The organism is Pseudoalteromonas sp. c7(2019) (assembly GCF_011378625.1).
Lineage (GTDB): Bacteria > Pseudomonadota > Gammaproteobacteria > Enterobacterales > Alteromonadaceae > Pseudoalteromonas > Pseudoalteromonas arctica.
Map to the genome: position 1 here is coordinate 115,344 of NZ_WTKS01000006.1, position 57,671 is coordinate 173,014.

A 57,671-nucleotide genomic window follows, 5' to 3' on the forward strand; every position below is an offset into this window, starting at 1 on the left:
GGCGAAATAGCCAAAGTACATAGCCCGTTGTTTCAAATGACAATTGCAGGCAGTGCAGCAAAACCAAGTGTTGATATAAACCAAGCGGTCGTAAAGGCTCAAACTAATGCCGTCGCTGAAAAAGTTGCCCCTGTTAAAACGCAGCAAGCTGCTAAAATTATCAATCAAAAAGCGGTGGCATCGCCTGCGGTTCGTCGTAAAGCACGTGAACTAGATGTTGATTTAACCTGTGTACCAGGTAGTGGTAAAAATGGACGTATTTACAAGCAAGATATTGAAGAGTTTGTAAAAGGCGAAGTGCCAAATACTATTGATACTTCACCGCTTAATAGCGATGCTTCTCAAAGTGCAGTACAAAACCAAACGCAGAATCAAAGCAGTGGCGTAAGAGTAGAGCAAATTAAAGGCATTAAAGCGGCCATGGCCAAGCAAATGGTAGCGTCGGTTTCAACTATTCCGCACTTTACGTTTAGCGATGAAATAGACTTAACACAGCTTATAGCTTTGCGTAGTTCTTTAAAAGAGCAGTACAAAGCACAAGGCGTTAAGCTCACTATGATGCCATTTTTTGTAAAAGCATTGTCGCTAGCAATGAAAGAGTACCCTGTACTTAATTCAAAAGTGAACGATGAATGCTCAGAGCTTACCTATTATAACGATCATAATATCGGTATAGCGGTTGATTCTAAAATTGGCTTGTTAGTACCTAATATTAAATCGTGCCAGAGTAAGAGCATTGTTGATGTGGCAAATGATTTAACCCGGTTAACTCATTCAGCGCGAGAAGGCCGTGTTGCACCCGATGATTTAAAAGGTGGGACAATTAGCATCTCTAACATTGGTGCTATTGGCGGCACTATCGCGTCCCCTATAATTAATAAACCAGAAGTGGCTATTGTTGCGCTAGGTAAACTGCAGCATCTACCGCGTTTTGATGAAAGTGGGCAGGTTGTGAGTAAAGCTATTATGCAAGTGAGCTGGTCTGGCGATCATCGTGTTATTGATGGGGGCACTATTGCTCGTTTTAATAACCTATGGAAGTCTTACTTAGAAAACCCATCGGCAATGATGATGGCTATGAGTTAATAGCTAAATTGTTAATATGTAATAAAAACCAGCTTTTAGCTGGTTTTTTGTTTTAATATCAGCTGTTTTTAATTAAGATACAAATGTTACTAAAAAGTAATTGGATTAACCCCGTTAGGGAATATAAAAAATAACACTAAGGAAATTTTATGGAACACTATATGAACGCGTTGCGTAGCTACGCAGATTTTTCAGGCCGTAATCGTCGTAAAGCATTTTGGATGTTTATGCTAATTAATTTTATTTTTTCGCTTTTGACAGGTGTTATAGATGGTATTACAGACACAATGTTCGTAAGCTCTATTTATAGCTTAGCGCTATTTATTCCTGGCTTAAGTATTGGTGCTCGTCGTCTACATGACACAGGCCGTTCAGGCTGGTGGCAGCTACTTTGGTTAGTGCCAGTCATTGGTTGGATTGTTTTAATTGTTTTTCTTGCGCAAGATTCGCACGAAGGTGAAAACGATTTTGGTCCAAATCCAAAAGAATTAGCAGTAGAACCAACTACTGTATAAGTAAGAATAACTTAACATGTTAAAAGCTCAGCAATTGCTGAGCTTTTTTGTTTTTTTATTTCTCATTCTTTTAAATTTCAGCAAAAAAATACAACCCATAACCAACTATTAATGCGGGAATAGACGTATAAAGTGTAGCTATAACTGCAGCTTTGGGCGCCATTGCTATTGCTGGAAATAACGCATCACCATCGTTAGAAATTGCGTTTCCTGCTAAAGCACTAAAGGGAATAATGCCTTGAATATAAAGTGTTGTAACAATTATTTGCGGGCCACAGCCGGGTAAAAATCCAATAAGCACTGCAATTAATGGGGCTAAATAGGCGTAATGTACAAACCACGTTTTTAAATCAAGTCCTGCAATGTTAACCAAAATCTCAAATAGCATAAAAGAGGCTACAACCCATGCCGTTACAAAATGGGTATCTTGTAATACTTTTATTATTTTAGAAGGGGGGTTACATGCATCGTCTTCTGACGTTACTTCTTGATAGCTTTCACCTCTTGACGAAAGCGCCCAAATACTAACAATAAATAAAGCCATTACCGCACCAAATAGCGTAATTACAGTGCTTGTGCTTGAACCAAACTGTGAAAAATCAACATTAAACGCAATCAAAAAGGCAATTATAAGGCTTGGGATAATTGCTACCATCCAAACCGGTCTACTGATTTTAATAATGTTAGTTGAAAGTATTTTAATTTGGTGCTTTTGTTCTTGCGCTGTTGGGCGTAAAAAGTCTTTTTTGTGTATTGTATTAACCAGTAAACCACTGAATGTACCCACAACTAACCCTATCCCCATAATTAACAAGCCTTCAGTAGGGCGGGTAGCAAGTAATAAAAATGCTGCATCTCCCATTGTAGCTGTTAGCACCGCAACAATAGCACCAAAGCTTGCTTGGCCTTTTGTAAATTGAGTAACCACAATAATAGCCCCACCACAGCCAGGTAATGCACCTAAAACCGCTGCAAAGCTAATTTCTAAAATAGGGGACTTGGCACTTAAATAACTAAGCTCTAATTGAGGTAAGTGTTCTATAGCGTAGTAATAAATTAAAAGGGTAGCAGCAACAAACACACTCACTTGAAAAAATGCATCACTTAGTGCGGTCATTGTTATTTCGCGTAATTGCGGTATTGCAAGGCAAGTTAAAATAAATAAAGGCAGCAGTAAGCGTTTATTTTGGCTCAAAAATCGTTTTGAGGCAGGAGTAATAAAACCAATGTGAGGGAGTGAAATCATACAATGCGACCTAATAAATTAACTAGGTCACACTGTATATTTTAATTAAATGATAATCAATATCATTTGCATCTATTTAAATCGATTACTCTGTTTGAGTTTTTCGATAGCCAAATCTAAGTTAGTTTAAATTTGAATTAAAGGCTGTGATTAAATTGGGCTACTTACGCTGAAATTCAGAGTTTGTATTCCACGTTGGCCACTGTTCTGTTTCAGAAATATCAAAACCTACCTTATAAAATAATTGTAAGTCTTGAACAGCACCCGATAAATCCCATTCATCACGGTAACGGTCACATGGTTGATGGTAACAACCGCGAAGCACTAAGCTCATACGTTTACGGTAATTAGCTGTTTCTTCATCAGCAGCCACTGTGCCGCCACCTGCGTACATGGCCGGAATGCCCATGTTTGCAAATGCAAAGTGATCAGAGCGGTAATAGCCACCAGATGACGGTTTAGGATCGCCTGATATTGTTCTGCCTTGCTCTTTAGCCGCAGTTTCTAAAAACTCATCCATTTGTGATTTACCAATACCAACCACATTCATGTCTTTTACTTTGCCTAATAAATTTAAGCTATCCATGTTTATGTTAGCGACTGTTTTATTCGCTGCAATCACTGGATTTGCCGCATAGTATTTAGACCCTAATAAGCCTTGCTCTTCAGCAGTTACCGCTAAAAATGTCATTGAACGGCTAGGGTGCTTAGGTAATTTTGTAAAGGCTTCGGCCACTTCAATTAACCCAGCGGTACCCGTTGCATTGTCGTGAGCACCGTTATAAATTTGATCGCCTTTACGTGTTTTATCTGTACCTAAGTGATCCCAATGAGCCGAGTAAATAACATGCTCATCTGGTTTTTCACTACCAGGTAAAGTGGCGATAAAGTTATACGACACCGATTTTTTAATCGTGTTTTTAATACTAACAGAAGCAGTTAAATCGCCCATATCAACATGGTAAGCACCTTTAGCAGCATTCGTTTTAACGGTATCAAAATCTAAACCTGCTTTAGTAAAGAGCTCTTTTGCTACGTCAGTTGTAACCCAGCCTTCAACAGCTACGCGGTCCATGTTGTTGTTTTCTTTTTGAAAACCAAATTGCTCGCCGCTCCACGAGTTTTCAACTACTGACCACGGGTAAGATGCAGGTGCTGTTTCATGAATGATAATTGCACCTGCGGCACCACGGCGACTCGCTTCTTCGTATTTGTATGTCCAACGCCCATAATAGGTCATTGCGTCGCCAGTAAATAAAGCAGGGTCTTTTGTTGCAAAACCCGGATCGTTAACCAGCATTACAACCGTTTTGCCCTTAACGTCTAAGCCTTCGTAATCATTCCAATTGTATTCAGGCGCGTTAACGCCATAGCCTACAAATACAAGTTCAGAATTTTCTATGCCTTCTTGTGCGCTTATGCGGCTGCTACCCATAACCATGTCTTTTTTGTATTGGTAGTCTTTACCGCCAATACTAAGCACCATGTTCGAATCTGCTTCTAAAGAAACTAATGGCACTTCTTGTAAGTAACTGTCGCCATTACCTGGTTTTAAACCTAAAGCTTTAAACTGCGCAGTTAAATAATCAAGCGTTAGCTTTTCGCCAGGTGATGAAGGAGCGCGACCACCAAATTCGTCTGATGCGAGTACTTTTACATGTTTAGCCAGTTCATCAGCTTGGATACTGTTATAACCATTTGTTACATCAGTAGGGGTAATACTTGTTGCTGCACAACCTGCTAAAACAGCAGTAGCGAGGAGTGTGAGAGAGAAATAATGTTTCATGTCAGCTCTTTTTTTGTTTTAAGTTGTGATTAGTATATTAACTTCTATTAAGTAGAACCAGTTTTTGCGGTAAACTTCTCGTAAATTATAGGCATAAATTGTTAAAGGTTTAAATGAAGCGTTTTACTCCCCCCGAGCAGTGGCAAATCAGTAGTCTAGAAACAGGTGCATTTGCGCATTTACGTGAGCTGTTTAAAGTTAACGAACTAACAGATTGGCCGGCGCCGCAGTGGTTTTCTCCATTTTTAACCGCTATTAATGCGAATAATATTCCTATTACTTTTGAAGATGATGCAAAGGTAGATTTTGGCGATCGGTATTACGAACAAGTTATTTTTGAAACGGGTGTTGTACCTACACGCAGTGAGAACTGGCATGACTTATTTGGTGGCTTTATTTGGTGTTTATTTCCTAAAACCAAAGCACTTATTAACCAGCGTCATGTGCAAGATATAGCTGACCATGGATTACAAAAGCGTACTAAGCATCGTAATGCACTAACGCTCTTTGATGAATGTGGTGTTGTATTAGCTATAAGTGAGAGTAAATGGCAGCAGTGGCTTTGCGATCATCAATGGAAAACAGCATTTGTTGAACACAAGCATGAGTGGGGTAAAACAATAAAACCTTTTATGTTTGGTCATGCAAATTACGAAATGCTTACTAAACCTTATATAGGCTTAACAGGTAAAGCGTTATTTGTTTGTGTACCGGATGAAATATTTTGTAAAGATTTAGTAACTCAATATCAGTACCTAGACCAAGCCCTTTATGAGATGATTAATACAGATAACTGCTTAGCCGATAACAAACAGCTTTCACCACTGCCTTTATTAGGTGTGCCTGGCTGGCATGACGAAAACAAAGACGACTCTTTTTACAACAATACAGATTATTTTAGAGCGAAACGAAGGATACGAACATGATAGAAGTTGCTGGGCTTAAAAAGAAATTTAAGCTAACTAAAGATCACAAAAAAAATAAAATAGACGACATCGACCCTCGTGAAGATAAAGATTACTTTCACTCAGTACGAGATGTGAGTTTTAGCTGCGCAAAGGGTGAAGTACTTGGGTTGCTAGGCCCAAATGGTGCGGGTAAAACAACTACACTTAGAATGATTTCAACCGCGTTAAAGCCCGATGAAGGTTCAATAACAATTGCCGGAAACGACATTGTAAAAAAACCGCTACTGGGGCGTAAGTCTATCGGTTTTTTATCGGGCTCTACCGGTTTGTATGGCCGCTTAACTGTAAAAGAAAACATAGAGTATTTTGCAAAGCTCCACGGTATGAGCAAAAGCGATATTGCATCGCGTTGTGATGAGCTATTTACATTGCTTGATATGCATAAGTTTGTAGATAAACGCGCAGAAAACCTATCAACAGGTATGAAGCAAAAAGCAAATATTGCGCGTGCTGTTGTTCATCGCCCAGCAGTTGTTGTGCTTGATGAGCCAACAACGGGTCTGGATATAATGACCACGCAAACCGTTATTCAATTTATTAAGGGTTTAAAGGCGCAAGGTACTCCTGTTATTTTTTCGACCCATCATTTAGATGAAGTTGCACTTTTATGTGACCGAGTCGCTGTAATTAACGAAGGTATTAGCTGCTTTGATGGAACAGTAGATGAATTTAAACAAGCAGGTAATAGTGATGAGCTTAATCAAGCGTTTATGAACATATTAACGGAGAAACATGATGTTTGAAGTATATAAAAAGGAATTAAAAGAGCTCCTTCGCGACAAAAAAACCCTTATGTTTGTTGTGTTGCTGCCAGTACTTATTTTCCCAATAATATTTGCTATTGTTGCTTTTATTGGCACCCAAGCTGCACTTGACGCCGATCAAAAAGTAAATACATACGTAATTATTAACGGCGAATATGCACAAGAATTTACTGACAAAGTGTTTTACCATAAAAGCTTTGAACTTTATAATGGCAGTAAAACCTTTAATACAATAGAAGATCTCAGAGCAGGTGTTACCGCAGGCGACATAGATATGGGGATTTACTTGCCAAGTAATGCCGTAAAAACTCTCGACAGTGGTGAGCAAAGCAAATGGCAAGTTGTATTTAACGATGCTAAATCAATAAACTATTTATTCGATCGGGTTAAAGAACTTGCTCAGGAATACAGTGACGTACTGCAAGCTGATAAGTTAAAAAGCTTTGGGATAGAAGAGTCTGCGCATAAAGCTATTCTTGACCCTATTGAAGTTGTTAAAGTAGATACAGCCGATAAACGTGAAAATTTAGGTGAAAAAATAGGCGCCTATTTACCTTATTTACTTATCCCATTGGTTTTAATGGGGGCTACTTACCCAGCGATAGATTTAGGTGCCGGCGAAAAAGAGCGCGGCACGTTAGAAACACTCCTACTTACACCCATTACACGTACAGAACTGGTGCTCGGTAAATTTATAACATTACTTACTACCTCTATTGCATCAACCACTATTACGATTGTGAGTATGGGGTGTTGGGTTGCAGTTGCATTAGCATTTGCTGACTTAGATTTCATTAAAACGGCCTTCGGTACGCTAGCGGTTAGTGATTTACTGATGATTTTTTTACTTTTACTTCCGCTGGCTGCCATATTCTCTTCTTTAGCGTTAGCTATCTCAATTTATGCGCGTACATTTAAAGAGGCACAAAATTATATGCAGCCTTTAAGTATGGTCGTATTTTTCCCTATCATTATTTCAATAATGCCAAATATGGAATTGACTGCTAAAACCGCGTTTATCCCGGTAACAAACGTTGCATTAGCCATTAAAGACATAATTAAAGGCACAGTTGATTATACCTTTGTAGGGCTAATATTTTTAGCAACCGTACTTATTGCAGGTGCGTTACTAGCATTTTGTGTTAAATGGTTTAACCGAGAAGATGTATTATTTAGATAATTATATAGATTTAGCATTCTGAAAAAATATAAAAGGTAGCATTGGCTACCTTTTATATTTTAAAGGAATGATTGGTTGAAACAACTATTTTATAATCTGTGTAAGTCGATATGGGTACTCTCATTCATTTATAATTCATATAGAGAGAGTGCTCTAAATAAAACTAATGATTTAGTCTTTTTATTATAAAAATTATAACGATAACCGATTAGTTAGATGGTCCAATTCTTTCGTTAATGCTCTATACTAATAACAATAAAAATTTATGGTGAAGGTAAATGTTGAAAAAGAATAATTTTTTGAATGTGACAAAAAATAATAGACTAATGCTCGTTGCAACAATAATATTTGTTCTTATAGCTTTACCATCTCTGTATTTGTTTGACCAAAAAGTAAGAAGTGATGTTTATAATTCAGCCCAAATCGAATTAAAACGTGAGCTTGAAACAAAAAGCCTTTCACTAAAAAACCATCTTAAAGATAGTGTTACCGCTATTCGCTTTTTAGACGCAACGCCACCGATTAAAGGCATTACTCGCGCCACTGAAAACAAGAAAATAGATCCCTTGTTAGGCACGCACATTGACGTTTGGGAAGAGCGCTTAGCGAGTATTTTTAGTGGTTTTATGCGCACAGACGACAGCATACTTCAGGCTCGCTATATTATTCTCGCAGATGGTGGGCAAGAAGTTGTCAGGGTTGATAGAAACCAACTCGGAGAAATTAATCGACTGCAAGGCCTGCAATTACAAAAGAAAGGCCAACGCGATTACATGATAAAAGCGAGTATGCTCGATAATAAAAGTGTTTATATTTCTCCTATTAACTACAACCGTGAAAATGGGCAGATACAAGAACCTTATATAAGTACTTTTCGTGTAGCTAAGCCTGTTTTTGATGAAAAAAATAAAATTTTTGCAATATTAGTCACTAACTACTTTGCTGATAAATTAATAAAAAGTTTAACGGTTGAATCTCCACAAGGAACACAAATTTACCTAATGAATAATGAAGGTGAATTTTTATATCATCCAAACTCTCAATTACGCTTCGGTTTTGAATTTAATAAAGCAAAAACATGGACTGAAGAATTTTCCACTGCAAGCACAATGGCAGAGCAAGGCACTTTACCGCTAAGTAATTACCCAATTGCTTACACGTTAAAAAAGCGTATTTCGCTTGATGGTGATATTGCGATGTTACCTTTAGAGCTTGGTGTAAGTGTTGATACTAAAACGTTGTTTGCAAAGGTGAACGAAAGGCGTCAAAACTTTATTGCAATGCTAGTGGTATTCTTTAGCGTATTTTTAGTTATTGCCTTTTTATACCAACGCTTTATAAACCGTAAGTTGTTAATTAATTCTCTAAAAGAGCAAAACAATAAAGTAATAGAAAATTCTTTGGATGCTATTTTTACAATTGAGCAAAACGGCGAAATTGTTCACTTTAATAATACAGCTAAAGAGGTTTTCGGTAATTCAATCTCAGGCACTAGCCCTGATTTTGTTTCTTTATTTAACTTAAATGAAGCCGATAATAACTGTATAGAAGAGACTATTTCAAACGGATCAAAAATGCCGTTTGAAGCTATCTACACAGATGGTTATGGCAACAAACAATACTTTTCAATTACACTCAGTAGTATTTTTGATGTCTACAATAACCGTTATCAGGTAGCGGCTATTTTAAGAAATATTAGCTCATTAAAAAATACTCAATCAGAGCTTGAAGGCTTAAACAGTACTTTAGAGCTAAAAGTCTCACAAAGGACTGTTGAGCTAGAGCGAGCAATTGATCAAGCATTAGCAGCGAGCCAAGCAAAAAGTGACTTTGTAGCAAATATATCTCACGAAATACGCACACCGATGAATGGCGTTTTGGGTATGCTTGAAATGCTCAAAGAAGATGGCTTAAGTGAACAACAATACCATTACTTAAAATTAGCTAATAGTAGTGCTAACTCTCTGATGAATTTGATTAACGATATTCTCGATTTTTCTAAAATAGAAGCGGGTAAGCTTGATATTGATAATCATACATTTGATGTTGTTACAGTATGTAGCGATATGATTAGCTCTTTAGCGTTACAGGGCCAGCGCAAAGGTCTTGAAGTATTCTTAGATACAAAAGATGTAGTAGACAGAATGGTTATTGGCGACAGCCATCGACTAAAACAAATTTTAATTAACTTAGTTAATAATGCATTTAAATTTACCCACCGAGGTGAAGTAAGTTTAACTGTCGGCTCCAAGTACATTACCGACTCAAAGTTATTAATGAGCTTTACAATAAAAGATACCGGAATTGGTATAGTGCCAGAGAACATAGACAAACTATTTGAAGTGTTTACACAAGAAGATTCAAGTACAACCCGTCATTTTGGTGGTACAGGCTTAGGCTTATCTATATGTAAAAAACTTGCTCAGTTAATGGGTGGTAATATTACGGTTATAAGTGAAAAGGGTGCTGGTAGTACCTTTACCGCAACAGTTGAGCTACATGTAGCACAAGAGAAAAAACTAAACACAGGTATTGAGCTTGCTACAAGTATTAACGTAGCGGCATTAATAGCGCGCGATAACGTTTATAAAAACGTGTGCGATTTATTGCTACTAACCTGTAAAGTAAATGCAGAAAACATTGTAAGACTCGACTACTTTAGTGAGCATAAAGAGTTTGAGGCTGACTTATTATTGATTGATGATGAGCATCCTCAAATTGATGCGTTAATTGATTACTGTAAACAGTTTAATAAAAAGTACGTCTTAATTTTACGCGACATGGTGACCGATAAACCGACTAAAATGATATTACCTGAGGGTAGCCACATTCTAAATAAACCGCTTACCCAAGATCAATTTAGCTATAAGTTAGCCAGCTTATTTGGTGCCAGTAATGATTGCATTATAGCGCCACCAAAAGGCTTAACAGAAGAACAAGTAGAGCCAGACCTATCTGCTTATCATATATTATTAGTAGACGATAATATGATTAATATTGAAGTAGCTAAGGCGATTTTAAAACGTACAAAAGTAAAAATCACCTGTGCATCAGACGGTGTAGAAGCATTAGAAGCATTGAGAGAAAACACAGAGCAAGCTTTTGATGTTATTTTAATGGATTGCCAAATGCCTAATTTAAACGGCTACGATACAACAAGTGAAATCAGAAATAGTAAGGCCGGGGTAGACTACACTTACATACCTATTATTGCTATGACAGCAAGCGCGATGGAAGGTGATAGAGAACGTTGTTTAACTGCAGGCATGAACGACTATATTACTAAACCAATCAAGCCACGAACGCTAAAAGATAAGTTAATCACCTGGCTAAGTTAATAGTTATTAATTGAGAATCAGCTGCTTATGCAGCTGATTTTTTTGGTTTAGCATCCGTTGATATATTTAACTTTGTTATGTCGGCGCTATCGAGTACGGTTTGTGTGTCTGACCAATGTAGTAATTCAATTTTTCCATCTTGCTGCTCTACCAGCGCCGTACAACTCTCAATCCAGTCTCCATCGTTACAATACATAATTCCGTCATCTACTTTTATTTTGGGATGATGAATGTGTCCACAAATAATACCGTCTACGTTTTGTTTTTTAGCTTCATGAATTGCGGCATCTTCGAAGGCTTTAATCGCTTCACGTGCTTTGTGTACGCGAGCTTTTATCCATGATGCAAGCGAGTAGTAATTACCACCAAATAGCTTTCGAATACGATTGGTCCAGCGGTTTAAAAATAATAAAAAGTCGTACCCTGCATCACCCGCGATACTAATAAGTTTGTTATAGCGTGTCGCGGAATCAAAGTCATCACCGTGTACGAGTAAAAAACGTTTATTAGCTTTAGTGGTGTGAATAAACTGCTGGTGGATTTCAATACCAAATAACGTTTGATTTATATAGTTTCTAAACGTTTCGTCATGATTACCGGGAATATAAATGACGCGTGTACCGCTAGCTGCTTTTTTTTGTATAGAGCTTAATACTTGATAATGCGAAGGGTGCCAATAAAACTGACGTTTCATTGACCATAAATCAATAATATCACCCACTAAATAAAGTGTGTCGGATTCTACCGAGTTTAAAAAATCGAGTAAGTAATCTGCTTTACAGTCTTTGTAACCTAAATGAACATCAGATATCCAAATAGTAGGGTAGTGTTGCTTCTTAGTGTTTGCGCCATTACTCATTTTCATTCCCTAAAGTATCGAGTGTAATAGTTAAATAACCTGAACTCTGGTTAAGAGATTTACTAAGGTATTGAATCATGGTGATATTTAAATTTACTTTCTCTAGCCAGAGATTTTCAGTGAAAACAAGGCGAATTTACGCGTCAATAGCGAGCCTATTGCAAGTAAATTCAACGCAGTTAGCGCTGAAAATAGCTGCTCGAGATAGATTTATTATCCAGAGTTCAGGTTAAATACTTTAGGGAATAAAAATGACAATTATACGACAGTAATACTAAAGCTAAATAACACACTTAAAATTTAGGTATAAAAAAACCGCTTTTAAAAAGCGGTTTTAAAATTACTTATAAGTATTTTTAGCTTAACCTTTAACGGCTGCTTTAATTGCATCAATTGCTGTATCGATATCAATCATTAGCTTTTCACCTGTACGGCGGTTTTTAAGCTCAACTTTGTTTTCGTCAAGGTTACGCTCACCAATTACTAGCGTAAATGGCACACCAATGAGTTCCATATCGTTAAACATAACACCAGGGCGCTCTTTACGGTCATCAAATAACACATCAAGACCAGCATCTTTTAAACCTTGGTAAAGGTTATTTGCAATATCAGGAATACGATGCGATTTGTGCATGTTCATTGGAACAATTGCTAAATCGAATGGCGCGATTGATTTTGGCCAAATGATCCCGTATTGATCGTTGTTCTGCTCAATAGCAGCAGCAACAATACGTGAAACACCAATACCGTAACAACCCATAGTCATGGTTTGGTTTTTACCACCTTCGTTTAATACACCCGCTTTCATCGCTTCTGAGTATTTAGTGCCAAGTTGGAAAATATGACCTACTTCAATACCACGTTTAATTTGTAAAACGCCTTGGCCACATGGGCTCATATCGCCTTCAACAATATTACGAATATCAGCAACTTCGTAATCAGTTACGTCACGATCCCAGTTAATACCGCTGTAATGCTCGTCGTCTTTATTTGCACCGGCAACAAAATCAGCAAGTATGTTAGCTGCTCTATCAACAATAATAGGCATTGATAAGCCGACAGGACCTAATGAGCCAGGTTTTGCGCCAATAGCAGCAACAATATCTGCCTCTGTTGCCATTTCAAGCGGAGAGTCTACTAATGGGTGCTTTTCAGCTTTTAGTTCATTTAATTCGTGATCGCCACGCAGTACTAAGGCTACTAAACCGCGTACTTCGTTTTCATCAGGCGTACCATAAACAATTAACGTTTTAACACCGCGATGTGGCTTAACACCGTAGTGTTTTTTAAGCTCGTTAATCGTTTTAGCGTCAGGCGTTGGAAACGCTTTAAGCTCTTTTGATGCTTCAGGGCGAGGCTCGCTTGGTGCCAGTGCTTCTGCTTTTTCAATATTAGCGGCGTAATCACTGCCATCACTAAACGCGATTGCATCTTCGCCCGACTCAGCAAGTACATGAAACTCGTGCGATACGCTACCACCAATAGAGCCTGTATCGGCTATAACAGGGCGGTAATCAAGGCCTAAACGCTCAAAAATATTACAATATGCTTTGTGCATCGCTTGATAAGTCGCATCTAAACACTCTTCACTTAAGTGAAAAGAGTAGGCATCTTTCATTGTAAATTCACGAGCACGCATTACACCAAAACGAGGACGACGTTCGTCGCGTACTTTAGTTTGTACTTGGTATAAAGTAACTGGTAATTGCTTGTAGCTGCTTATTTCTTTACGTACGAAATCAGTTATTACTTCTTCGTGTGTTGGGCCAAGTGCAAATGTACGGTTATGACGGTCTGTAAAGCGCATAAGCTCAGGACCAAATTCATTCCAACGGCCAGACTCTTCCCACAAATCAGCAGGTTGAATAACAGGCATTAGCATTTCAATTGCACCCGCTTTGTCCATCTCTTCACGTACAATGTTTTCTACTTTACGTAGCACGCGTAAACCAGAGGGTAACCAAGTGTATAAACCCGAAGCGACGCGACGGATCATACCGGCTCTAAGCATTAACTGATGCGATACGATTTCAGCATCTGATGGCGTTTCTTTAAGTGTTGCGAGTATATATTGGCTTGTACGCATGTTTTTTCCGAAATAGAGTAATTATATTCTTTTAATAGAGCTTAAGTTTACCAGCGGATGCTTTTACACTAAAGCGCTAACTGAGTTATTTAGTTTTTTTCTATACTTGTTACTACGTTATGTTCACCATTGACTTGCCAGCGAATATTATAATTATACAAAGTCATACCATAGCTCTGCTCGCCGTTTTTTTGTTTTTTATATGCAGGGCGGGGATCTTGTTTTAAAACATTGGCAATAAAATCATGTAAATCTGGGTATTGTGTTTGCGCATTAACAAACTCAATTGCTTGAGGGCTAAATTCAACCGTCATTTGTGTTTCAGGGCGCGTGTCAGCAAAGCCAGCACTTGCATCCGGCATAGAGTCTGAATACGGCAAATACGGTTTTATGTCAATAATCGGTGTGCCATCAAGTAAATCAATACCAGCGAGTAATAAGCTAAGTTGTCCGTTTTTATATTCAATACATTCAAGTTTTACGGCGCTCATTCCAATTGCGTTTGGTCTGAATGTAGCACGGGTCGCAAATACACCTTTTCGCTCATTGCCACCCAAACGAGGCGGGCGCACCATAGCAGAATAACCTTTATCAGCCGTTTCATGAAAACGAAATAACAACCATATATGAGTAAATTCATCTAAACCACGTACAAACTCTTCGCGATTAAAATCGGGGGCAAATATAAGCTTTGCTTTAGCTTGTGGCACTAAACGAGGTTGCCTAGGTATAGCAAACTTTTGTTTATAAGGAGATTGAATGTGGCCAATAGCCGAAATGGTATAATCGCTCATAGTACTCGGGTACAAATAAAATAGAGCGCTATTCTACCCGCATTTAGCGTTTATGACATTAATGTAAGCAAGTTTATTGCGTATACCAATTTTATTAAAAATATGATTATTCTACTGCATTAAATAGCGCACTTACTTTGTTAGGAATTATTCATAGTTGACAGCATTGATGCAGGAGGTAGAGCAATGCAGGGAGCAATTTGTGATAACAACTATATATTATAATTTTGCCTTGTTATTGCGCTATTTTCTTAGTGCTACAATAGAACAATTATTTAATGCACTTGGCATTATAGACCAAGCGGTTTAAAGTTTTTATTAGACTGATTGGTTTATATTAATATATTTAAAAAGAGCCTAAAACAAAAAAGGTAAGCCCTTGGGCTTACCTTTTATACATGTTAAATATTAATTAAAACATGTACTGAACTGATACAGATGCTACATCCATATCTGGATCAATATCGTCATCAAGTTTATAGCGTTCGTACTCTAAACGAAACTGTACATTTGTTGTAAGCGCGTATTCAATACCAGCGCCGTAAAATGCATCACCACCATCTGTAGACGCTGATACGCCACCTACTGGTAAATCTTGTGTGTAATCTGCATCCCATTCAAGCCAACCGCCTTTTGCATACACAGAAAAGCTTTCTGTTATAGGGTAGCCCAAACGTGCGGCAAGCGATACGCCATCAATTTCAGCTTTGCTGTCTATATCACTTACTTCATCAAAGTTTTGATAAGCAAGCTCTAAGCTTAAGTACTCGTTAAATTGTGCACCAACGTAACCCTTAAGCATTTGTGCATCGTCGTCAAAGTCAGTGTCGTTGTCACTGTCTTCAAATTCAAAAGAATATTGACCGTAACCGATACCAGTATAAATACGTGGAGAATCGAAATCAGAAATGTCAGCGTGTGCTGCAGAGTTAAAACCCAGTGTTGCTAGTGCAATAGCTGAAAGAGAAAGTGTTTTAATCATTGAATAGCTCCTTTACAAAAAATAATCAAATGCTTGATTTCATTAATCAAACTTCAATTATCTACTTGCAGCGAGCGTGCCAATATTAAAATGAATTAAAAACACGCCTTAATCAATCCTTTTGTATTGGTTTTTACGGTGTTTAGCGTGTTTTATAATCAAAGTGAACTTTTGTGTAATTGAGTACTCTAAAATAAGTTGTATCTTTTACAAAGTATAATGAGTTTTTTACATAGCCTGACTTTATTTAAACTAGTAATTACACTGTATGAAGCAAGTTTTCTGTTTCAATTGCTATTTCTTTCATTTTTATAGCGTAATTTTCTAATTTAATATCTTCTTCTGTTACAGCTTTAAACGAAGGCACTTCTATTGGGTAACCCGTTTCATCCATAGCAATAAAGCTGATAACACAATGATTTGTTTCAACCATATTTTGTGTTTTTGGATCGCCACAACGCACTTGAATAAATATTTGCATGCTACTTCTACCCGTATGGGCAATTTTAGCTTCTACTTCGACTATTTGACCCACTAAAATAGGGCGTCTAAATTTAACACCCGCAACCGAAACCGTTACGCAGTAGTGACCACTCCAACCCGCAGCACATGCATAGCCTGCTTGGTCAATCCATTTCATGACGGCCCCACCATGAACTTTACCACCAAAATTAACATCGGTAGGCTCTGCTAAAAAACGAAAAACAACTTTTGACGACGGCATAGATAACACTCTTATTATTAAAACTACTATTAGCATAACGTAAAAAAGGGGCCGAAGCCCCTGCAATTTAGGATATGTTTATAATTTATATGTAAAAAAAGTGATTATATGTGTATATAACGCATAATTTAGTTACATATTAGGGTAGTTTGGGCCACCAGCACCTTCTGGGGTTACCCAGGTAATGTTTTGGCTTGGGTCTTTAATATCGCAGGTTTTACAGTGCACACAGTTTTGGGCGTTAATAACAAACTCTTTATTGCCTGCTATTTCTTGTACTTCGTAAACGCCTGCTGGGCAATAACGTTGTGCGGGTTCATCAAATTTAACTAGGTTTACGTTAATAGGGATTGACGCATCTTTGAGTTTTAAATGACAAGGCTGTGATTCTTCGTGGTTAGTATTTGATAAAAACACACTTGAGAGTTTATCAAAGCTAAGCTGCCCATCTGGTTTTGGGTACGCTATTTTGTCAGCGGCGTTAGCATCAACAAGGGTTGAATGATCGGGCGTATTATCTTTAAACGTAAACGGTAAACCACCATTAAAAATGTTTTGATCAAGCGTGTTATACGCACCACCTATAAACTTACCGAGTTTGTGCATAGCAGGGCCAAAGTTACGAGATTGATATAGCTCTTTATATACCCACGATTGCTCAAACGCAGTTTGATAATGAGTTAAATCGGTATTTGCCAACTCATTTTGCAATGCTTCAAAAATAACGTCAGCGGCAATCATTCCTGATTTCATTGCAGTGTGGTTACCTTTAATTTTTGCAAAATTAAGTGTGCCTGCATCACACCCTATAATTAAGCCACCAGCAAAATGCATTTTTGGTAATGAATGTAAGCCGCCCTTAGCAATAGCACGCGCACCGTAAGCAATGCGTTCTGCGCCTTCAAGTACGCTTTTAAATACTGGATGGTGCTTCATTCGCTGAAATTCATCAAAAGGACTTAAATGCGGATTTGAGTAATTTAAATCAACAATTAAACCTACAACGACTTGGTTGTTTTCACTGTGATACATAAACGCACCACCATTAGTATCGCCGCTAAGTGGCCAACCTGTACCATGAACAACTTTGCCAAGCTCATGTTTACTTTCATCTATTTGCCAAATTTCTTTAAAGCCTAGACCGTAATGCTGCGGCGATGAATCTGCATCAAGTGCAAACTCATTAATTAACTGCTTACCTAAATGGCCTCGGCAACCCTCAGCAAAAATAGTGTATTTTGCTCTAAGTTCCATGCCTGGCATGTAACCGTCTTTTTCATTACCGTCTTTGTCGACTCCCATATCGCCAGTAATAATGCCTTTTACTGCTTTATCTTCAATTATTAAAGAGTGAGCACTAAATCCTGGGAATATCTCTACGCCTAAGTTTTCAGCTTGCTCTGCAAGCCATCGACATACATTACCCATAGACACAATGTAGTTACCATCATTATGGAATGTTTTAGGCGTAGCAAAGTGGGGGATAGATGTCGCTTTTTGCTCATTATTAAACCAATAAATTTCATCGTTAGTTACTTTGGTTGTAACAGGGGCGCCCAGTTCTTGCCAACTTGGTAGTAGCTCATCCAAAGCTTTGGTTTCAAATACAGCACCAGATAGTACATGTGCACCCACTTCAGAACCTTTTTCGACTACGCAAATCATGCACTCTTGTTGTTTTTCTTGTGCTAATTGCGCGAGTTTAATTGCACTTGAAAGCCCAGCAGGTCCTGCACCAACAATTACTACATCAAATTCCATGGTTTCACGTTCGACCATAATAACCTCTTTATCTATGACGGACTTATTCGAATGTTTACTACGCATTTAAATAAGGTGTACAGCCTATTTTTAACCTTGCAAATTAAACGTTACAGACTGTGAATAGTTAAAGGTTATTTTAGGTTGACGTTTACGTCAACAGGAAGTAGTCTAATTTCATAAAATAAATAAGTTGACGTGCACGTTACCTTGTAGGTTTAAATAATTATGGAGTTCCTATGAAAGTTCTCGTACCAATAAAAAGAGTGATTGATTACAACGTAAAAGCACGCGTTAAAAGTGATAACAGCGACGTGGATTTAACCAACGTAAAAATGGCAATGAACCCGTTTTGTGAAATTGCTATAGAAGAAGCAATCCGCCTTAAAGAAGCCGGTACAGCCAATGAAGTTGTTGCTGTTACTATTGGTCCTAAAGCATCGCAAGAGCAATTACGCACAGCACTAGCACTGGGTGCCGACAAAGCCATTCACATCGAAACCGATGAAAAGCTCGAGTCACTCCATATTGCAAAGCTACTCGCTAAAATTGTAGAGCAAGAATCTCCTGAACTTATAATTTTAGGTAAACAGTCAATCGATTCAGATAATAATCAAACAGGTCAAATGCTTGCTGCGCTTACTAATCGTGGGCAGGGTACATTTGCATCCAAGGTTGTTATTGAAAATGGCAAAGTAAACGTGACCCGCGAAGTTGATGGGGGCCTGCAAACGGTAGCACTTAATTTACCGGCGGTTGTTACAACTGATTTACGCTTAAACGAGCCTCGTTACGCATCACTGCCAAATATTATGAAAGCCAAACGTAAGCCGCTTGAAGTAATAGCAGCTGATTCGCTTGGTGTTGATTTAACACCGCGTATTCAATTAATAAGTGTAGAAGAGCCAGCTAAACGTACCGCAGGAATTATTGTTGAAGACGTTGCACAGCTTGTAGAAAAATTAAAAACAGAGGCAAAGGTGATTTAAATGAAAACACTCGTAATTGCAGAGCACGACAACGGTGCCTTAAAACCAGAAACCTCAAAAACTATTAACGCCGCAGTAAAAATGGGTTTTCCTGTTGATGTACTTATTGCAGGTAACAACCTAAGCGCAATGAGCTCACAAGTGGCCAGCATTGATGGCGTAGCTAATGTTTTAGTTGCCGATAATAGCGTTTATGAACATCAGTTAGCTGAGAGCATGAGCGATTTAGTTTTATCTCTTAGCGACACCTACAGCCACATTGTTGCAAGTGCTACTACAACAGGCAAAAATTTTATGCCACGTGTTGCTGCGTTATTAGATGTTGCGCAAATTTCTGAAATTATCGCAGTAGTGGACGCCGATACATTTAAACGTCCAATTTATGCAGGTAATGCAATCGCAACGGTTAAATCACTCGACAGTAAAAAAGTAATTACCGTACGTGCCAGTAGCTTTGATTTACAAGGCGAGCAATCAGCAGCGGCTATAACAAGCATTTATACAGTGTCTGATTCGCAATTAAGTAGCTTTGTAAGTGTTGAACAAACAGAGTCTGAACGTCCTGAACTTACGGCTGCCACTGTGGTTATATCGGGTGGTCGCGGTATGCAAAACGGTGAAAACTTTGCACTACTTAATGGTATTGCCGATAAATTGGGAGCAGCCATTGGTGCGTCGCGCGCAGCGGTTGATGCAGGCTTTGTACCTAACGACATGCAAGTAGGGCAAACAGGTAAAATTGTAGCGCCTAATTTATACATTGCAGTAGGTATTAGCGGTGCTATTCAGCATTTAGCGGGTATGAAAGACTCAAAAGTAATCGTCGCGATTAATAAAGACCCCGATGCACCTATTTTTCAAGTCGCAGATTACGGTTTAGTGGCTGACTTATTTGAAGTACTGCCACAGTTAGAGAGTGCTTTATAGCGCTTAATTAAGCAAAATTTATTCTGGTTGAAAGCCGTGGTGCTCTTTGAGTGCTGCGGCTTTTTTATTCGGTAAATTAAAGACACAAAAAAACCAGCCAATTGGCTGGTTTTTAGTATTTATAAACGGCTAACTTAGTATTAGTAAGTTGCGCTGCCTTTAGTACGAGGGAAGGCAATAACGTCACGTACGTTGCCCATACCTGTTACATAAGCAACTAAGCGTTCAAAGCCTAAACCAAAGCCTGAGTGCGGCACGCTACCGTATTTACGTAAATCGCGGTACCAGCTGTAATCTTCTTTGTTTAAGCCCATTTCTTCTAAGCGTGCATCAAGTACATCAAGGCGTTCTTCACGTTGTGAACCACCAATGATCTCACCAATACCTGGTGCTACAATGTCCATTGCGGCAACGGTTTTACCGTCTTCGTTTTGGCGCATGTAGAATGCTTTAATGTCACGTGGGTAGTTTTTAATAACTACCGGTGCTTTAAAGTGCTCTTCAGCTAAGTAACGCTCGTGCTCAGACTGTAAATCTACACCCCATTCAACAGCGTACTCAAACTTTTTACCACAGTTTTTAAGGATCTCTACTGCTTCAGTGTAATTTACCTGTGCGAAGTCTTTTTCTACAAATTCTTCTAAACGCGTAATTGCGGTTTTTTCTACACGTTGTGCAAAAAATTCCATGTCATCACGGCGCTCTTCAAGTACGGCTTTAAACACATACTTAAGCATATTTTCAGCAAGTTTTGCGATGTCTTCTAAATCAGCAAACGCAACTTCAGGCTCTACCATCCAAAATTCTGCAAGGTGGCGTGATGTATTTGAATTTTCTGCACGGAATGTTGGGCCAAACGTGTAAATTTTTGACATTGCAGACGCGTAAGTTTCGCCATTTAACTGGCCAGATACAGTAAGGAATGCTTCTTTACCGAAGAAATCTTCGCTGTAATCAACTTCGCCTTTGTCTGTAAGCGGTAAGTTTTGCATATCAAGCGTAGACACACGGAACATTTCGCCAGCGCCTTCACAGTCACTTGCCGTAATAATTGGCGTGCTGATCCAGTAAAAGCCTTGCTCGTGGTAAAAACGGTGAATAGCTTGTGCTAAACAGTTACGTACACGAGTTACCGCGCCAATCATATTTGTACGAGGGCGAAGGTGAGCGTGCTCACGTAAGTACTCAATGCTGTGACGTTTTGCCGACATTGGGTATGAATCTGGGTTCTCTACCCAACCTAATACAGTCACTGTATTAGCTTGAATTTCGTAAGATTGACCTTGACCAGCAGATTGTACTAAAACACCAGTAACCGACACAGAACAACCGGCTGTTAAGCTAGTAACTTCATCATAATTATTCAGTGAATTAGGAACTACCGCTTGAATAGGATCAAAACACGAACCGTCATGAACGGCTAAAAATGAAATTCCTGCTTTTGAATCGCGGCGAGTACGGATCCAGCCCTTAATTGTTACTTGGCTGTCTACCGCAACATTGCCTTTTAATAGCTCTGAAATCGCTAAATGGCTCATCTTCACTCCAATGATATAAGTTGCCTAACTATTTTATTTTAACTGTGCGCAGCACTCGGGCATAAATTGCACATAAACGGCGCTGCACTTGAACCCTGTATCTTACCTAGTAAAGTTGAATAAAAAAACTATTGTGGGCAACTCTTTAAAAGTTTTTATGCATGCGGTTTATTTTTAAACAGTTTTTAGAGTTTAATTACTACTATTATGATTTGTTGCTCTTAAATTTAATGATTTTGTGGCATTATTAACAAACAAATCAAATTAATATTTATTCACACTTAAAAAATCGATGCTATGAAACAAGTTTTTATTTTACGAGGACTACCAGGAAGCGGTAAGTCTTACTACGCGCAAAGCCTTGCTGACGAATTAGGTGGAGTTGACGAAAGCCAATACCTAATCTGCTCAACTGATGATTACTTTATTAATGAGCAGGGCGAATATCATTTCGATAAATTTAAATTGTCGCAATTTCATAATTTAAATTTAGCGCGCTTTATAAATGCACTTGCTCAAGGTATGCCATTGGTAATTGTAGATAACACCAATATTAAAAAGTGGGAATTTATAGCTTACACTCAAGCTGCTGTTGCTTTAGGTTATCAAGTAAAAGAAGTGATAGTGGGTGAAGTGAAAGACAAATCAATGCAGCACTTATATGCTAAACGTAACTCGCATAATGTCCCGCTTAAAACAATAAGCAAAATGGCCTACATGTTTGAGTGGTAGTGCTAAATTTTAGGCAGCACGTCTAAATTATTTTGAGTTATAGCATCTAAATGAGCAGTGATTTTTTCATTGCTCCAATCTCACCAAGCTATATCTAGCAGCGTATTTATTGTTCTATAGTCAAATATAAAAAACCTACTTGAGGAAAACCTTCCATTGGTGAAGGATTATTGGGGTTTGGTCCGTTCATGGGGTTCCCTCTAATTAATTATGGACGTGTTACTTTTCAGCATACTTTTGTTTAATTGCTAAAATCTCTTCTTGAACTGCAAAAAAAGCATCCACTACTGCGGGGTCAAAGTGCTTCCCACTACCTTCTTTAATAATGGCAAATGTTTTTTCTTGTGAGAATGATTTTTTATAAGGACGTTTTGACGAGAGAGCATCAAATACATCAGCAATAGCAACTACGCGTGCTGCAATTGGAATTTCATTACCTTTTAAGCCATCAGGATAACCAGAGCCGTCCCATTTTTCATGATGTGAGCGGGCAATAATTTCACCGAGTTTAATAACCTCAGAATCAGAACCTGAAAGTATGCTAGCGCCTACAACGGTGTGCTGTTTCATTATTTCCCATTCTGCAGCATCTAATTGTCCTGCTTTAAGCAAAATATGGTCAGGTGTAGAAATCTTTCCGAGATCGTGCATCGACGCTGAAAATAAAATATTTTCAACTGTTCCCTCATCTAATCCTACACTGCGTGCAACGGCCTCAGAATACAAACTCATGCGTTGAATGTGCGCACCCGTTTCTTCATCTTTGTATTCAGCAGCTTTGGTTAACCTATTAATTGTTTCTAGTGATGCGGCTTTAATGCTTAGCATTGCTTGCTTTAATGATTCAGTTCTTTGAGCAACTTCAGCTTCTAATTGTTTCTGATAATTTGTTCTTAAATCGTTATAGTCTTTAATCTTAAGAAGGGACTTAACGCGCGATAATAGCTCGTTTTTATCTACAGGCTTTGTAATAAAATCATCGCAACCAGCATCAATCCCTTTAACTCGCTCTTTTGTCTCTCTTAAAGCAGTAATAAGGACGATAGGTAATAGTTTTAATAAAGCGTCTTCTCTAACTCGGCGTGTTACTTCAAAACCGTTCATACCGGGCATCATTATATCAAGTAAAATAAGGTCTACAGGTTGTTGTGCTAAGATATCTAATGCTTGTTGCCCGCCAGTCGCTGTTACTGTTTTATATCCCTTGGGTTCAAGATAAGCTTGCATGAGTTCAATATTTTGAAGGTTGTCATCTACAACCAAAATTAAAGGGCTATCTTTCATTAACTGTTCCTGTGTATCAAGGTTTAAATAATTGTAGTCATTACTTTATATATAAACTTATTTGTTGAGCAAACGTGCGTGTATCTATAGGCTTAGAAATATACGCACTGTTAGGTATACACAGTAATTGGTCTATATCTGCGGGTAAAACAGAAGCGGTGACAAAAACAATAGGAATATCTGCCGTTTCTTTTTCATCACGCAAAATTTTAGCAATTTCTGTCCCAGACATATCTGGGAGTTGAACATCTAATATAATTACTTCCGGGATTTCACGTCTTATTGTTAAAAGTGCATCCTTTGCATTCATAGCAGTAAACACTTTAAAATTTGCCATGAGTAAGAGATCTTTCTCTAACAATAAATTATTGGCATTATCGTCAACTACAACTATTTTGGTTTTCATTATTCTTTACCATCTGCTTTTGTTTAATAGGCAAAGTGATACGAACCGATGTGCCCTTGTTGACACCTTCAGATTCAATAACAAATTCGCCCCCATGCAACTTAACTAGACTTTTTGCAATAGGCAGTCCTAGCCCTGTACCTTCTGTTAATCTAGAGTAGGGAGTTTCAATGCGAAAAAAACCTTCAAATATTTTTTCCATATTTTCAGCAGCTATACCTATACCCGTATCCCAAATTGTTATCTCTATTTCAGTATCTGTATGTCGTGTTTTGACACCAATTTGACCCTCATCGGGTGTAAACTTCACTGCATTTGAAAGCAAATTATAAAGTATCTGTTTAACCTTAAGGGAGTCTGCTTCAATTGGTGGCAAGTCATCAGCAATTTCAAGGCACATATCCAGTTGCTTCTGATTAGCTGTATCTGCTGTAAGGCCTGTAATTTCGTATAATACTTGGCGTATCGGTAGGTGAGAAATAGTAAGGGTCATTTTACCGGCTTCAATTTTAGCCATGTCCAATATTTCATTAATAAGTAACAATAAATGTTTGCCGCTCACCAATACATTTTTGACATATTGTTTTTGTTTGTCGTTTAAAGTGCCGAATGTTTCATCGTAAAGCACTTCAGAAAATCCATTAATAGAATTAAGTGGGGTTCTAAGTTCATGCGACATATTAGCTAAAAACTCAGACTTTACTCGTGCTGCACTTTCTAAATCGTTTGTTAATACCTCAAGTGCTTTATTTGCTTTTACTAACCCTTCTTGAATCGCATTACGTTCGGTTATATCTTCGATAGACAATAAAATTATGCGATCTTTTGACTGAGTGCGTTTAATTTGCCTTGCGTTGAGCAGCATTGTACGCCAACCAATTGTTTTAAAATTGTGCTCAACTTTATAATCATCAAAACTCGTTTTTTGAGGCAATATCGTTTCTAGTAATTCACGCAGCTTGGGAATGTTCCATTGATTATTACCAAGGTTGTATATTAACTTTCCAACGGTGTCTTTGTGATTAGCGCGAAAAAACTCATAAAATGAGCGACTCGCTGTTACTACTCTTAAGTGCTGGTCTAAAACAATTAGTGGCTCACGAACTGTATTTACAATACTTTCAGAGTATTCTAATAGTTCTTTCTTGGTACTTATTTTATTCACTATCTAGATCCTTTGTACCATTAAGGGCTGAACAACTTTATAAACGTTTAAAGGATAATTAAGGTTCAGGAATGCTGTGATTATAGCTTTATTTTTATAATACGTTCGCCAAAAGCAATGCTTAATAATGTATTTTGATGTGTGTGTGTGGTTTCAACTAATATAAAAGGCGTAACCTGATAAGTGATATCTGAGAGGAACTATTTGAACATTAATCTTTGTTCAGTAAACAGCAACAGCTGATTAATAGCAAGAGGTTCATAAATTAACCTGCATATTATTGTTATTTATTGACTATGGTGAGTTTTTTAAAGGTAAAAGGTATTAGTTTTAAGCGCAATAGGGCTTTACGGGGAGGGTATTTAAACTGAATTTTGGGTCTAAATAGCAAGTATTGATGTAGCTATTAATGTTTAAATTAATACCTACATCAATATTTTAATCAGTCTGTAGATTTATAAACCGCTAGTGGGTGAGATGTACTTAGTGATACATGTACTTCATCGCCAGGGTTTACCACAACTTCATGGCTTACTCGACTAGTTACAACAGTAGAGCACGCAAGTTTTACAGCGCACAAGCGGCTGCCACCTTCAAAACGTACCCAAATAACTTCGCCGTTACTGCCAACACTGCTTTGAACGAGTAATACATCGTCTGGTCGAAGTAGTACATCAACGTCGCCACTTTCACAGTCAACGCCATGAGCCGGCGCATTACCAATTGAAGTAGTGGCTTGTCCTTGGCTAAATTGGCCGCTAATAAAGCTCGCCTCACCTAAAAAACGTGCCACAAAGCGATTGTTTGGGGTACTAAAGCAGCGCTCTGGCGTATCAATTTGTTGAATTTCACCGCCTTTTAAAACGCCAACACGATCGCCAACAGAAAGTGCCTCTTCTTGGTCATGTGTTACCCAAATAGCAGGTACGCCAGCGGCTTTAAGTGCGTTTCTAATATCCCAGCGAAGCATGTCTTTAAGGGCAGCATCTAAGTTAGAAAGCGGCTCATCAAGTAATACAAAGTCAGGCTGGTGGGCAAGGGTGCGTGCAAGTGCGACGCGCTGCTTTTGGCCGCCAGAAAGCGTTGCTGGTTTCTTATCTCTATAATCGCTCAGTCCAAGTAAGTTTATCCAATACTCAGCAGGGGCTGTATCTTTTAATCTAAAGCAAATGTTTTGCTGTACGGTTAAGTGCGGAAATAACGCAAAATCTTGAAACACCATACCTACACTGCGTTTTTCAGGAGGTATTGTTAATTTGGGAGTAGCGCGCCATTTACCCGTGTTTATTTCGCCTTCGCTAATAGGTATAAGGCCAGCAAGGGCTTGTAAAATTGTACTTTTACCACAACCTGTAGGCCCTACAAGCATAAGGATTTCGTTTTCACCCAGCGAAAAGTTTAAATCGCTTACTACGCGGTTACTGCCATAATCTATAGACAACTGACTTACAGATAGCATTATTTTTTAAATCCTTAATGTTCAAACTGGTTGCGTTTTTCGCCAGACATCATAATAGCTAACCCGCAGGCAGATATCACTACTAACAATAATCCAGGAATAGCAGCGCGACCAAAGTAGCCCGCTTCGTATACACGCCATAAATAGGTAGAGAGTGTTTCAAACCCTGTTGGGCCAAGGAGTAGCGTGGCTTCTAGTTCGCGCATTGACTCTAAAAACACCAATGCTGCACCGGCAATAATACCGCGCATAGTTAAAGGCAGTGTTATACGAGTAAATACTTCACGTGGGCTTGCCCCTAATACGCGCGCAGATTTTACTAAGCTTGGATCTAAGTGTTCAGTGCTTGTTCTAACAGAGCCTACAGCAAGTGGTAAAAATCGCAGCATATAAGCAATAATAAGCAATCCCAGTGTTTGATATAAAAACGGTAACTGCAAACCACCGTAAACAAGCGCTGTGCCCATTACTATGCCCGGAATACCAAAACCAAAGTAAGTAACACGTTCCATTATACGACCCGCTTTTCCACTCAGTGCGGCATGTGCAACGGGGATCGCAACGATAACAGCTACAATTGCCGCAATACCCGATGCATACGTAGAGTTCCACGCAATATTAAAATCAAATGAGCTAAAACCATCACGAGCTAACCAAAGCGAAAATATAGCCAAAGGCAAGCCAATAGCGAGCAGTAAAACAGGTGCAAACGTAATAAATATTGCACTTAACTGTAGTTTGCTTGGGAATAAAATTAACGGGCGACCTTGGCGCTCAGGGGCTGTTTTTATTTGTGATTCAACTAAAAGTAAAAAGCCAACAATAACCATCAGTTGAAGCGAAAGCATGGCTGCGCGCCCTAACGCAAAAGCGTTGTATTCAACGTAAATTACGCGGGTAAACGTATCTAAGCGCATCATTGCGGGTGTGCCAAAGTCTGATAATGTATAAAGGGCGACTAACAAAGAGCCTGCTGCAATACCGTTAACTACGCGCGGTAATATAACTTTAAATATACTTTGCGTCATCGACATTCCAAGCGTTCGTGCAGCGTTAACCATGCTTGCATCAAGGCTCAGTAAAGATGAGCGAGTTGTCATCATTACAAATGGGAAGGTATAAAGCGTCATTACAATGGCGGCACCGGTTAGGCCATACATTGATGGGGTTTCTATTCCTGTTAAGGTGTTTATTTCGCCACCGGGGCCAAACGCTGCATAAAGGGTAAATGCGCCAATATAACTGGGAATTGCCAGTGGGGCTGCAAATACAACCAGCCAGAGTTTTTTAAATGGCAAATGCACATACGCGCTAATAAACGCCAGTGGCACACCAATTAAAATAGATCCGAGTACCGTTAAACCCATTAACGATAACGTGTTGCCTAAAATTTGCAGATTGTGGGTGTCAAACACTGAGCTTGCATCGCTTGCAAGCACTATTAATACATAAACAGGGGTAAGCGCAACAAGCGCTGCAAGCAGCGCCATTGGGTAAGAGGCCGGTATTTTCATTACAATACGCCGCTGCTTCGCATCAAATCTATAGTAGGGCGTAAATCAGCAAGCTGTGTTAAATCTACTTTAGGTGGAGAAATATCAGCAAGTGACGGTAAACCTTTAGGTTGAATAATACCATTTACTAATGGAATTTCGTACGCTTCACTGGCTAAGTAACCTTGTACTTCTTTACTCAGTAAGTAACGCATAAAGTTTGTTGCAAGCGGATCATCGTTAAGTGCTAATACACCCGATGCATTAACTAAACAGCCAGCATCATTTTGTGTAAATGCTAAATCAAGCTTAGCATTAGGCTTGCCTGATTTTAAACGCAATGTGTAATAGTGATTAGCAAAACCAATATCAACTTCACCGCGCTCAACGCCCATAACAACACCTAATTCTCCAGCGTATGTTTTAGCGCGTTTTTTAATCTTTTTAAGCCACTTAGCGGTTTTGTCATCGCCTTCTAAGATTCGCATTGCGGTTACAAACGATTGAAAAGAAGCGTAGGCGGGTGCCCAACCAATACTTAAATCGCTGTCGGCAATTTCCATAATGCTTGTTGGAATTTGATCTTTAGTTAAACGCGACGTGTTATATGGCAATGTACGAATGCGGCCAGTTACAGGTGCCCACTCTTTATATCTAAATTGTGGTTGTAACTGAGCAGATAAATCACCTGGGATAGGTTGTGCAAGACCTGCATCGGTTACCAAACCTATAGCGCCTGAATCAACCGCCCAAAATAAATCAGCGCGGCGAACACCGGCTTTAGCTTCTGCAACAATGGTATTTGCTAAAGCAGCAGTAGGACCTCGGCGTATACCGAGTTTAAAGTCTGGATTTTTTTTCTGGATTGCTTGTAATACGTTTTCATACAAACCACCTTCGCCTCGGCCTAAATAAAGGGTTAACTCACCTTTAAGCTTTGGTAAATCATCAACAGAAACTGGGTTTGCTATATCAGCGGCTAGCGCACGAGAAAGAGGTAGTGGCAATGAGCCAACCACCCCTAACGCAGCTAGGCCTTGAATAAAGGTCCTACGCTTCACTTAAAATACATCCTTACGGGCTTTTTCGGCTTTTTCTATTAAAACCTTAGCGCGGTCTAATTTTGTTTGCATATCACTGATCACATCGCGTACTTCATCTACGCTTTTGCTGTTTTTAATTGCTAGTGGCAGTGTTACGTTAAAGTCTTTTTCCAGCACTTCAACTAGGTTAGCGTCTTGCTCAATAAGTGTACCTTCAACGCCTTCAAACAGGTGTAGATAAGTATCGTGAACAATTTCAGTTGCTTCGTCTTGTAAACGCTCAGCAAATTTAGCTACTACACGGTCTAATTTGTGCTTAATTTCATCAATTGTGGCACTTTGTGTCATTTCTTTTGTAGCGGTTGCTTTTACAGTGTCTAACAAGCCTTTTTGCTGGAATTTTGCAGCAAGCTTAACAGCCCCAAGGCCTTGCCACAAGGCTATGTTCATCGCTTTTTGTTGTTTACGAACTTCCTCAGCAGGCTTCTTATTATCAATGGCCATTTTTACGCCATAAAGACCCTGCCAAATAGAAGCGTATACCGGTACAAAGTTAGTTTCTATTGCGCTGTGAAACTTAACTGATTCCCAGTATTCAATTAAATCATCAGTTTTTACGGCTTTTGCGCCTTTAGTGTCGTAGTCGCTTACCATGGTATCAACTTTGCCTACCATCCATTCTACTTCTTCTGCGTAACTTTTAAGGTTAGCTTGAAGATGATTAACATGCTCGCCAATAGGGCCGTTAGCTAATACTGGTTGAGCCATAAACGCCGAGGCTAGTAAAAGGCTTGCACCTAAAGTTTTGGCTGGTTTAAATAGTAATTTCATAGCAAAGAAGTCCAAAAAGGTAATTGTAAATGATAGACATTATCATATAGCTAATAGTTAACGAGATCAATAACCACAAACTCGCTTAATAGATAAAAACACTAAATGTAGCGGTAGGTTACAGTAAATAGCGCTATAACCTGTATTAGGATTAGTTATTGAGACCGACTATTAAGCGTAATGCTTGCCTTTAATGGCATTATAAATGGCATCACACAGTGTTTTTATACTTGTGTCGTCACTTATATACGGTGGCATAAGGTAAATTAGTTTACCGAATGGGCGTATCCATACGCCTTGCTTTACAAAATAAGCCTGAATTTTAGCAACATCAACATTGCCCGCAGCCTCGTTTAGTTCAACAACGCCTATTGCACCTAAGGTACGCACATTGGCAACCGCATCTAATTCACTGCATTTATTAAGTTGTTGTAGTTGGGTGTTTATTTGGCTTATTCGTTGTTGCCAGTTTTGCTCTAGTAATAAATCAATACTTGCGCAGGCCGCAGCACAGGCAAGCGGGTTACCCATAAAAGTGGGGCCGTGCATTAAAACACCTGCTTCACCTTCGCTTATGCCAATGGCTATTTTATCACTTGTTATAGTGGCCGATAGCGTCATTGAGCCGCCAGTTAATGCTTTACCAATACACATTATATCGGGCTCTATATTGGCGTGCTCTACAGCAAATAATTTACCTGTACGGCCAAAGCCTGTGGCAATTTCGTCGCAAATTAGTAGTACATTATATTGCGTACATAACTTACGCACGCAAGCTAAATAATCGGGGTGATAAAAGTTCATCCCACCCGCGTTTTGTACAATAGGCTCAATTATAAAGGCGGCTACTTGGCTGTGGTTTGCTTTAAAGTATTCTTCAAGCTCTTGGGCTTCAGCTTGGTTAAACTCGCCCCCAAATTGACTAACCGGTGCAGGTACAAAAACGTGTTCAGGTAAAAAGCCGCTATACAAACTATGCATTGAGTTAACGGGGTCGCATACGCTCATGGCTGCAAAGGTGTCGCCATGGTAGCCCTTGTAAGGCGTCATTAATTTTTGTTTTGTTGTAATGCCTTGGCTTAACCAATATTGCAGCGCCATTTTTATTGCTACTTCAACACTTACCGATCCGCTGTCGGCTAAAAACACTTTAGTTAAACTAGGCGGCGTTATATTTACTATTTTTTTGCACAGCTCAACCGCGCTGTTATGCGTAATACCGCCAAACATAATGTGGCTCATACAGTTGATTTGCTCAATCATGGCGTTATTTATAACAGGGTGGTTATAGCCATGTATTGCGCTCCACCACGAGGCCATGCCATCGATTAATTGCTCGCCAGTTTCAAGGTGAATAATGTTGTGATTTGCATGTGTAACGGGATATACCGGAATTGGCTTAGTCATAGATGTATATGGGTGCCAAATGTGCTCACGATCAAAATCAAGGTCAATCGTATTCTTTTTAATCATATGTAAACTTTATCTTGGTGGGCTTCGTTGACAATGTTACTTCAACTCGTAGACTAAGCCAATATCACCACTGAGAAAAAATAAGAGAGTATTATGGAACTTGCACCTGTTCGTCACGATTGGACCCACGCTGAGGTTAAAGCATTATTTGAAATGCCATTTAACGATTTACTTTTTAAAGCAGCATCGGTTCACCGTACTAACTTCAACCCAAATGAAGTGCAAATTTCTACGTTGTTATCAATTAAAACAGGCGCTTGCCCAGAAGACTGTAAGTACTGCCCGCAGTCAGGCCATTATCGAACCGATTTAGAACGCGAACGCTTAATAGAAGTAGAAAAAGTAGTAGAGCAAGCGCGCCTTGCAAAACAAAAAGGCGCGACCCGTTTTTGTATGGGGGCTGCATGGTCAGATCCAAAAGATAGAGACATGCCATACATTTCGCAAATGGTTAAAGAAGTAAAAGAGCTAGGGTTAGAAACCTGTATGACGCTAGGCAAACTCACTAACGAAAAAGCCCATGAACTTAGAGACGCAGGGCTTGATTACTACAATCACAACCTTGACACGTCACCTGAGTATTACGAGCAAATTATATCAACCCGTACTTTTCAAGATAGATTAAATACCATTGACCACGTACGCGATGCCGGTATGAAAGTATGCTCGGGCGGAATAGTCGGCATGGGCGAGCAAGCAAGCGACCGCTTTGGACTACTTATGCAACTAGCTAATTTGCCACAACAGCCAGAAAGCGTGCCTATTAATATGCTGGTTAAAGTTAAAGGCACACCGCTTGAAAACGTAGACGATTTAGATCACTTTGAATTTATACGTACCATAGCAACAGCGCGTATTATGATGCCACACAGTTATGTACGTTTATCGGCAGGGCGTAATGCCATGAACGAGCAAATGCAATCAATGTGCTTTTTTGCAGGCGCTAACTCAATATTTTATGGTGATAAACTACTTACCACCGAAAACCCAGATGCTGATGCCGATATGAATCTAATTAAAAAATTAGGTATGAACCCAGAAAAGCGTCACGACTATTCAGACGAAGCCGTAGAAGCCTCGCTTTCATCGCAAGTAGCCGACAAAGCAACCTCTGAATTGTTTTACGAAGCGTAGGCTTATATCAATGCCTTTTGATTTTATAAATACGCATCTGCAGGCTCGCCAGCAAGATGCGTTACTTCGTAAACGCCACGTAGTACAACACGCTACAGCGCGCACCATAACGGTTAATAACAAAGCCTACCTTAACTTTGCCAGTAACGATTACTTAGGTTTTGCTGATGTGGCTGTTAACCTTAATAACTCCCAAGCATTAGGCAGTCACAGCTCTGCATTGGTTAGCGGTTATCAGGCGCAGCAAAAAGCGCTCGAACAATACTTATGCGAGCAATTTGGTTATGGCGCGGGTATGCTATTTAACTCAGGGTTTAGCGCCAATAGCAGCGTAATTAAAGCGTTGTTTCAAGATAAAGCTGCTGCGCAAAACAGCGCTATTTTTCAAGATAAGTTAAATCATGCAAGCTTGATTGACGGTGCTCTGCATTGTAACGCGGCATTAGTGCGTTTTAATCACAACGACATGAACCATTTACGTTCACGGCTCGAAAAATCAAAAGCGCAAAACAAGCTAATTATAAGCGAAGGCGTATTTTCGATGGATGGCGATACCGCGCCTCTTAAAGAATTACTCGCACTTGCAAAACAGCACAACGCATGGCTAATGATTGACGACGCACACGGCTTTGGTGCATTAGGCAAAACCGGTTTGGGCAGTTGCGAAGCGTTTATTACTCAAACGCTGCCAGATATATTAGTCATTACCTTTGGTAAGGCAGTCGCCAGTAGTGGCGCGTGTGTATTAGGCAGTAAACAGTTTATTGATTACATGCTGCAATTTAATCGCGATTACACGTATTCAACCGCTATGTCGCCGCTTATGGCAAGTCACACACTTGCGCGTATTAAAAGCATAAAAACAGCTGATGATAAACGCGATAACCTTAATGCCAATATTGCGTTATTTAAGCAACTCGCTAAAACCCATAATATTGCAGTTATGGAGTCAAACACAGCCATACAGCCCATTGTATTAGGCTGCGCTGAGCAAACGTTGCAAGCGGCAGATAAACTTAAACAACAGGGTATTTGGCTCACTGCAATTAGACCGCCCACAGTTGCACATAACACCTCACGTTTGCGCATTACTTTAACAGCCGCACATACCGAGCAAGACATAACGCACTTAGTTAAGCATTTAGTAGGTGCAATAGCATGATTGCTCAGCCAGTATTAAAAACAGACCTAGTGCAAACACAACTTGTAAAACCGTGCCTAGTAAGTAGCGAATTGGATATAGAGTTAAACAAGGATTTAAGCAAGGAGCTAAATAAGGAGCTTAAAAAGTCCACCCAAAGTAAGTTTTCAAAGGCGGCGGCGAGTTATAGCGCCCATGCAAATGTACAAAAACACGCAGCGACCGATCTATTTAAACTTATAAAACCAGGCTTTAATAAAAATAAGGTATGTGTTGATTTAGGCGCAGGTCCGCTTGTTAATACACACACATTACAAAGCATGTTTTCAAGCGTTGTGGCAATCGATTTAAGTTTAAATATGCTGCAAAGTAGTGATTTAACCACAACTAAAATATGTGCCGATATGGATAACTTACCGCTGCAAGCAAACAGTGTTGATGTTATTTACAGTAACTTTGCAGTGCAATGGTCTGCTAATTTTTCGACTTTAATGCAATCACTTTACAGCATATTAAAACCAGGCGGGCAGGCGTACATAAGCACTGTGGTAGAGGGCTCACTTAACGAAATAAAAACAGCGTTTGCAGCGCTTGATTCAAACAGCCACATAAATACTTTTAATAGTGAATTGCATATAAACCAATCAGTCCAAAATGCAGGGTTTATTATTAACAGTGCAAAAAAATGTATTTATACCGATGAATACACAACACCTTTAAAAGCGATTGCTTCAATTAAAGCTATAGGGGCAACTACGCAAAATCATACCAATACACGCCAGGGGTTACTTACCAAATCTGCGCTACAAAAAGTATGCAGTGCGTATCCGCTTATAAATAACAAAGCATGTGTGTCTTATCATGTGGTGCTGTTATCATTAGAAAAACACTAAATAAGCCCAAAGACATTAAAGGCAACGCATGAAAGAATTTTTTATAACAGGCACCGACACCGATGCCGGAAAAACCCACGTTACCAGTTTGCTATTAAAGTTACTTGCCCAACATAAAAAACAAGCCATTGGCTTTAAGCCCCTTGCTGCTGGCTGCGAAATGGCGTTTGATCAGCTAGTAAATGCTGATGCTCTCATACTAATGGAAAGCGCAACAGTAAGCGCTAAATACGACGTAGTAAATCCGTTTGCGTTTGCGCCACCTATTGCGCCGCACATAGCCGCTGAGCAAGTTGGGGTTAGTATTACTATTGATAAACTAAGTGATGCTTATAATGATGTAAAACAGCAGGGCGCTAATTACATACTTACCGAAGGTGCTGGTGGCTGGGCGTTACCAATTAACAATACGGAGTATTTATACGACTGGGTTAAAGCAGAGCAACTACCGGTAATACTGGTTGTTGGTATGAAGCTAGGTTGCTTAAATCATGCGTTACTAACCGCTGCGCATATGCAAAGTATGGGAATAAACTGCGTTGGTTGGATTGCAAACCAAGTCGATAAAAACATGGACGAGTACCAAGCAAACCTTGACTCACTTAAAGCACGTTTACCGTTTCCAATACTTGCCATAAGCCCATACAGCGAGCAAACTCCTAAGTTACAAATATACAAAAGCTTGCTTAGTGCGTTATCTATAAACACTTAAGCGGTTTTAAAAAAGCTACTTTGTTAGGTAAATCTTGAAATAGTCAGCCTTAGTACACATATAAACGTTTATAAATACATAGCTTGCTTAAAGACAATGTTACTAAGGACATAACGACTATATGACGCACCCATTTATTGAAAACTACGCCCAAAATGCGCACGTAAGCGCTGAGCCAAAAGCACTAAATAAAAAACGCGTAGGTATAATAGGTGGAGGCACAGCTGGCGCCACAATAGCCATTAGACTTGCTGCGTTAGGGTTAGAAACTTATGTACTTGAAAAGAAAAAGTCGTTAATTGATGGCCCTCCAATGTGCCATTTGCATGCAGGTGGCAACTTATACCGTGAAATACCCGACGAAGACTGCATAGATTTACTTAAGCAATGTATAGATATTGCTCGCCTTTATCCTCACACCATAGATGTTCGCCCCACAGTATTTGCCGTACCTAAGCGCGATGACGACTCACCCGAGGATTTATTTCCACGTTTAAATAAATTAGTAAAAGCCTATAGCGAGCTTGTTGAACAAGACAGGGCTAATAAAGTATTAGGCGAGCCAGCGCATTATTATCAGTTATATAGTTATGAGCAAATGCTAAAGCTTGCTAAGCAAAAACAAGTAGCGAAGCCCACGTCGTTAGATGAGTGGATGATACCCGTGGCTAAGCATTTAGATTTAGATAAGTTAAAGTTCCCACTAATTGTTGCACAAGAATATGGTTGGAATATATTTCGTTTATCGGCCAGTGCACAACTCGCCCTTGCACAGTACAAACACGCTCACGTTTTAACAAGCACCAGTGTTAAAAATGTATCAGAAGTTATAAATACCAATAATGATAAGCAAACACTTAAGTGGCGCATTGAATACCAATCAGAGCCAAGCCTTGATGAACAACCTGATACTCAAACCGATACACAAGTCGATACACAAACCATTGAGGTAGATTACCTTATTAATGCGTGTGGTTTTCAAACCGGTATTATTGACGACCTGGTTGGGGTAGATGTAAAACGCATGGTCGAATTTAAAGCCTCTTACATTACTCATTGGCAAGGTGCTGGTGGGCAAATACCCGAAATAATTATTTATGGTAACCGTGGTACGCCAGAAGGTATGGCGCAGCTAACCCCTTACCCTAACGGATACTTTCAAATACATGGCATGACTAACAACATTACATTGTTTAACGATGGGTTAGCTGATGCAACGTCAATGAGCGCACAGCCTAAACTTCCCAATAAATACCTGCATTATATTAAAGGTGGCTGGGATGAAGCAGCATTGCAAACACGTACCCAAACAGCAATTGATTATGTAGCCGAGTTTGTCCCTGCGTTTAAAACTGCTAATACACAAAATAATGCCTTGTATGGCGGGCAACAAATCCCAGGTGATGACGACACTTTGCGCGTAGCCGATGTAAGTTTATATTCGCATATTAGTTACGCACGGGCTGAAAATGTAAAAGCATCGTCAACGTTAATAGCGGCAGATCAAATCGTGGGTGAGTTTATAAAATTAGGAATAATAAGTAGCGATCCTGCTGTAAATCATCACCGCAGTACCCACCAATGGTCGTACCTTAAACATAATAGCAGCGAAAAAATTGACGAAGTTGCACGCATATTGGCACACGAGCGTGGTTTTCCGATTGATATGGCAGAGCTTAATAACAGCTTGTAATAAGCTGACTTATAAAGAAACTTTAGTCTTAAATTTGCTGTAAAACCCTTCTTAAAAAAATTATCAATAAACACATAAATAACACTTGTGTTATGACATAGTTTGTCACAGAATAGCGCTAACGTTATGACATAGTGTGTCATAACGCAGTGATTGCTTTAACCTAATTTAATTTTATGTTCGGTGATCAAACCTATTTTTGTGAGGACAATATGAAACGTGTATTTTTGTTTTTATTAACTAACCTAGCGGTTATGTTGGTATTAGGTGTAGTGCTTTCAATAATAATGAGCGCGCTGGGCTTAAGCCATCGTAGCCTTGGCGGAATTTTACTTATAGCCACCGTATTTGGTTTTGGTGGATCGTTTATTTCGTTATTTATGTCGAAATGGATCGCTAAAAAATCAACAGGCGCGCATGTAATTACGCAGCCTCGAAACGAAACCGAACATTGGCTTGTACAAACGGTATCTGCGCAAGCACAAAAAGCAGGTATTAAAATGCCAGAAGTGGCTATTTACGACAGCCCAGAAATGAACGCATTTGCAACCGGCCCAAGTAAAAACAACTCGTTAGTGGCAGTAAGCACAGGCTTAATGCACAACATGACCAAAGATCAAGCCGAAGCCGTACTTGCCCACGAAGTATCGCACGTGGCTAACGGCGACATGGTAACGCTTACCCTAATACAAGGCGTGGTAAACACCTTTGTAATATTTGCTGCAAAAGTACTTGCAGGCATAGTAGATAACTTTATTAATAGCGATGAAGAAGAGGGTGGTAGTAGTTGGACATACTTCTTATTCGATATGTTATTCCAAGTATTATTTGGTGTGCTAGCAAGCATAGTAGTTGCAAGTTACAGCCGTAAACGTGAGTTTGCAGCCGACAGCGGCGCAGCAAAACTAGTTGGTGCTGACAAAATGCGATCAGCCCTTGAGCGATTAAAGCAAAACCATCCTTCGCAATTAGAAGGCTCAATGATGGCCTTTGGTATTGCAAGTGGCAAAGGCATGGCTGAATTGTTTTCATCGCACCCACCGCTTGATGCGCGAATCGACGCACTTCGTAAGTAATTATGTAAAATAGTTAATATACTAAGCCAGCTTAATTGCTGGCTTTTTTATGTTTACGTTAAAATACCAAAATACGCATGTACTGTGTTTATATACAGCACCCTGTGTTGCTTTATAAAATCGTTACTTTTTTAAGCTATATGTGTTTACGGAGTTATTATGTATAAGTAAACTAAAATACCTTAAAGCCAGCAATACTACTGGTTTTAATACTTAACATTTAATACTTAACATTTAATACTTAACAAGGATGCTTATTGTAGTGGAAAAGGTGCAGCAAACTAAAGAATGCATTATGTGTTTTAGCGCTATAGATTCACGCGCTAAAAAATGCCCGCAATGCACCTCACTTCAAGCTAAATATTCTAATTTAGAAAACAATCCCATTATTATTGGTGCATTGGCCTTAATTATTGTTGGTATTTTTGGGTTTGTTTTTTATCAAAATATATATGTAGCAGGGCTTGAAGAACAAGCACAAAAAAACCTAACTGCTAATGTAAACCAAATTAGCACTAAAAATGAAACCGATGGTTTGTATGTTGCCTGTATAGGGAAAATAAAAAATGAATCAGATTTTTCGTTTAAAAATATAAAGTTTAAGGTCGATTTTTTAACAGATCAAAACACTCTAGTCGATACGCTATCAATAACCGACGAAGACCTAATTATACTACCTAATGATTCAACAAACTTTAGAGTAAGAGGGATAGCCCAAAAGTCTGCTAATAGTTATAACAATTGCCAAGTAACAATAACCGATGCTTGGGCCTATAAATAAAAATGAATTTTTACGATTAAAAAAACCAGCTAAAAAGCTGGTTTTTAATATAAATAAATCGTTATTACTGAGAAAGGATAATCTCAGTAATACCCTCAGCAGAGAGTATTTCAATCCAGTAGCCGTCAGGATCTTTAATAAAGGCTAGGCCTTTCATTGAGCCATCATCTGGTTTTTTTACAAACTCTACATCGTATTTTGCAAAGCGCTCACTGGCTGCGTAAACATCCGGCACGCTAATACCAATATGGCCAAAGCCTTTAGGTTCTTGATTACCGCTGTGGTAGCCCTCAAAACTGTCATCGTTTTCAGTGCCCCAATTATGGGTTAACTCAATCAACGCAGGGCGACGAAACACCCATTCAGCTTTTGCCTTATCATCGCCTTGTGGCAATTCTTGTTCGTAGCCTAAAAAGTAAAGCGTAAATTTCATACCAGGAAAATCATACTTACCTAAAAGCTTCATACCCAATACATTTTCATAAAATTCTAAAGACGGCTTTGGATCTTTAATACGCAACATAGTTTGCTGCATAACATAGCCTTGCGTGGCTTGTTCAATTTGCTCTGGAGATTCGTTATAGCTAGACATGGTGATCCTTACTGAAAATAATAAAGCGAAAGCATAGATATAGTACTTAACTTATCATAATCAACCGTATTATAAATTTAAACCACTGCTTTACTTATTAACCATTAATAGTGGAATTGACTGTCAAAACGGAGCTTTATAAATAGCACGTGTTATTTTCTAAGCCATTTTCCTAGGTTGATTAGGAATATGGATGATTTTTTACTTTCATAATTGCTAATAAACTATTGAAAACTGGGACGTTAAGATACAAATATGACTTTATTAGATGAAAGTACAAAAGAATTTGGCAGTATGAGCGTATTACTTCATAACACCAATACAGCAAGTTACTGTATTGAGTGGTTTAGTAAAATGACCGGAGCGTCGATTACCTTAGCAAGAGTGGAAGCTGGCAAGTATTTAGTTACCCGAAAGTGGGCAGAAGGGCGCGAACTAGATGATGTAACCAGTGACTTTAACCGCGCTAACCAAGCCATTATTCATTTTTTGAATAATGTTGATATAGCTAAAATGAACGAGCAAAGAGTCGCCGCAGCTAAACTTTACTGCATAAATTTATTTGTAAAAGCAGAAGGTTTGAGGCCTGTTACTAACCCTAATTTACCAAAACCAAGGCTGCAAGACGCTATAGGCAAAAAGGTGATAGTAAAGTCAACCTTAGGCAATTGCCAAATAGCTACCGGACTATTGCTACAGCTGGTGGGTAATCAAGTTGAAATTCAGGTAAACCCAGATAGCGCATTTGATGATCAACCAAGGCAAAAGTTTTACACTAAGCAAGTATCAATTTGTTAAAGTGTTTAACGGCCAATGCTTATAGGCAGTTTTACCTTAATGCTAAAGCCGCCTTGATTAGTAACCTTAAAGCTACCACCTAGCGCAATAGCTCGCTCTTGTATAAAAGCTAAACCATAGTGACCTGAGTTTTCTGTTGGTTTTACTTTGCTTCCGTTATCACTAATTTCTAATTTTATAAACTGACTATCCGTTTTAATATTTATAATAAGTTTGGTCGCGTTACTATGCTTAATACAATTGGTAACAGCTTCTTGGCAAATCCTGTAAACGGCAATTTCATGCTCTTTAGTGAGCGTATCATCTACGTTAAAATTAACCTCATAGCTTATATTTGCTTTTGTAAGTAAACTTTTTAATCGCCCTTGAGTCATCGCATTTTGTAGCCCTAACTCGTCTAATTCACGAGGGCGAAGGTAGTGCATTAATTGGTAAACAGAATCGTACATAGAGTTTGCATTGCTTTTTAACGTAGCCACAAACGATTGTGTTTTTTCGTCACAAAGGTGCGATAAAATAGCCAAGTCGGTTTTTAAAGCCGTTAAGTTTTGCCCAAGTTCGTCGTGTAACTCTTGTGAAAGGTGCTTACGCTCGTTTTCTTGCACGCTCACCATTTTAGCCCCAAGTAGGGTATTTTGATTAAGCTGCTTAGTTAGTGCGCGGTTAATCTTTTTTAACTCAGTATTTTTACGTTTAAGCTCTGTAATTGCCGCGCCTAACACCATGCTGGTAATCGCATTAGCCAAAATAAACAACTGGCTAATATAGGTATTGCTAGGCTCATGGGTCATGCTTGCTTCAACTATTATGAGTGCATTTATAAGTGTCGCACTACTTACTGCGCCAAGTACGCCAAAGCGATACGAAAACCAAATAATAGGTAATAACGATGCAAGGCGTAGTAATGGGTAAGTATCGGGCCGTATCAGGTATACAAGCATCGCAACAAGTAAAACAGTAGCTAACGTAACCGTTAAATTAGTTACTTTAAGTAATGCCGGGCGCTTTAACGAAAGGTTTAAAGAGTGAAGTAGCATAATAAACGGCGCAACTAATAACGAGCCTGTTATATCGCCAAGGCACATATTTAACTGATACTGTAATAGCTCTTTAGCAACCAATATGTTTGTAAATTCAAACGCACTAGAAAACAAAAACCACTTTATTGAGGTGCTCGCAACACACAATAAAATCAACGAAAGTATACCTAAACTATTATTAATACTTGGTGGCCAGCGGCTATGTTTAAACACATACACAAGGGCAAAAAAGCAAAGCTCCTGCCAAAAACCATGCAGTAGATTAAACTCCCAAACCCCGGTCATTGTATAACCTAAGTGAGCAGCCAAAGCACGAGACGATATCCACAACGTAATCCAATACCGAGTTGGCGAAAGCAAATAAAAAGCAATTTTTATCCCTGCAGGAATAAATATAGCGCTACTTTCAGGGACAGTTTCTAAATTAGCCCCAACCCAAAAAGCAGCAATACAGGCAATAAAATAAATTACGCCAACTACAAACTGCTTTGTAATTTCTTTAGCGGTTGCTGCAATAGAAAAATTAAAAGCAGGTAATGTACTAGGTAAGTTCATCTAGCTGAATTACTCCCGCATCAATCGCTATTTTTAGCAGTTCAAACGATGTTGTTACATTAAGCTTGCTGTAAATATTTGCCTTATGCACATGCGCTGTTTTAGGCATTATTTCTAATTTTTGTGCTATTTGCTTTGCATTAAAGCCCTTTGCTAACAGTGGTAAAGCTTCGAGCTCTCGGTTAGTTAAAATAGTTAACGCTGAGTTTGGCGTATTTAAAGCAAAATTCACATCTTCACTTATATAGCGTTTACCTAATGCAACCGATTTAACTGCATCAATTAACTCCTCCGACGCAGATCGTTTAGAGACGTAACCAAGTGCGCCTAATCGTAGCGCATTACTTACATAAGGTTCGTAATCGTGCATGGAGGCAACAATGGTTTTAATTTCAGGGAAATTTTCGTTAAGGTAGGTTAAAAATATAAGGCCGGTTTCTGATTCATTAAGTGATATATCAACAATAAATATATCGGGTTGTTCAAGCTCAACAGCCAGTTTTGCTTGGCTAACATTGCAGGCTTCTATTATTACTTCCCAGTCTGCTTGTAGCTCTAGTAGTTTTTTAAAACTGTCGCGTACTAATTGATGATCTTCAATTATTCCAATGTGCATGTATTTCTCCCTTTAAATTTATTATACATTGAAACAGATAACCATCAGCCAAAAAATTTATTAAATTTAATTACCTAGCAAAAATGTACACTGTAAAAATTAAAGGAGCAATAACGCTCAGTATTTATATATTTAAACGGAGACACTATGAAAACACTAAATATTATTTTTGGACTCGCATTACTCTTTGCTATTACAAATGCTAACGCAGTAGAGGGACTAATTTCAGTAAAAAGCCCATTAAGCGCTAAAGCCACTATGGATAAGTTTGAGAATCTGGCAAAACAAAAAGGGCTAAATATATTTGCACGAATAGATCACGCTGCTGGTGCTAAAAAAGTAGAACAGCAACTACGGCCAACAGAGGTTCTTATATTTGGTAACCCCAAAGGCGGCACACCTCTTATGCAGTGCGCACAAACAATAGGTATTGATTTACCGTTAAAAGCACTGGTATGGGAAGACGCACAATCGCAGGTATGGTTAAGCTATAACGATCCTACTTATATAGCTGAGCGCCATAACGTACCAAACTGTTTAGTTGCTACAAAATTAAGTAAAGTATTAGCAGCACTGGCAGATAAAACCGTTGGGCCATAAAACTAACTTTAAACAATGTATTAGCTAAATTAAGGATGATTTTGAAACAATCTTCAATTGTATTTTTAGCCATAGTAAGCCTGTTTTTACAGGCTTTTTTGCTAATCTCGCTAATTAATTTTTTTACAAGTATTTACAATGCTTATGCAGCATTTGCTGGTGGCGATCCTAAATTAATAGCAGGGCATATTTCATCAGGTATTGTAATTTCGTTAATACAAATTGCACCAGCGATACTTGGCTATTTTATAAGTTACATGTTGATTAAAAATAAACGCGTAAATGACTTTGCATTGCTTAAATCTGCTTTAAAGTTTTATGCGTATCTATGGCTTTTATTTATCCCCATTGGTACGATTTTAGGTGCAAAGTTATTAACTCAATTAAAGAAGGGTTAAATTTAATAGCGGCTTTAAAAATAAAGGAGTAACCATGTTTTTTGATGATGCTCAGGGTTTAGTGCGCGTACTTATTATTGGTGTACTGGGTTATGTAGCGCTGGTGTTTTGGTTGCGTGTATCGGGCAAGCGAACACTATCTAAATGGAACGTGTTCGACTTTGTAGTCACCATTGCGCTGGGCTCTATTCTTGCCTCGGTAATTATTTCAAAAAGTGTCGCGCTGCTTGAGGGTATATTGGCATTTGTTGTTTTAATAGGGCTGCAATATTTAATTACCTGGCTCAGTGTTCGCTCATCTAAATTTGCAGCTTTAGTAAAAGCTGAGCCCACGTTGTTACTGAGTGATGGTGAATATTGCACGGCAGCCCTTAAATCGCAGCGAGTAACAAAATCAGAAATTCGCGCTGCTATTCGTGGTGCGGGTATATTAGCCATAGAAGATGTAGCTGCCGTAGTGCTAGAAACCGATGGTAGTTTTAGCGTAATGCCGCACAATAACAGCGGGTTAAAAACCGCGTTAAGCGATGTAAGCGGGCATTAAATTAATACGCTAATAGTTATATTAACTAAGGCAGGTATATTACCTGCCTTATTTTGTATTAAAGCTTATTTTTATTTAGCGTGCTGCTCTAATAAACTAAAGGTAGGTAAGCGCCATTTAAAGCGTATTGATGCCATACGTATTAAATAGCCTGCAACAAGGCTTACAATAATGCTGATGTTGTCATCAATATTATAATGGTGCAGTGCCAAGTATAAACAGGCAACAAGTAACGATACACTCGCGTATAGCTCGTTATGTAATACAAGCGGCGCTTGGCGACATATTAAATCACGCAGTAACCCACCAAATACGCCAGTAACAACCGCAGCCACTACACAAATACCGTAATGTAATCCCATATTAAGCCCCACTTGGCAGCCAATAATACTAAAGGCAGCTAAACCAAGGGCGTCTAAGCGCATAAATATGCCTTTAAATTTAACTACCCATTTAGCAAGCCACGTAGTAACAATACCGGCAATACAGGTAATTAATAAATACTCTGGATGTTGTACCCACGTAAGCGGGTAATTGCCTAGTAATATATCTCGTACGCTGCCACCACCAATTGCGGTCGCACTAGCTACCAGCACTACGCCAAACCAATCCATTTTCATTCGCCCTGCGCTAAGTGCGCCGGTCATGGCTTCTGCGGTAATACCAATAATATAAACAACGGTTAGTAGCATGAGATAATCACTTGAAATTCGTGCGTAAAAATAAGGTGTGGATTGTATAGATAAATTAAGTAAATAACGAATGAAAAATCATACTAAAAAAGCATCATTCAGATAGAAATAACTAATAACAAAAACCAGTGTAAACAAGCTGTTAAGTTAATAAGTGGGTGCGCAATGATTCATGTGAATTAAAGGACATATGACCGCAAAGTATAAATAAAACAGGTTGGATTTAGTTGTTTTTAGCGCGTTTATTTTTCAGCTAAATTTAATAACTTAGTTTAATAGTTAAGTTTAATAATTTGGTTTAGTAGGTAAAGCGTAAAATTAACGCAATATGAATATTTAGTTGCATGGTTTTAATTTAGGAACGTATAATAACAAGTGTTAACTAAATGGAATTTGAGTAAAACGCAGCTTAAGCAGAGCAGGTAAATACATGAACAAAGGATTGTTAAAGTCGTGGAAAACCGACAAAGGTTTTGGTTTTATTAAATCAGACACCCTAGAACACGACACATTTATACACATATCAGCGCTCAAACACATGAGCCGCAAGCCAAAAGTTGGCGACACCATTTATTTTGAAGTTGCTACGCAGCCCGACGGTAAAACCAAAGCAATTAACTGCCGTATAGATGGCGTTGCAGAGCTTAAAGCACCTTACCAAAAACACAATCAACAGCCTTACCGTATGGCTAAATCTAATTTTGCCAGTAGCTTTTTAGGTAAAGTTGCCTCAATAGCGCTAATTGCTGCACTTTGCTTTTATGCGATTAATAAATACAACACTCACTCAAGTAGCCAAACTCCCATTATTACGAATGACGATTTAGCTACGTTTGATGAAAAATATCCGAAAGTAGTTATTCCAAAAATCGTTATTCCTAAAGTCGTTATTCCTAAAAGCATGCAAAATTTTACGTGTGATGGCAGGCAATATTGTACTGAAATGCGCTCACGCGAAGAGGCGGTATTTTTTATAAATAATTGCCCGAATACAAAAATGGATGGTGATGAGGATGGTGACCCTTGTGAGAACGATTCACGGTTTAAAAAATGAATGGTAATTTGATAAACCGTTTAGTTAAAGGTAAGGTTTAATAAAAATAGAATTAATTGCTGTGTATAAATACAGCGATGTAAGTTTTGTCCCGTAACATTATTGAAAGTCGTTTAGGGGTTAAATAACAAAGGCTACTGATTAGCAATTGTAATTATCTGTTAGCTGACAAAGTACATATCACTCAACCTTCAAGGATTGAAAATTTGTTAATTAAATACAGATACAAAGAAAAAGACTTTCATTTCTCTAATCGCGATAAAGGGGAAGATCAAAATATTTTTACTGTTATTGTTGGAAAAAATGGGACTGGAAAAAGTCGCTTAATGAAGTCAGTAATAGAATCGCTTATAGGTAAAAGTAATCGGGATGGAGTTTTAAGAAGGCAGCAGACCGTTGAAGGATTATTTCCAGAGAGTAAAATAAATAATATTGAACTAGATAAAGAGCCTCAAAAAATTATTGCCGTATCTACAAGTCCTTTTGATAAATTCCCTTTAGATATTTTTGGCCGTTTTAATAAAAAATATTCTTATTTAGGTCTTCGTGATTTAAGGTCAAGAGATCTTGGTATGGCATATATGGCTAACATATATTTATCTTTATTGAAATCAGTGATAAATGAGTCTGGTAGAGCTAATAAAATATGTGAGGTGTTGGGATTTCTGGGTTACTCACCAAAAATTGAAGCAAGGTACCACTTGGAGTTTTCTATAAGAATGATTCAAGATGCTTTAGTTAGTTCTAATCCAGTTGAATATTTTATTGATAATTTTATATCAAATAGACCCCACACATTAAATAGAAATAGAGCGAGAGCGAGAGGTTTTCTTGATGAAGATGGAAATATAGATATTTCTAAAGTTGAAAGGTTTCTTGATATATATCGAAAGATTCATCCTTCCAATTTAAAGCCAAGAGTAGAAATATTTCTTGAAAGAAGCGGAATATTATTCCCTCATAATGAAATTTATGATGTAAATGATTTGTTCTTTTTAGCCGAAATCGGTGTTGCAAAATTAAGAGAAATCACTCTAGAAAAAAATAACGGGAAGAGTTTTCACATCGGTGATGCAAGTTCGGGTGAACAAAGTGTTGTAATGAGTATACTCGGAATTGCGAGCCAAATATGTGATGATAGTTTGATTTGTATTGATGAACCTGAAGTCTGTCTTCATCCCGAATGGCAAGAAAAGTATATAGATATCTTAATTAATACTTTTAAAAGTTTTAAAGGTTGCCATTTTCTAATTGCAACACACTCTCCATTGATGGTATCTAAACTTAACGATAGAAATTGTTATTTAATGAAAATGGAGAATGGTGAAGTGACAAATGCGTCACAAGTTAACAATAGGTCTGTTGACTTTCAACTTGTAAATGTTTTTGGTACGCCGGGCTTTAAAAATGAATATCTTACAAGAGAATTAATATCAGTATTATCTTTATTTGGACAAACAGGAACGTTAGACAAGATTACCCAAGAGAAACTTAAATTTTTATTATCGTTAAAAGATCAAATCAGTGAAAAAGACCCAGTTTTTAAACTTATGGATATGGCTCAGGAAGCTCTGATGGAGAGCCTTTAATGCCCAATGTTTTGATAAAATATAATAGTGAAGATCAGCTTAAAGTTGATGCATATAATAATCTAGACGAAGATAGAAAAAGCGGAGAATATTGGGACGATAGTGACGGCCAAGATTTAAAGGAAATTAAAAAAAATATTAAAACACATTATATCGAATCTCAAGGTTATACATGTCCTTATTGTAGGCAGACAATTGAAGTTGATCATAATGCTGTCTGGGATGCTGAACATATAATACCAAAAGATAAATTTCCTCAGTTTTTATTTTCGCCGTTAAATTTATGTGTTGCCTGCAAAGATTGTAATTTGGCTAAGTTGAATAAAAATGTTTTAAAAAACAAAAATAGAAAAACGTTACCTGTAGAGAACGATGATTATATATTTATACATCCCAATTTAGATGTATACACAAAGCATATGAAAATCATGAAGTCATCGTTGTTTTTCATACCACTAGATTCTAAAGGAAAAGAAACAATTGAAATTTGTGGTTTATTACGTTTCTTATATAAATTTACTGATTATGGAGATATATCTCTAGAAGTTAAAGAAAAGGTTTCTATGCTGTCGGATGAGCTGCAAAATGCAAAAAGTGGTATTGAACAACACTTTATCCTAACATGCCTTGGGGATGTCGTTGAGCAAGGGAAGCAAAAAGCTCAAAAAGAATATATGGCTGGGCTGAGAGCTAAAGCCAGCTAATCGGGTCGATAACCTTAATTAACAGTGACAATAAATTAACTAGACACCCACTCTAAATTTTGCACTTTTCGAAGTTAGAGGTTAGCCTTTGTTTAGTGTAAAAAGTAAGCAGATGTCTTATGGCTATCGCAAGAAAACGTCAAGTAAATTTGGTTGATACAAAATACTACCATTGTATTTCACGCTGTGTTCGCCGTGCATTTTTATGTAGCGAAGACCGTTTTACTGGTTAATCTTACGAGCATTGGCGAGGGTGGGTTGAAGATAAGCTGCTTGAATTAGCGAAGGTATTTTGTATTGATGTTTGTGCTTATGCTGTTATGAGTAATCACACTTACTTAGTCCTGTATGCAGATACAAAGATTAACAGTGACACCCATTCTAAATTTTGCTCTTTTAAAGGTCACAATTAATAAGACACCCATCTTAAATTTCAGCTTAGTCAGCAGTGCAGAGCAAGTTTTCGGAGTATTAAAAAATGGATTTTGTTATATACTTAATTTTATTTTTATTGTTCTATATTTTAGTCAATTATATCCAAAGCATTATTGGGTATTACCCTAAACTAGCTAGAGAATATAAAACGGATTTAATTATTTCTGATTCCTCACTTTTAAAATCAAGCAGTATGTACTTGACGAATGTGGCAGATATTTCTCGTGAGAAAAACAGTGAATATCGGACTTGGCTAAATATTAAATCATTTCAGCAAGGTATATTTATAAGCCAAAAACGGATGTTGATTCTACTATTTCCCAGGAGTTTTTTAATACCATGGGAGCAAATTAGTTTAATAAAAGAAAAAACTAATTTTCTTAAAAATCAATATCTTTATAAAGTCGAATGTAAAAAAGAACCTGTTTATATCATTACGAAATTCGATTTATTAAAAAGCGCAGCGCCTCATATCCTCTTTGTGAATTAGCCTTTAGATTACGAAGAGGGCATTAGCTTGAGATACGCTAGGCGAATGCTTTAAACGTAAAACATCGGCGAATTAGCAATCTAATACACGCCGATGTTTATACTTTATTTAAGTAACTACCTTAATAATAAATAGGGTATTAAACCTTAGTCCGCTTTACGGTTAAGGCTAATTAAGCAGATTGCTAAAAGTAACGTTGCAATCATGCCTGATGCACCAGCAACAGCTGATGGAAGGAATCCATCACGGCCAAAGGTAATTAAAATACCATTGGCTAACATTGCAACTCCGCCTGCTAAAGCTGTAAGGCCGCCAATTGCTTTGCCACCTTTAGCAATAAAAGACAGGCCAAAAACAAGAGCTGCTAATCCTAATAATAATTTAGCTGCGTAGTAAATCATGAATGACAAAGAAACCACGCCACCAATTAAAGGTTGTGCACCCTCTACTGTGCCTGCAACTTTTCCAAATGTTGAAAACAAAGTAAGGCCAATACTCACTTGTACTATGTTAAGTACCGCACTAAACGCGATTGCCGACCAGCCTAGTTGAGCGTTTTTTGCTTGCACCATAGATGTGCCTGCAAAGGCAACAAGTAAAGTAAATACCAGCGCTTCTAGCCCCCAAGCGACCTGCCTTGAAAAACTAATTTCTGCACTGTAAAGAACAGAATAAATACCCTGTGATATCGCCAATACCAATAATAACGATGCTGTAATTAGCATGGTGCGTTTATTCGTAAATTCCATTATTTACCTCTTATAATTTTATATTTAATGCTTTAAAAAGATTCGACAGGTTTGAATACGTCAAACAGGAAGCTTTTTAGCTAATTAGCTTTTACACTTAGCCTATAAGACAGGTAAAGCTATTTAATTATTTCACCTAAACCTATAAAAGTATTAATTAATAATAAATAGGCTAAAGCTTTGGATTTTTAACCCAAAATTAAATTGGTAAAACTGTTTTGATTCAAGCCATTTATGCCCTCTAAAAGCGCAGCGACTAATTCCCTCTCAGTAAATCAACGTTTAACTATCTTAATTATCAAGAGGGCACACATTTTGAATATGTGGTTAAACGGCTTAATACTTACGGCGTTAAGATAAAAACGTAAAATGAGACCAGTCACTTAACGCTGTAATAGTTTGCTTTGTAGGGGGCGCAACATAGATTAAACCTGCAATGGCAATAACTGATGCTAGCGTAATTAATTTGTTATCGAAGTCGGCTATTTTTAAAGCTGTTCCGAAAGAGCGTTTAATGGTGACATTGCTTAAATCTACACTGTAAATTTCATCCAGCAATAAATGAATTAACCCGCCTAGTAAAATAAACCCGCCCGTTAACCAGGCAAAAACGGCTGCTTGTGTGGTTGATTGGTCATTCAGTTTCCATACTACTTGAGTCGTTAATAGTGCGCATAACACTATAAATAGTAAAGAGTGGCAACTGCCTCTATGTACTGTGATCCATTCAAAAATTGGCCTAATAATATATTTCATACATCCGTAAACCAATAACGGCACTACAATTAACTCAATAAAGCTAATTGTAATAATGAGCTCGGTGGTTATGTAATGCAGTACCAGTAATACAGCGCTGAGTGCAAATAAGTTAAAAATAGTATCGAGTGATGTGGAGTTATCTGAATCTATGTCGGGTAATAAGCCGCCGATTGAGCCTAAAAACCATAACCAGAGCGCGCCCTTTAATTCAATATGTCCTGCAGATAATAAGGTGGCTGAGGCTAAACCTGTGATGATTACGGCAGTGTTAAGATGAGTATTGAAGTTTGCCATTGTATCTCTTGATGGGAAAAAGTAGGGCATTCTAACAATTGAAAAGTTTATTGTTCAATGTTCTTTTTAAATAGATTTTGTATTACTTTGATTAATCGCTAATAGTACAATTGTTATTCTGTATTGTGGTTAGTGGTGCGAGCAAGTTGTAATTTTTTTGATAAAAATCAATAATACAGATAGTTTTTATTGCCTATTGGCCTTTTGTATTTTTACTAAAAGCCTAGCTATCAACTTATAAAACGGCTTAACTGGAATCCACATGAACCAAAATAGATATAAAGCATCGTTTCCTGCGCCTAATATTGGTAGTGAGTACTTTGTTTCATCAACATGGAGCAGTTATGGTTTCTGGGCTTTATTAGCACTGACTCCGCTTGCTCATTACATGATGTACTATAGCGTTGACGGTTTAGAACATGGCAAAGATTTAAACGCTGTAGGAATTATTGCGCTTGGTGCTCTTGCTTTGTTTGTTTTAAATATAGCAGCCCAATCTATACGTTGGTTAGGCAGGCTTTTGGCAGTGGTTTGCTTTAGCATTAGTCTGTTTTTTATATTATTGCTTATTTACCTCAGTGTATATTCACACTTTCCAATTGCTTATTTAGGTGCTATTTCTTATTTTGGGTTAGCGGCTTATTTTTATAATAAAGACTATTTGAAAGCCATAAAAACACTATAGCATTTACTATGTAGTTACTAATTCACGCCATCTAATTTTTTATATCGTCATAAAATGCAATTTTCCCTCGGCCTGTTTCTTTTATGTGGTAGAGCATATTGTCTGCGTTTACCATTAACGCAACTAATTCGTTGCCATCATTTGGGGACACTGCAATACCTATGCTTGCACCTACTGCGCATGTTTTATTTTGTGAAATATAAATGTCTTGTTGTAACTCGTTTAGCAAAGCGATGGATTGCTCACGCGTTGCTGCTTTGTTGTAGGTATTAACTTGCCTTGCAACAATAAATTCGTCACCGCCTAGGCGGATACATATGTCGGTTTCTTGATTAAAACGCTTTTTAAATCGGTGCGCTATTTCAATAAGCACTTTATCTCCGGCTTCGTGGCCGTAGGTGTCATTTATTGGTTTAAACTTATCTAAATCAATCATCATTAGTACAAGGTGCTGATTATGTTTAACACACTCACGAAGCGCTTTTTTGAGGCGTTTTTCACCCGCGCGGCGGTTAAGTAGGTCAGTAAGTGGGTCGTGATCGGCTTCAAAACGGGTTTGAAATTCGCGTTCTGCGCGCTCAGTTACATCATGTAAAATGACTTCAACTAAGTGTTCTTGATGAGCGCTTCGCTTTGTTTCACGTTGCTCAGTTAATCTTACAAATAAGCAGTGCAACCAAATGGTTTTATGGCCCACTTTACACTCTATATCTAGGGTCGCTTGTGGCGGGTTTTTATCACAACGAATATCTGCAAGCAGGCTTTGTAACTCATCAACGTTATTTAATAGAGCAGGAAAGTGCAAGGTTGATAATTCTTCTTCGCCGGGTACGGTAAAGTAATGTTTAAACGCGGGATTAAAGGTGGTGATAATATTATTGTCATCTAATAAACAAATGCCGGCGCTGGCTTGTTCAAAAATAAGTCTAAATTTTGCTTCTAGTTCTTGGGTTTTTTTACGAAGGGATTGCTCATTACTAATGGTTAACTTTAACTCATGCATTAGAGCGTTTATACCATGCGTTAGCCTGCTTATTTCGTCTCGCTTACCTTGTTTAAATTCTAGCATTGTCATGGTTTCGGGATTAGTGGGGTCAATTGTCGCAAAGCTGTCTGTTAGGTTTTGAATAGGCTGAGTAAGCCATTTGCGTACAACTAACGACACAAAAAAAGCGATGACGATTGATTGAATCAGCATTAAAAGAAATTCTTTTATAAGTGATGACTTTGCTTGCTGTTCAATAAATTTATCGTCGGGGTATATGGCAAGTACACCTATAAAGGAGCCTTCTATAAAGGGATGAATTAATTTAATTAAAACAGCTTCATTTTTTTTGTTAGTAGAGCCACTTGCAATAAATAACTCCATTTCGCCTTTTGCGTTTGCTTCTCCTTCTAGGCTTGCGCCTTGCACTAAATCGTTACTTAGTAAGCCATTGATAATTTCTTGGCTTAATTCATGATCGTTTAAGTAGGCAGCTATTGCGGCTGTTTTTCCCATTGTTTGTGCTAACTGCTGCACGAGTAGGTAATTGGTGTTTTTCTTTTCTTTAAAACCCGAGTAATAAGAAAGTGTTGACGATACTAACGTAACTACAATAGCGACAATGGCGATTGATAGGGCAACGCGTACGTAGAGTGCTTGGCTAATTTTTATCAAATGTGTATACCACTTTTACTGCGTCTGTAACCTGCGATTGAGGAATATAGCCAATTGCAAATTGTGACGCCGCTATTTTGTTTAACGCGTCTTCAACGGATGTTGACGGTGAAGGGGGCTTTGCGCGCCCTGAAAACAATAACCTAGCCCAATAAGCATTAATTTTTTGCTCATCTTTGTTGACCAGTTGCAGGTAAAAATCATTTTTTAATGTTGATTGCGCCGGCAAATCGAGTGGTTTAGAGGTTTCACCATCAGGGAACGTTAAATAACGGCCCATGTAAATATCAATAACTTCGCGCTTAGACAAGGCGTTAATTGTATTACTTTTATTAACCACCACTACAAACTCTGTAGATTTTGCATTAACACTAACAAGGAGCAGGCATAGCGGCAGCAACAGATAAAGGAGTACGTTACGATAGCTCATCATTGTTAAAACACCATACTAGCGTTCAAACTTAGCATATGTACTTTGTGGCCTTTGTCTACATCGGCAGGATTACTAAGACTCCATAAACCCGCGCCTTCGGGCTTTATATCAAAGCGGTCTAATTGAGCTTTTAGCGCTAATCGCTCCGACAGTTGCCATTTTACACCTATGTTAATTGAATGCTGATGAACATAAGGCACCTTAATAGCAGCTTGTGTTGCAAGTGCTAGCTGTTGTATTGGCTCTGAAATTTGATCGGGTATGCCTGGTGAAAAAACAGGTTCGTTTACTTGTATAACATCGTGACGATTTTTTGCTGCTGAAAAGCTCGTGTAAAATATTGCATTATTTACCCTATAACCAGCGCTAATATAAGTATTGAGTACTGATGGAGCTATTATCCAATCGGATTCTGAAATACCTACTTCAGATTGAATAAGCCAATTATTATGATCGTAGGTAAGTCCAAAAGCCGCGTATTCTATACTGTGGCCTTTGGTATTAAATTTGTTAGATATCGTTTGTGCTTGTGGCCATATACTTTGTGGTACTGCGTCTAGTAAAGCTAAAAACTCATCTAGTGAGTCCAGCTTATAGTCACCAAAATCAGACTTTGAAAGTGAAAAGCGCACTGTCCAAGAATCCAGTGAATAGGTAGCACTAAAGGTTGTTAAGTTATCAAAATCTATAAAAAAATCTTTGTTGTATGCTTGTAACTTTGCTGTAGAGCTACCATAGGCGAGCTTTAAGCGTAAAAATCCTTCATCAATGGCTTTACTGTATTCAATATCCACGCCGTCGTAATTTCCTGCAATGTTTGCAAAAGAGTAGTATTCGTGAGGAGGGCGTATCCATAAGTAAGCGTATCCTACATAAGGATATTCAGAGAGTAAGTAAAGATCGCTATTTAGCCGACCAGCACGGATAGCCCAATGGCGTGAGGGGCGGTAACGTACAAAGGCGAGCTCTAAAAAGTTATCAAGACTTTTAAAGGTATGATCTTGTAAAACGACTTGTACCACGGAGTCCCAGTTTTTTGAGAGTGAGATATTAGCTTGCCCACCTAAAATTGAATCACGCGTTGCTGAAAAGCCTGTATCGTTTTCGTTTAAATAATTAGATGCAAAGGCGATATCTGAATCGTCAGTGTAACTGAGTGTTAAGGATGCAAAACCGCTAAATTGCACGTCTATTTCATTTGCATAGCTTTTATTAGCAGCAGAAATTACCAATATAGCTATGGCAATTGTACCTCGGAACAACATGTTAGCGCTTATTTTTATGATATAGATAATAAAAAGATAGCACATTTTTTTAAATTACCAACTTTACTAACATACGTTTTTACCATAGGCATTAGGATGGCATGGACAGGCAGCTTACATTCTTTAGTGTTGGTTTTTAATTTAACTTAAATTGTAAATTTAAAACATAACACTATTCTAAGTTTCACATAAAAGAGGCTATTTTAAGTTGCTTTAATTTTTACCTCTCAAAGTAATATTATATTAACTACGTAACGTTATTTATCTTATTTGTTAATTTACAATGTTATATTGTTGCAATGGGTATTTGATATGGTATAACATTCGTTCCTATGTAATTTCCCTAAATAGAGTTTTAGTGTGACAACACCTACCGCGATTAATAAAACACCACCAATTGAACAAAAAACGTTTGATAAACACGTTAGCAACACAGGCGCCGCTTTAAACGATACGATGATTGAAGTGAGCTCTTTAAATTTTAGTATTAAAAATAACGCTATTTTAAAAAACTTAAGCTTTAGTGTGGCTGCAGGCGAGGTGTATGCGCTACTCGGTGGTAATGGTGCAGGTAAATCAACTACATTAAAAACGTTACTCGGATTTAATAAACCAACTCAAGGCTCTGTAAAAGTAGCCGGTAAAGAGGTTACACAAGCGCTTGATTTTGTACGTGGCAAAACCGCGTATTTGCCAGAGTCGGCAACACTTTACCCGCATTTAACTGCTCGCGAAAATGTTGAATATTTTTTATCACTTGCTGATATTAAAAAATCAGATGAACAAATTAACGCGGCTTTTAATCGTGTTGCACTGCAACACGATGCATGGGATCGCCACATGCAAACTTATTCAAAAGGCATGAGGCAAAAAACAGCAATTGCACTTGCAATACTTCGTGAAGCACCCATTTTTTTACTTGATGAGCCTACATCGGGCCTAGACCCTGTTGCTATTGATGAATTTAATCAACTTGTACGAGAGCTTGCATTAACGGGTGCGACTATTTTAATGGTTACCCACGATGTATACGGTGCCTGCCAAGTCGCTAATCGAATTGGTTTACTTAAAAACGGTGAGCTGGTGGGAGAGTTTGATGCGCCCCAAAGTGGGCGTATTGATACCGAGCAAGTACACGCTGCGTTTGGGCATCACGCTAAAAGAGGTACTTAATGAGTATAAATAACTTTTCAAAGGTGGTGATTGTTGCCAAAGATGAGTGGCGTTATTGGCTTCGCTCAAAATTAGCAATGACCGTGCTTGCTATTGGTTTGGTGCTCACGGTTGCCTCGGTGATTGTAACGGCTATTACCATGATGGAGTTAAGCCACTCACGGCATGAATTACAGGCAACTAGCGATAAAAGCTTTGTTGATCAACCCGACCGTCATCCACACAGAATGGTGCATTATGGGCATTATGCATTTAGAACGCCTTCACCACTTAGTACGCTTGACCCTGGTATTGATGCCTACACAGGCAACTCTATATTTTTAGAAGGGCACAGACAAAATAGCGCAATGTTTGCAGATAGCCGCCAAGGTACTGCATTAACTAAATTAGGTAGTTTAACGCCTGCATTTATTGTACAAACACTCGCACCTTTATTACTGATATTAATTGGCTACAGCGGTATTAGCCGCGAGTGTGAGTCACAAACACTCTCGTATTTGTTATCGCAAGGTACATCGGGCGCAACGCTTATTGCAGGTAAAGGATTGGCGCTACTTTCTGTTGTGGCTTTAATTTTAACTCCGCTGACGGTATCGGCTTTATTTACTGTTGCTGCGGGCGAAAGCTTACTGGCAGTTGTAAGTTTTGTTGTTGGCTACGCTTTATATTTAACTGTGTGGGTATTACTGATTTTACTGGCATCGAGCGTGTTTAGTAAAAACAGTGGCAGCTTTACCGCACTTGCCTTTGTGTGGATTTTACTGTGTATTGTTATGCCACGCGTAGCAAGTACAACAGCCTCCACGGCTGTGCCATCTGCCGGTAAAATAGAAACAGACTTTGCTGTAAAAGCCGAACTTAGAAAACTAGGCGACGGCCACAACACAAACGACCCCGCATTTAAGCAACTTAAACAATCACTCCTTAATAAATATAACGTTAGCAGTATTGATGAGTTACCCGTTAATTTTAGAGGGCTAGTGGCAAGCGAGTCTGAGGCTAAACTCACAAGCGTACTCAATAAGTTTGCTGAGCAGCGTATGCAAGCTGAACTTAAACAAACAAAGGTATCGCGTTATTTTGGTTGGGTTTCACCTATGGTGGCTATTCGGTCGTTATCGATGATTGTGGTAGGCACGAGTATTGAAACTCATCACCGCTTTTTGCGTGAAACCGAACAGTTGCGTTTTGACTTTGTGCAAGGGCTTAACAAAGTTCATGTAGAAAAGCTTAGCTACCAAGACGATATGAACCGCAATGCCAGTACCGAAACGACTAAGCAAGCTCGTGTAAGTGCACAAAATTGGCAAGTACTGCAAAACTTTACTTTTAATGTAGATAACGCACAAGTGAGAGCGCAGCGAAGTATCCCTGCATTTTTACAGTTATTTCTTTGGATTGCAGTGCTGTTAGGCGGTATTAAATTTGTAGGGAAGCGTTTGTTATGAGTTATGTATTTTCACAGCTAATTCGTGAATGGCGTTTTTTACTTCGTCAAAAATATTTAGTGATATTACTAGCATGTACATTTGCTATATCGGGGTTTGCAGTTTTCAGCGGGCTTAGTGAAGTAACACAGCAAAAGCAAACTATTGAGCGCTTAAAAGCCGCCGATTTAACAGACTTAACTAACGTTCAACATAAATACGAAGACCCAGGCTCACTTGCCTATTACAGTTTTCACTTA

Annotated in this window: 54 protein-coding genes and 1 pseudogene (2 of these 55 cut by a window edge); 29 read left to right on the top strand and 26 right to left on the bottom strand. The window is 38.4% G+C overall.

Features of this window, described 5'->3' with window-relative positions; genetic code table 11:
* Positions 1–1,086, top strand: the 3' portion of a protein-coding gene (locus GQR38_RS08680; RefSeq protein WP_165721940.1) for a dihydrolipoyllysine-residue acetyltransferase. It extends 498 nt beyond the left edge of the window; 1,086 of the gene's 1,584 nt are visible here — the last part of the coding sequence; its start codon lies off the left edge, out of view; it ends in the stop codon at positions 1,084–1,086.
* Between the two features lie 149 nt (positions 1,087–1,235).
* On the top strand, positions 1,236–1,601 hold the full coding sequence (locus GQR38_RS08685) for a DUF805 domain-containing protein (RefSeq protein WP_007586837.1): 366 nt from the start codon (positions 1,236–1,238) through the stop codon (positions 1,599–1,601).
* Positions 1,602–1,671: 70 nt separating this feature from the next.
* Here the strand turns inward: GQR38_RS08685 and GQR38_RS08690 are convergent, their stop codons facing one another.
* Positions 1,672–2,847 carry a putative manganese transporter gene (locus GQR38_RS08690; protein WP_007586835.1) on the bottom strand — a complete coding sequence of 392 codons (1,176 nt, stop codon included), beginning with the start codon at positions 2,845–2,847 and terminating at the stop codon, positions 1,672–1,674.
* Between the two features lie 160 nt (positions 2,848–3,007).
* Positions 3,008–4,633 (bottom strand): M28 family metallopeptidase, encoded by a 1,626-nt coding sequence (locus GQR38_RS08695; RefSeq protein ID WP_165721939.1) that lies wholly within the window; start codon positions 4,631–4,633, stop codon positions 3,008–3,010.
* Positions 4,634–4,746: 113 nt separating this feature from the next.
* Between GQR38_RS08695 and GQR38_RS08700 the strand changes: the two genes are divergently transcribed.
* The 4 genes from GQR38_RS08700 to GQR38_RS08715 all read left to right on the top strand — a co-directional run bounded on the left by GQR38_RS08700 (position 4,747) and on the right by GQR38_RS08715 (position 10,883).
* Positions 4,747–5,559 (top strand): DUF3025 domain-containing protein, encoded by an 813-nt coding sequence (locus GQR38_RS08700; protein WP_165721938.1) that lies wholly within the window; start codon positions 4,747–4,749, stop codon positions 5,557–5,559.
* A complete protein-coding gene (locus GQR38_RS08705; RefSeq protein WP_007586825.1) occupies positions 5,556–6,344 on the top strand; it encodes an ATP-binding cassette domain-containing protein in 789 nt (262 codons plus the stop codon). Before GQR38_RS08700 ends, GQR38_RS08705 begins: the two co-directional genes overlap by 4 nt.
* A complete protein-coding gene (locus GQR38_RS08710; protein ID WP_165721959.1) occupies positions 6,337–7,545 on the top strand; it encodes an ABC transporter permease in 1,209 nt (402 codons plus the stop codon). The genes GQR38_RS08705 and GQR38_RS08710 overlap by 8 nt, the downstream gene beginning before the upstream one ends.
* Before the next feature lie 278 nt (positions 7,546–7,823).
* The gene (locus GQR38_RS08715; RefSeq protein ID WP_165721937.1) at positions 7,824–10,883 is read left to right on the top strand and encodes an ATP-binding protein; all 3,060 of its coding nucleotides are present in this window, start codon (positions 7,824–7,826) and stop codon (positions 10,881–10,883) included.
* 25 nt (positions 10,884–10,908) lie between these two features.
* Here the strand turns inward: GQR38_RS08715 and GQR38_RS08720 are convergent, their stop codons facing one another.
* The 6 genes from GQR38_RS08720 to GQR38_RS08745 all read right to left on the bottom strand — a co-directional run bounded on the left by GQR38_RS08720 (position 10,909) and on the right by GQR38_RS08745 (position 18,107).
* Complete coding sequence (locus tag GQR38_RS08720; protein WP_165721936.1) at positions 10,909–11,742, bottom strand: UDP-2,3-diacylglucosamine diphosphatase; 834 nt, start codon at positions 11,740–11,742, stop codon at positions 10,909–10,911.
* A gap of 361 nt (positions 11,743–12,103) precedes the next feature.
* The gene (locus tag GQR38_RS08725; RefSeq protein WP_024589214.1) at positions 12,104–13,828 is read right to left on the bottom strand and encodes a proline--tRNA ligase; all 1,725 of its coding nucleotides are present in this window, start codon (positions 13,826–13,828) and stop codon (positions 12,104–12,106) included.
* Positions 13,829–13,917: 89 nt separating this feature from the next.
* A complete protein-coding gene (gene tsaA / locus GQR38_RS08730; RefSeq protein WP_165721935.1) occupies positions 13,918–14,622 on the bottom strand; it encodes a tRNA (N6-threonylcarbamoyladenosine(37)-N6)-methyltransferase TrmO in 705 nt (234 codons plus the stop codon).
* Positions 14,623–15,034: 412 nt separating this feature from the next.
* Positions 15,035–15,604: an outer membrane beta-barrel protein gene (locus tag GQR38_RS08735; protein ID WP_007586810.1), complete on the bottom strand. Its 570-nt coding sequence runs from the start codon at positions 15,602–15,604 to the stop codon at positions 15,035–15,037.
* Between the two features lie 259 nt (positions 15,605–15,863).
* Positions 15,864–16,328 carry an acyl-CoA thioesterase gene (locus tag GQR38_RS08740; protein WP_007586808.1) on the bottom strand — a complete coding sequence of 155 codons (465 nt, stop codon included), beginning with the start codon at positions 16,326–16,328 and terminating at the stop codon, positions 15,864–15,866.
* A 132-nt stretch (positions 16,329–16,460) separates the two neighbouring features.
* Entirely contained in the window at positions 16,461–18,107 is a 1,647-nt protein-coding gene (locus GQR38_RS08745) for an electron transfer flavoprotein-ubiquinone oxidoreductase (protein WP_165721934.1), read from the bottom strand.
* A gap of 221 nt (positions 18,108–18,328) precedes the next feature.
* On the opposite strand from GQR38_RS08745, the gene GQR38_RS08750 reads away from it, so the two are divergent.
* Both GQR38_RS08750 and GQR38_RS08755 read left to right on the top strand, forming a co-directional pair.
* A complete protein-coding gene (locus GQR38_RS08750) occupies positions 18,329–19,078 on the top strand; it encodes an electron transfer flavoprotein subunit beta/FixA family protein (RefSeq protein WP_101164015.1) in 750 nt (249 codons plus the stop codon).
* On the top strand, positions 19,079–20,005 hold the full coding sequence (locus GQR38_RS08755; protein WP_165721933.1) for an FAD-binding protein: 927 nt from the start codon (positions 19,079–19,081) through the stop codon (positions 20,003–20,005).
* A gap of 140 nt (positions 20,006–20,145) precedes the next feature.
* On the opposite strand, the gene asnS is transcribed toward GQR38_RS08755, so the two are convergent.
* Positions 20,146–21,543 carry an asparagine--tRNA ligase gene (asnS, locus tag GQR38_RS08760; RefSeq protein WP_010552735.1) on the bottom strand — a complete coding sequence of 466 codons (1,398 nt, stop codon included), beginning with the start codon at positions 21,541–21,543 and terminating at the stop codon, positions 20,146–20,148.
* Between the two features lie 297 nt (positions 21,544–21,840).
* Between asnS and GQR38_RS08765 the strand changes: the two genes are divergently transcribed.
* Positions 21,841–22,275, top strand: coding sequence for an ATP-binding protein (locus GQR38_RS08765; protein ID WP_007586798.1), 435 nt, complete (start codon positions 21,841–21,843; stop codon positions 22,273–22,275).
* A 219-nt stretch (positions 22,276–22,494) separates the two neighbouring features.
* Here GQR38_RS08765 and GQR38_RS08770 read toward each other — a convergent pair whose 3' ends face one another.
* From GQR38_RS08770 to bioA, 8 genes are all read right to left on the bottom strand, one after another.
* Complete coding sequence (locus GQR38_RS08770) at positions 22,495–23,559, bottom strand: HD domain-containing phosphohydrolase (RefSeq protein ID WP_165721932.1); 1,065 nt, start codon at positions 23,557–23,559, stop codon at positions 22,495–22,497.
* Positions 23,560–23,599: 40 nt separating this feature from the next.
* On the bottom strand, positions 23,600–23,965 hold the full coding sequence (locus tag GQR38_RS08775) for a response regulator (RefSeq protein ID WP_165721931.1): 366 nt from the start codon (positions 23,963–23,965) through the stop codon (positions 23,600–23,602).
* Positions 23,940–25,130, bottom strand: coding sequence for a PAS domain-containing sensor histidine kinase (locus GQR38_RS20690; RefSeq protein ID WP_024599546.1), 1,191 nt, complete (start codon positions 25,128–25,130; stop codon positions 23,940–23,942). The genes GQR38_RS08775 and GQR38_RS20690 overlap by 26 nt, the downstream gene beginning before the upstream one ends.
* A gap of 442 nt (positions 25,131–25,572) precedes the next feature.
* Positions 25,573–26,589, bottom strand: a complete 1,017-nt coding sequence (locus GQR38_RS08785) for an ABC transporter ATP-binding protein (protein ID WP_165721930.1) — start codon at positions 26,587–26,589, stop codon at positions 25,573–25,575.
* A 14-nt stretch (positions 26,590–26,603) separates the two neighbouring features.
* Entirely contained in the window at positions 26,604–28,103 is a 1,500-nt protein-coding gene (locus tag GQR38_RS08790) for an iron ABC transporter permease (protein WP_121953999.1), read from the bottom strand.
* A complete protein-coding gene (locus GQR38_RS08795) occupies positions 28,103–29,143 on the bottom strand; it encodes an extracellular solute-binding protein (protein ID WP_165721929.1) in 1,041 nt (346 codons plus the stop codon). The genes GQR38_RS08790 and GQR38_RS08795 overlap by 1 nt, the downstream gene beginning before the upstream one ends.
* Positions 29,144–29,956: a hypothetical protein gene (locus GQR38_RS08800; RefSeq protein WP_165721928.1), complete on the bottom strand. Its 813-nt coding sequence runs from the start codon at positions 29,954–29,956 to the stop codon at positions 29,144–29,146.
* 171 nt (positions 29,957–30,127) lie between these two features.
* Positions 30,128–31,429, bottom strand: a complete 1,302-nt coding sequence (gene bioA, locus GQR38_RS08805) for an adenosylmethionine--8-amino-7-oxononanoate transaminase (RefSeq protein ID WP_165721927.1) — start codon at positions 31,427–31,429, stop codon at positions 30,128–30,130.
* Positions 31,430–31,522: 93 nt separating this feature from the next.
* Between bioA and bioB the strand changes: the two genes are divergently transcribed.
* From bioB to GQR38_RS08840, 7 genes are all read left to right on the top strand, one after another.
* Positions 31,523–32,563 (top strand): biotin synthase BioB, encoded by a 1,041-nt coding sequence (bioB, locus tag GQR38_RS08810; RefSeq protein ID WP_165721926.1) that lies wholly within the window; start codon positions 31,523–31,525, stop codon positions 32,561–32,563.
* Positions 32,564–32,573: 10 nt separating this feature from the next.
* Positions 32,574–33,725, top strand: coding sequence for an 8-amino-7-oxononanoate synthase (locus GQR38_RS08815; RefSeq protein WP_165721925.1), 1,152 nt, complete (start codon positions 32,574–32,576; stop codon positions 33,723–33,725).
* Positions 33,722–34,597, top strand: a complete 876-nt coding sequence (locus tag GQR38_RS08820; RefSeq protein ID WP_165721924.1) for a methyltransferase domain-containing protein — start codon at positions 33,722–33,724, stop codon at positions 34,595–34,597. Before GQR38_RS08815 ends, GQR38_RS08820 begins: the two co-directional genes overlap by 4 nt.
* A gap of 28 nt (positions 34,598–34,625) precedes the next feature.
* Complete coding sequence (bioD, locus tag GQR38_RS08825) at positions 34,626–35,309, top strand: dethiobiotin synthase (RefSeq protein ID WP_007586785.1); 684 nt, start codon at positions 34,626–34,628, stop codon at positions 35,307–35,309.
* A gap of 121 nt (positions 35,310–35,430) precedes the next feature.
* Positions 35,431–37,002, top strand: coding sequence for an FAD-dependent oxidoreductase (locus tag GQR38_RS08830; RefSeq protein WP_165721923.1), 1,572 nt, complete (start codon positions 35,431–35,433; stop codon positions 37,000–37,002).
* A gap of 212 nt (positions 37,003–37,214) precedes the next feature.
* Entirely contained in the window at positions 37,215–38,078 is an 864-nt protein-coding gene (gene htpX, locus GQR38_RS08835; RefSeq protein ID WP_165721922.1) for a protease HtpX, read from the top strand.
* A gap of 262 nt (positions 38,079–38,340) precedes the next feature.
* Positions 38,341–38,859 carry a hypothetical protein gene (locus GQR38_RS08840; RefSeq protein ID WP_346774071.1) on the top strand — a complete coding sequence of 173 codons (519 nt, stop codon included), beginning with the start codon at positions 38,341–38,343 and terminating at the stop codon, positions 38,857–38,859.
* Between the two features lie 64 nt (positions 38,860–38,923).
* Here GQR38_RS08840 and gloA read toward each other — a convergent pair whose 3' ends face one another.
* Positions 38,924–39,451, bottom strand: a complete 528-nt coding sequence (gene gloA / locus GQR38_RS08845) for a lactoylglutathione lyase (RefSeq protein WP_165721921.1) — start codon at positions 39,449–39,451, stop codon at positions 38,924–38,926.
* A 255-nt stretch (positions 39,452–39,706) separates the two neighbouring features.
* Here gloA and GQR38_RS08850 point away from each other — a divergent pair, with 255 nt between their 5' ends.
* Positions 39,707–40,249: a hypothetical protein gene (locus GQR38_RS08850; RefSeq protein ID WP_076924628.1), complete on the top strand. Its 543-nt coding sequence runs from the start codon at positions 39,707–39,709 to the stop codon at positions 40,247–40,249.
* Positions 40,250–40,254: 5 nt separating this feature from the next.
* On the opposite strand, the gene GQR38_RS08855 is transcribed toward GQR38_RS08850, so the two are convergent.
* Entirely contained in the window at positions 40,255–41,844 is a 1,590-nt protein-coding gene (locus tag GQR38_RS08855; RefSeq protein ID WP_165721920.1) for an MASE1 domain-containing protein, read from the bottom strand.
* Positions 41,831–42,460: a response regulator transcription factor gene (locus GQR38_RS08860; protein ID WP_165721919.1), complete on the bottom strand. Its 630-nt coding sequence runs from the start codon at positions 42,458–42,460 to the stop codon at positions 41,831–41,833. The genes GQR38_RS08855 and GQR38_RS08860 overlap by 14 nt, the downstream gene beginning before the upstream one ends.
* Positions 42,461–42,607: 147 nt before the next feature.
* Here GQR38_RS08860 and GQR38_RS08865 point away from each other — a divergent pair, with 147 nt between their 5' ends.
* The 3 genes from GQR38_RS08865 to GQR38_RS08875 are packed head-to-tail and all read left to right on the top strand — an operon-like array spanning position 42,608 to position 44,002.
* Positions 42,608–43,060 carry a DUF302 domain-containing protein gene (locus tag GQR38_RS08865; protein ID WP_165721918.1) on the top strand — a complete coding sequence of 151 codons (453 nt, stop codon included), beginning with the start codon at positions 42,608–42,610 and terminating at the stop codon, positions 43,058–43,060.
* Positions 43,061–43,101: 41 nt separating this feature from the next.
* Positions 43,102–43,458: a hypothetical protein gene (locus tag GQR38_RS08870; protein WP_240917398.1), complete on the top strand. Its 357-nt coding sequence runs from the start codon at positions 43,102–43,104 to the stop codon at positions 43,456–43,458.
* 34 nt (positions 43,459–43,492) lie between these two features.
* Positions 43,493–44,002 (top strand): YetF domain-containing protein, encoded by a 510-nt coding sequence (locus GQR38_RS08875; RefSeq protein WP_165721916.1) that lies wholly within the window; start codon positions 43,493–43,495, stop codon positions 44,000–44,002.
* Between the two features lie 71 nt (positions 44,003–44,073).
* On the opposite strand, the gene GQR38_RS08880 is transcribed toward GQR38_RS08875, so the two are convergent.
* Positions 44,074–44,694 carry a trimeric intracellular cation channel family protein gene (locus GQR38_RS08880; RefSeq protein ID WP_007586765.1) on the bottom strand — a complete coding sequence of 207 codons (621 nt, stop codon included), beginning with the start codon at positions 44,692–44,694 and terminating at the stop codon, positions 44,074–44,076.
* A gap of 430 nt (positions 44,695–45,124) precedes the next feature.
* Between GQR38_RS08880 and GQR38_RS08885 the strand changes: the two genes are divergently transcribed.
* The 5 genes and pseudogenes from GQR38_RS08885 (at position 45,125) to GQR38_RS08905 (ending at position 48,966) form a co-directional block, all read left to right on the top strand.
* Entirely contained in the window at positions 45,125–45,748 is a 624-nt protein-coding gene (locus GQR38_RS08885; RefSeq protein ID WP_165721915.1) for a cold shock domain-containing protein, read from the top strand.
* A gap of 206 nt (positions 45,749–45,954) precedes the next feature.
* A complete protein-coding gene (locus tag GQR38_RS08890) occupies positions 45,955–47,337 on the top strand; it encodes an ATP-binding protein (RefSeq protein WP_165721914.1) in 1,383 nt (460 codons plus the stop codon).
* The gene (locus GQR38_RS08895) at positions 47,337–48,041 is read left to right on the top strand and encodes an HNH endonuclease domain-containing protein (protein ID WP_165721913.1); all 705 of its coding nucleotides are present in this window, start codon (positions 47,337–47,339) and stop codon (positions 48,039–48,041) included. Before GQR38_RS08890 ends, GQR38_RS08895 begins: the two co-directional genes overlap by 1 nt.
* A 119-nt stretch (positions 48,042–48,160) precedes the next feature.
* Positions 48,161–48,397 (top strand): annotated as a pseudogene (locus GQR38_RS08900) (transposase); the annotation flags it as partial.
* Positions 48,398–48,519: 122 nt separating this feature from the next.
* Complete coding sequence (locus tag GQR38_RS08905; protein ID WP_165721912.1) at positions 48,520–48,966, top strand: hypothetical protein; 447 nt, start codon at positions 48,520–48,522, stop codon at positions 48,964–48,966.
* A gap of 146 nt (positions 48,967–49,112) precedes the next feature.
* Here GQR38_RS08905 and GQR38_RS08910 read toward each other — a convergent pair whose 3' ends face one another.
* Positions 49,113–49,715: a thiamine biosynthesis protein ThiC gene (locus GQR38_RS08910; protein ID WP_165721911.1), complete on the bottom strand. Its 603-nt coding sequence runs from the start codon at positions 49,713–49,715 to the stop codon at positions 49,113–49,115.
* Positions 49,716–50,066: 351 nt separating this feature from the next.
* Positions 50,067–50,768, bottom strand: a complete 702-nt coding sequence (locus GQR38_RS08915) for a metal-dependent hydrolase (RefSeq protein ID WP_165721910.1) — start codon at positions 50,766–50,768, stop codon at positions 50,067–50,069.
* 262 nt (positions 50,769–51,030) lie between these two features.
* On the opposite strand from GQR38_RS08915, the gene GQR38_RS08920 reads away from it, so the two are divergent.
* A complete protein-coding gene (locus GQR38_RS08920) occupies positions 51,031–51,453 on the top strand; it encodes a hypothetical protein (protein WP_024598372.1) in 423 nt (140 codons plus the stop codon).
* A 31-nt stretch (positions 51,454–51,484) separates the two neighbouring features.
* Here GQR38_RS08920 and GQR38_RS08925 read toward each other — a convergent pair whose 3' ends face one another.
* The 3 genes from GQR38_RS08925 to GQR38_RS08935 are packed head-to-tail and all read right to left on the bottom strand — an operon-like array spanning position 51,485 to position 54,811.
* Positions 51,485–53,113: a sensor domain-containing diguanylate cyclase gene (locus GQR38_RS08925; RefSeq protein ID WP_165721909.1), complete on the bottom strand. Its 1,629-nt coding sequence runs from the start codon at positions 53,111–53,113 to the stop codon at positions 51,485–51,487.
* A complete protein-coding gene (locus GQR38_RS08930; RefSeq protein WP_165721908.1) occupies positions 53,100–53,546 on the bottom strand; it encodes a hypothetical protein in 447 nt (148 codons plus the stop codon). The genes GQR38_RS08925 and GQR38_RS08930 overlap by 14 nt, the downstream gene beginning before the upstream one ends.
* A gap of 2 nt (positions 53,547–53,548) precedes the next feature.
* Positions 53,549–54,811 (bottom strand): hypothetical protein, encoded by a 1,263-nt coding sequence (locus GQR38_RS08935; protein WP_165721907.1) that lies wholly within the window; start codon positions 54,809–54,811, stop codon positions 53,549–53,551.
* Between the two features lie 360 nt (positions 54,812–55,171).
* On the opposite strand from GQR38_RS08935, the gene GQR38_RS08940 reads away from it, so the two are divergent.
* The 3 genes in view from GQR38_RS08940 to GQR38_RS08950 are tightly spaced (each overlapping or abutting the next) and all read left to right on the top strand, a layout consistent with a single transcriptional unit that may run on beyond the window.
* Positions 55,172–55,984 (top strand): ABC transporter ATP-binding protein, encoded by an 813-nt coding sequence (locus tag GQR38_RS08940; protein ID WP_346774070.1) that lies wholly within the window; start codon positions 55,172–55,174, stop codon positions 55,982–55,984.
* Complete coding sequence (locus GQR38_RS08945) at positions 55,984–57,432, top strand: DUF3526 domain-containing protein (protein ID WP_165721906.1); 1,449 nt, start codon at positions 55,984–55,986, stop codon at positions 57,430–57,432. Before GQR38_RS08940 ends, GQR38_RS08945 begins: the two co-directional genes overlap by 1 nt.
* Positions 57,429–57,671, top strand: partial view of a DUF3526 domain-containing protein gene (locus tag GQR38_RS08950; RefSeq protein WP_165721905.1) — the start only. The gene runs 1,080 nt beyond the window's last position; 243 of the gene's 1,323 nt are visible here — the first part of the coding sequence; the start codon lies at positions 57,429–57,431; the stop codon falls past the right edge of the window. The genes GQR38_RS08945 and GQR38_RS08950 overlap by 4 nt, the downstream gene beginning before the upstream one ends.

What these genes read in the sequence shown, in the direction of transcription:
- GQR38_RS08685 (WP_007586837.1), top strand. Translation starts at nt 1,236, where the DNA reads ATGGAACACTATATGAACGCGTTGCGTAGCTACGCAGATTTTTCAGGC.
- GQR38_RS08690 (WP_007586835.1), bottom strand. Translation starts at nt 2,847, where the DNA reads ATGATTTCACTCCCTCACATTGGTTTTATTACTCCTGCCTCAAAACGA.
- GQR38_RS08695 (WP_165721939.1), bottom strand. Translation starts at nt 4,633, where the DNA reads ATGAAACATTATTTCTCTCTCACACTCCTCGCTACTGCTGTTTTAGCA.
- GQR38_RS08700 (WP_165721938.1), top strand. Translation starts at nt 4,747, where the DNA reads ATGAAGCGTTTTACTCCCCCCGAGCAGTGGCAAATCAGTAGTCTAGAA.
- GQR38_RS08705 (WP_007586825.1), top strand. Translation starts at nt 5,556, where the DNA reads ATGATAGAAGTTGCTGGGCTTAAAAAGAAATTTAAGCTAACTAAAGAT.
- GQR38_RS08710 (WP_165721959.1), top strand. Translation starts at nt 6,337, where the DNA reads ATGTTTGAAGTATATAAAAAGGAATTAAAAGAGCTCCTTCGCGACAAA.
- GQR38_RS08715 (WP_165721937.1), top strand. Translation starts at nt 7,824, where the DNA reads ATGTTGAAAAAGAATAATTTTTTGAATGTGACAAAAAATAATAGACTA.
- GQR38_RS08720 (WP_165721936.1), bottom strand. Translation starts at nt 11,742, where the DNA reads ATGAGTAATGGCGCAAACACTAAGAAGCAACACTACCCTACTATTTGG.
- GQR38_RS08725 (WP_024589214.1), bottom strand. Translation starts at nt 13,828, where the DNA reads ATGCGTACAAGCCAATATATACTCGCAACACTTAAAGAAACGCCATCA.
- tsaA (WP_165721935.1), bottom strand. Translation starts at nt 14,622, where the DNA reads ATGAGCGATTATACCATTTCGGCTATTGGCCACATTCAATCTCCTTAT.
- GQR38_RS08735 (WP_007586810.1), bottom strand. Translation starts at nt 15,604, where the DNA reads ATGATTAAAACACTTTCTCTTTCAGCTATTGCACTAGCAACACTGGGT.
- GQR38_RS08740 (WP_007586808.1), bottom strand. Translation starts at nt 16,328, where the DNA reads ATGCCGTCGTCAAAAGTTGTTTTTCGTTTTTTAGCAGAGCCTACCGAT.
- GQR38_RS08745 (WP_165721934.1), bottom strand. Translation starts at nt 18,107, where the DNA reads ATGGTCGAACGTGAAACCATGGAATTTGATGTAGTAATTGTTGGTGCA.
- GQR38_RS08750 (WP_101164015.1), top strand. Translation starts at nt 18,329, where the DNA reads ATGAAAGTTCTCGTACCAATAAAAAGAGTGATTGATTACAACGTAAAA.
- GQR38_RS08755 (WP_165721933.1), top strand. Translation starts at nt 19,079, where the DNA reads ATGAAAACACTCGTAATTGCAGAGCACGACAACGGTGCCTTAAAACCA.
- asnS (WP_010552735.1), bottom strand. Translation starts at nt 21,543, where the DNA reads ATGAGCCATTTAGCGATTTCAGAGCTATTAAAAGGCAATGTTGCGGTA.
- GQR38_RS08765 (WP_007586798.1), top strand. Translation starts at nt 21,841, where the DNA reads ATGAAACAAGTTTTTATTTTACGAGGACTACCAGGAAGCGGTAAGTCT.
- GQR38_RS08770 (WP_165721932.1), bottom strand. Translation starts at nt 23,559, where the DNA reads ATGAAAGATAGCCCTTTAATTTTGGTTGTAGATGACAACCTTCAAAAT.
- GQR38_RS08775 (WP_165721931.1), bottom strand. Translation starts at nt 23,965, where the DNA reads ATGAAAACCAAAATAGTTGTAGTTGACGATAATGCCAATAATTTATTG.
- GQR38_RS08785 (WP_165721930.1), bottom strand. Translation starts at nt 26,589, where the DNA reads ATGCTATCTGTAAGTCAGTTGTCTATAGATTATGGCAGTAACCGCGTA.
- GQR38_RS08790 (WP_121953999.1), bottom strand. Translation starts at nt 28,103, where the DNA reads ATGAAAATACCGGCCTCTTACCCAATGGCGCTGCTTGCAGCGCTTGTT.
- GQR38_RS08800 (WP_165721928.1), bottom strand. Translation starts at nt 29,956, where the DNA reads ATGAAATTACTATTTAAACCAGCCAAAACTTTAGGTGCAAGCCTTTTA.
- bioA (WP_165721927.1), bottom strand. Translation starts at nt 31,429, where the DNA reads ATGATTAAAAAGAATACGATTGACCTTGATTTTGATCGTGAGCACATT.
- bioB (WP_165721926.1), top strand. Translation starts at nt 31,523, where the DNA reads ATGGAACTTGCACCTGTTCGTCACGATTGGACCCACGCTGAGGTTAAA.
- GQR38_RS08815 (WP_165721925.1), top strand. Translation starts at nt 32,574, where the DNA reads ATGCCTTTTGATTTTATAAATACGCATCTGCAGGCTCGCCAGCAAGAT.
- GQR38_RS08820 (WP_165721924.1), top strand. Translation starts at nt 33,722, where the DNA reads ATGATTGCTCAGCCAGTATTAAAAACAGACCTAGTGCAAACACAACTT.
- bioD (WP_007586785.1), top strand. Translation starts at nt 34,626, where the DNA reads ATGAAAGAATTTTTTATAACAGGCACCGACACCGATGCCGGAAAAACC.
- GQR38_RS08830 (WP_165721923.1), top strand. Translation starts at nt 35,431, where the DNA reads ATGACGCACCCATTTATTGAAAACTACGCCCAAAATGCGCACGTAAGC.
- htpX (WP_165721922.1), top strand. Translation starts at nt 37,215, where the DNA reads ATGAAACGTGTATTTTTGTTTTTATTAACTAACCTAGCGGTTATGTTG.
- gloA (WP_165721921.1), bottom strand. Translation starts at nt 39,451, where the DNA reads ATGTCTAGCTATAACGAATCTCCAGAGCAAATTGAACAAGCCACGCAA.
- GQR38_RS08850 (WP_076924628.1), top strand. Translation starts at nt 39,707, where the DNA reads ATGACTTTATTAGATGAAAGTACAAAAGAATTTGGCAGTATGAGCGTA.
- GQR38_RS08855 (WP_165721920.1), bottom strand. Translation starts at nt 41,844, where the DNA reads ATGAACTTACCTAGTACATTACCTGCTTTTAATTTTTCTATTGCAGCA.
- GQR38_RS08860 (WP_165721919.1), bottom strand. Translation starts at nt 42,460, where the DNA reads ATGCACATTGGAATAATTGAAGATCATCAATTAGTACGCGACAGTTTT.
- GQR38_RS08865 (WP_165721918.1), top strand. Translation starts at nt 42,608, where the DNA reads ATGAAAACACTAAATATTATTTTTGGACTCGCATTACTCTTTGCTATT.
- GQR38_RS08875 (WP_165721916.1), top strand. Translation starts at nt 43,493, where the DNA reads ATGTTTTTTGATGATGCTCAGGGTTTAGTGCGCGTACTTATTATTGGT.
- GQR38_RS08880 (WP_007586765.1), bottom strand. Translation starts at nt 44,694, where the DNA reads ATGCTACTAACCGTTGTTTATATTATTGGTATTACCGCAGAAGCCATG.
- GQR38_RS08885 (WP_165721915.1), top strand. Translation starts at nt 45,125, where the DNA reads ATGAACAAAGGATTGTTAAAGTCGTGGAAAACCGACAAAGGTTTTGGT.
- GQR38_RS08895 (WP_165721913.1), top strand. Translation starts at nt 47,337, where the DNA reads ATGCCCAATGTTTTGATAAAATATAATAGTGAAGATCAGCTTAAAGTT.
- GQR38_RS08905 (WP_165721912.1), top strand. Translation starts at nt 48,520, where the DNA reads ATGGATTTTGTTATATACTTAATTTTATTTTTATTGTTCTATATTTTA.
- GQR38_RS08910 (WP_165721911.1), bottom strand. Translation starts at nt 49,715, where the DNA reads ATGGAATTTACGAATAAACGCACCATGCTAATTACAGCATCGTTATTA.
- GQR38_RS08915 (WP_165721910.1), bottom strand. Translation starts at nt 50,768, where the DNA reads ATGGCAAACTTCAATACTCATCTTAACACTGCCGTAATCATCACAGGT.
- GQR38_RS08920 (WP_024598372.1), top strand. Translation starts at nt 51,031, where the DNA reads ATGAACCAAAATAGATATAAAGCATCGTTTCCTGCGCCTAATATTGGT.
- GQR38_RS08930 (WP_165721908.1), bottom strand. Translation starts at nt 53,546, where the DNA reads ATGATGAGCTATCGTAACGTACTCCTTTATCTGTTGCTGCCGCTATGC.
- GQR38_RS08935 (WP_165721907.1), bottom strand. Translation starts at nt 54,811, where the DNA reads ATGTTGTTCCGAGGTACAATTGCCATAGCTATATTGGTAATTTCTGCT.
- GQR38_RS08945 (WP_165721906.1), top strand. Translation starts at nt 55,984, where the DNA reads ATGAGTATAAATAACTTTTCAAAGGTGGTGATTGTTGCCAAAGATGAG.